Raw genomic sequence first — 53,808 nt, forward strand, 5'->3', positions numbered from 1 at the left:
GGCATGACAGCGAGGCGGTGTAGTGACCTCGATGTCCCGACGCCATGTCGTCTGCCTCGGCGACAGCATCACCCGCGGCCAACTCAGCGTCGACTATGTGAAGATGCTGGCCAGCCGAACCTCTGGGAAGCCGTTCGTGTTCACCAATGAGGGCGTCAACGGTGATCTCGCCGAAAACACGCTGCGGCGACTCGACTCGGTGATCAACCTGCGGCCCGACCTGGTGACAGTGCTCATCGGCGCCAACGACGCCAACGCGAGCATGTCGGAGAAGAACAGCGTCAGGGCGACACGCATGAAAAAGCTCAGCGGGCGGCCCACGATCGAGGGGTTCGGTGAAACGGTCGCCGCGATCATCGACCGGCTAACCAAGGAAACCTCCGCTCGGGTCGGGCTGCTCTCGCTGCCGGTTCTCGGAGAGGAACTCGGCTCGGAGTCGGTGCAACGGTCCCAGCAGTACAGCGAGGTTCTCAAGCAGATCGCTGAAACGCACGGTGTGGCATACCTTCCGCTCAACGAGCGCCAAGTGGAGCACTTGGCGGCCGGTGATTTCACCCCTCGAACCCGCTATCGCGATGGCGTCGGTCTCTTGGCCGGCGGGGCGATACAGCACGTCGTCCTGCGGCGCTCACTGGACGATATCTCCCGACGGCGCGGTCTGCAGCTGTCAACGGACCTGCTCCACCAAAACACAAGGGGCGCAACGATGATTGCTGATCTCATCGAAGAATTCGTCTTGCAGTGACCTTAATTCCCGCGTGTTTGCCAACCGGCCGCGCGGACCTCGCACGTTATTCGCTTGGCAGAATTGATTCGGCGTGGGATAACCAGTGAGCGTGCGATAACCAACGATTCGCACCCCGTTGCCGAAATGTGACCCGATCTTGATCGGGTTGCCAACGCGCCCTTGCCCATCCGCCTGTCGCGGAACTCTACGATCCCTTATTGACATCGTTGTAATTTCGAGGGATCGGATTGCCATGCGCGGGGTTGTTCGGTGTGTGTTTGCAGTGACCGTGATCGCCGCGAGTGTGGTCGCGGAGCCGGCCGGCGTTCGCCTTGCGGCGGCGAGCCGGCCCTACCAGCCCGCCATCGCATCGGTTCTGCCGACACCAGGCCAAAAGGTGGGTGTTGCGTATCCCGTGGTTGTGACGTTCACCGGGCCCGTCGCTGACCGGCATGCGGCCCAGCGTGCCCTCGGCATCACATCGTCACCCGCCATGACCGGGAAGTTCGAATGGCGCGACAACAATGTTGTGCAGTGGAAACCCGACCGGTACTGGCCGGCTCACACCACGATGGCGCTTTCGGTGGGCGGTGTGTCAACCAGCTTCCAAACCGGCCCTGCCGTTGTCGGTGTTGCCGACATCGCGGAGCACACATTCACCGTGAGCATCGACGGCGTCGCAGCGGGACCATCGACGGAACTCCCTGCGCCGCACCATCGACCCCACTGGGGAGAACAAGGAGTCTTTCCGGCGTCGATGGGCAGGCCCGAATACGCTACGCCCGTCGGCACTTACACCGTCCTGGGCAAAGAACGCTCGGTGACGATGGATTCGAGCAGTGTCGGCATTCCCGTGACCGATCCCGACGGATATCTCCTCACGGTGGATTACGCAGTGCGGATCACCAGCCGTGGCCTCTTCGTGCATTCGGCTCCGTGGGCTGTCAACTCACTCGGGTATGACAACGTCAGCCACGGCTGCATCAGCCTGAGCCCCGAGGACGCCGAGTGGTACTTCAACACGGTCGATGTCGGCGACCCGGTGATCGTGCTGGATTCGCAGCACCGGGTGCTGCCGTCTTCATAATCTCGAACGCCGACCTCGGCGTGCGCCGTCAGCCCTGAGGACCCGGAGGCAATGGCTGACCCGGCACGGGCGCGCCGGCCGGCGCGGGACCCGTCGGCTCCCCCTTACCTCCGTTGCCCGACATGCCGAAGAGAGAGGCAGCCGGAACAGGCGCGCCCGCAGCTACCGGCGCACCTGCCGGTACGGCCGGAATCACCGGCACCGGTGGCGCGAGCGGCGCCGGTACACCAAGCGGCGCAGCAGGCGCACCGAGCGGCGCAGCAGGCGCCGCGGGTAGCGCCGGCACTACAGGCACCGCCGGAGCGGCAGGCACCGGTCCGGGCAGAGCCATCGGAACTCCCGCCATATCAGCGAGTGGCGCACATACCTCCTTCCCCTGCAAGCATCCGCCTGCCGCCGATGGGTCGGCTGCCGCGTCAGGACTCAAGGCCACCACCGCGGCACCGCACAACCCCACTCCGACAGCAATCACCCTGATGTTCAAACGATCAAAGATCACCATCGACGTCGACTCCATTCACTCGGGCTTAGACACTCCGCCATGCCATCTTTTGAACGACCGCGTCAATTGTCATCAGCGCATGCCGACCACGCGGCGCGCCGCACCGCACCGTTTCCCAATGGTGATGATCTTGTCACCGACGGGCTGCTTACCACCTCCTGAGCAGGCCCGATGCGCCTGCGAAAAAAACTTTCCGAAAAGCTTCGAAAAAAGTGTGCGACTCCTCTGCCCCCGTCGCTCCTACCCGTGAAAGCAGCCACACGGCGCTTCAGACCAGAGGAGAGATCATGAACGCCACCACCAACTTCATCCATTGCTCCGAGCCGACAGTCCGCAACAACGCTGCGCTCGCCTACTCGCAGTGCATGCCCGAGTCCTACTACGCGTACCCGCAACAGCCGGTGCCGGTGCAGGTGCCGGTCGCGAAGTCCTCTTCGGGCAAAGGCCTGCTGTTCGTCGCCGGCCTGGCAGTGGTTGGAGCCGCCGCGTTCGGCGGTGTGATGCTCCTCAACTCCAGCGATTCGCAGACCATCCAGACGGCTGCCGCCGGCACCGCCGCCGCTTCAGATCCGACAGGTTCCACCGTCGTCAACCTCCCGTCGGCGATCGACATCCCGGCACTGGTCCCGGCCCAGAACGCCCAGGTTCCGGCGATCGTCAACAACCAGGCTCCCGTCCACGTCAACAGCCCCGTGTCCGTGCCCAAGACCATCACCACGCCCAAGACCGTCACCACGCCCAACGTCGTCACCGCGCCCGCTAAGCAGTTGGCGCCCGCGCCGGCCGTCGCGCCCGCGTCTGCCCCCGCACCGGTCGCCGCTCCGGCTCCGGGATCGGGCCCGGGTGTGGCGATCAAGACTCCCTTCGCCGAGGTGGGGGTTCCCGGCCAGGGCGGCGTCAACGTGAAGACGCCCGGTCTCGAGTTGGGCGTCCCCGGACAGAACGGCGGCGACGTCGTGGTCGCGGTGCCGGGCGGCCAGAGCCAAACGGGCACCACCAAGACGGACGGGACCAAAACCGAGGAGACCAAGAAGGAAGCCACCACCCCGGCCGACGGCGGCAAGCCTGCCGACGACGTCGCAGGCAACATCATCGCCAACGCGAAGTAGCTGCATCGCAAGCCGGGCGCTCAGCCCAGGCCACGGGTCTGGGCTGAGCGCTCTTCATCGCCCGAATAGCGCGCCCAAGAATGCCTCAGCAACTACGCTGACACCAAGGCCACTTGATCAACCTGGAGTAATACGCCATGACCGCCGCACTGAGAAACTGGGGTGGCATCGGGCCCGGCAGCAGTGACGCCGAACTCGCCGTCGCGGCGACCGACGGTGACCGTCGGGCGTTCGCCGAGATCTATGACCGCTACGCCGACCGGCTGAACGACTTCTGCATCGGAATGCTCCGCGATCGCGACTCGGCCGCCGACTGTGTCCAGGACGCCTTCTGCATCGTGTCCACCAGCCTCGGTGGTCTGCGCGAGCCAGACAGGCTGCGCCCGTGGCTCTACTCCATCGTCCGCAACGAAGCCCATAAGAGACTGCGGGACCTCAAGCGCGAACGACCATCTGACGAGATGCCCGACGTTGTGTCGCACGACGCAGGCCCGGACACGATGGCTCAGCGGATGGAGTTGGCCAATCTCGTCTCCGAAGCCGCCGGCGGACTGTCCGATCGCGACCAGGCCGTGCTGGAGTTGGCCTACCGCCAGGGGCTGGACGGACCCGAACTCGCGATGGCCCTGGGGGTCACCCAGACGAACGCCAACACCATGGTCGGCCGGCTGCGCGAAACCATCGAGCGATCGCTCGGCGCCCTGCTGGTGGCGCGGCGCATCCAATCGGATCCGGGCCGCTGCCAAGAGCTGTCCGCTGTATTACACGGCTGGGACGGGAAATTCAATATTCTGATGCGCAAGCGCATTGCGCGCCATATCGAATCGTGCGACGCGTGCGAAGAGTTGCGCGCCAGATCGGTGAACCCAGCCGCCCTGCTCGGCGCGCCGTTGTTCATTCCCGCCCCGGCGTGGCTGAAGAACAACGTCATGCGTGACTTCGAGCTGACGTCGGCGTCCCATCGCATGGAGAACTCATCGCACAACGCGGCGACGCGGATGAGTCCCAGAGCAGATCAGTCAGATTTTCACGCGGCGTCGACCGCTGCCCGGCCGGCGATCCAGCCACCACTGCCGCCCTATGCACCACAACCTGAGGAGCCCACAGCATTCGTCGAGACCCCGTCCGACGAGGACAAGCGTCGTGTGGTGCCGTTCATGGCGTTGTTGATCGGTGCCCCCCTTGTGATCCTCGGGGTGACGCTGGCCTGGGTGTATCTCCCGAGCACCGCACTTTCACCGAGTGGCATCGTGGCGCCGGCGCCGCTGCCGACGCCGACCCCGTCCGTTCCCGCGCCGACCCCCGCCGCGGTTCTTCCCACGCCGCAGGCGCCCCTTGCGACCCCGCCTCCGAAGCCGGTCGCGACTCCGCGTCCGGCCGCTGCGCTGCCGACGCCACAAGCCAAGCTTCCGACCCCGCAACCCCAGGCGCCGCTGCCGACGCCTCAGGCACCTGCCCAAGCGCCAGTCCCTGTGCAGGCGCCCGCGCCGGCACCTATCCCGCAATTGCCGGTCGGATCACTTCCGTTCCCGCTGCCCAGGATGCCCGTGCCGCAGAACCCGGCTCAGCTTCCGGCGCAGTTACCCGCGCAAGCGCCCGCTCAGATCCCGCCGCAACCGCCGCCGGCGCAAGCACCCGCGATGGTCCCGGCCCAGCAGCCGCCCGCACAGGTGCCGGATCCGGTCGGACCGGCACCCGCACAGGTCCCCGATCCCGTCGGACCGGCACCCAAGCAGGTGCCCCAGAACGAGCCCGCACCCAAGAAGGCGTGCGATCCGAACGTGGACATCTGCGTCAAGTAGCGCCGTAGACCCGAGCGATATCCGGCGAGTCCAGCCACCTCGAGTACGCCGGCGACTGCGGCCAGCCCTCCGGTGAGTCCTGCCAATCCTCCTGGCGTCCCCACGGCAGGAGGTCGATGAGGGCGAACGAGTGGCTCAGCTGTTCGGTGCCACGACCATTGGTGTGCCAGGTTCGGTAGACCGTGTCGCCGTCGCGCAGGAACACGTTGACGCCGAACCCGGCGCCGGGCGGCGCGTCCACGTCGGCGGCGAACGAACTCTCCGACGACGAGTACCAGGCCATCTTGTTACCGACCTTGTCCCGATAGGCCAGCGCCTCCTCGATGGGCCCGTTGGTGACGATCACGAACCGCGCGTCGTAACTGTCCAGGAACTCGAGCCGGGTGAATTGGGACGTGAACCCCGTGCAGCCGCCGCACTGCCACTCGGCCCCGTCCTCCCACATGTGGTTGTAGACGATGAGCTGCGAGTGGCCGTCGAACACGTCGACGAGTCGGACCGGCCCGTCCTCGCCGACGAGTGTGTAGTCACCCATCTCGACCATCGGGAGCCGGCGGCGCTGCGCGGCGATCGCGTCCAACTCTCGGGTTGCGGCCTTCTCGCGCCGTCGCAGCTCGTCGAGCTCCGTGCGCCAGGTCCGCTGATCGACCACCGGGGGTGTCGCCGCGTTCTCTGCCATGAAGATCTCCTCTCGGTGCCTCGTTCAGCTATAGACACGGCCGCCGCCGGAAACTCATCGCCGCCGCGCGCCGCATCGGGAAGGATCTGTGCGGTGACAAGACTTCTCGACGACAAGGTCGTCATTGTTGCGGGCCTTGGCGGCATCGGCAACGGGCTCGCGCGTCGGTACGCCGATGAGGGCGCGCTGTTGGTGATCGGCGATCTCGACGGCGAGTTGTCGTCACGGGTGGCCGCCGAGGTCGACCCGTCGGGCGAGCGGGTGCGCGGTGTTGCGCTCGACGGCGCCGACGAGTCCTCCGTCATCGGCATCGTGAAGCTCGCCGTCGACACCTTCGGCCGGCTCGACGGAATCCACCTGAACTTCACCAACGCCGCCGACGCGTACCTGCCCGGCGGTGTCGTCGACCTGCCGCTCGAGGTGTTCGACGAAGTCATGCGTGTCAACACCCGCGGGTTCGTCATCTGCGCCAAGCACGCGATTCCACCGATGATCTCCAGCGGCGGCGGGTCGATCGTGTTCACCGCCTCCATCGACGCCTACAACGGCGCCGGCACACGGGTGTCGTACGCGATGAGCAAGGCCGCCGAGCTGGCGCTGATGCGTCACATCGCGCGAAAGTACGGGCCGAAGGGTATCCGCGCCAATGCGATTGCGCCAGGACTGATTTGGCACTACAAGTTCGATGAGAATCCCATGCCCGACGGGATCGTCGACCAGACGCGGGCTCGTCAGATGATCAAGTCCCGCTTCGGCAAGCCCGACGACGTCGCGGCGATGGGCGCGCTGTTGCTCTCCGACGACGGCAGCTTCATCACCGCCCAAACCATCAGCATCGACGGCGGCGTGACGTTCCGCCCATGACGCAGGCGCCGCCCGGGAAGTATCGTCCGATCATGCCAACAGCGTCGACACCGTTGACCATCATGTTCTGGCCGGAGTCGGCCTATGGGCCGACGAACCAGTGCATCGGCCTGGCCGCCATCCTGCGCGACCGCGGCCACGCCATCGTGTTCGCCGCCGAAAGCTCGTGGGCGGGCAAGCTGGCCCCCTTCGGCTTCATCGAGGAACTCGTCGATCTTGCCGAGCCGGCCGAGGATGCCGGCGACGAGGACGCCGGCGCGTTCTGGACCGAGTTCATCGCCGAGACCGCGCCGGAGTTTCGCAAGCCGACGATCGAACAGCTGGGGTCGTTCATCCAGCCCACCTACCAGGCCCTCATCGACGGGGCCAAGCACTGCGAACCGCGCCTGCGCGAGATAGTCGCCAAACACCGTCCCGACGTCGTCGTCGAGGACAATGTGGTGTTGTTCCCGGCGCTGGTGACCTCGGGTGCGCCGTTCGTGCGGATCGTGTCGTGCAGCCCGCTCGAGGTAACGGGCGCCGATGTGCCGCCGCCGTTCTCCGGCCTGCCCAGCGCCGACCGCAGTCAGTGGGACGCCTACCGCCGAGAACTCGACCGAACGCACCGCGCGATGTGGTCGGACTTCAACGACTGGGTGCAAGCCCAAGGGGCCGATGCACTGGGTGAGCTGGAGTTCATGCCCCACACCACTGCTGCCAACCTCTACGTCTATCCGGCCGAGGCCGACTACTACGACGTCCGCCCTCTCGACGACACCTGGAGCCGGATGGACTCCAGCGTGCGCGAGACCGACGAGGAGTACCGACTGCCCGCTGAATTCGCCGACCGACCCGAAGGCAGCGCACTGGTCTACCTCTCGCTCGGTTCGCTCGGCGGCGCAGACGTCGAACTGATGCAGCGCCTGGTCGACGTGCTCGGCACCACCGAACACCGGTACATAGTGAGCAAGGGCCCGCAGGCTGACCGAATCACGCTGGCGGACAACATGGTCGGTGCGCAGATGCTCCCGCAGACGAAGGTGATTCCGCAGGTCGACCTGGTGATCTCGCACGGCGGGAACAACACCGTCACCGAGGCGCTGCACTTCGGCAAGCCGCTGATCGTGCTGCCATTGTTCTGGGATCAGTACGAGAACGCCCAGCGCATAGACGAACTCGGGTTCGGCGTGCGGCTGGACACCTACGCCTTCGCCGACGATGAGCTCACCGGCGCGGTGGACCGACTGCTGGCCGATACCGAGCTACGCAACAAGCTCGATGAGATGGGCGCCGCGATTCGGTCACGCGATGGCCTTCGGGTGGGGGCCGACGTCATCGAAGAGGTTGGTGTGAAGCATCGGGCTTCGGTTGCCTGAGACGCTCGAGGCTCTCGACCTCACCGACGGCAAGCGGTTGGCCATCGTCGCCGACGGCGACGGGCTGGCGGCACTCCCGATGGTGCGCGAGCCGGACGGCCGGTGGCGTCGCGCCGGGGCGGGTGACGGAGGGGCCGAGGCGCTGTTGAACGTACTGGCGCGACAAGCCGGGCCGGCGACCGAGGGCCGGTCTGGTCGACGTCGATTGCCCTCTCGCCCAATGCTGTCCGCTCACTCCCGGATTGAATCGTGAAGCGGGCGACTCGAATGATGTCGTTCGGCTACTGGCCGAGGTGCTCGTGCCCGAGCTCATGGCCGCTCGGGCGTGGCAGGCTCAGCGGATGTAGACCTCGTCGCCGGTGGGATACCCGCCACCGTGCGTCGTGATGTGGACGTGGTCGAAGTGGCCGTACCCGCCGGCCTTGGCACCGCTGGGCGTGTAGTAGACGCCCCGCCAGATGCAGTCCTGCAGATCGAACTTGTCCGCGTTCTCGAGCGCGAACGCGACGATCCGGTTGCCCAGCGCGATGCCGTCTGACGACGTCGGGTTGGGAATCATCACGTCGAGCGCCAGGCCGTCGGGGTGCCATCTGAGCGCATCGGGGCGGACACCGCCGATGTTGTGGATCTCCGGAAACAGCGCGCTGATGGCGCGCGACGCCAGGATGGTCTTGACCTGGAGACCCCGTTCCGGGGCGATCCCGACCGGCAGCGCACGCTCGGCCTCGCGGTTGTAGACCCGGTACCTCGACGCCGAAGCGAACTGGACCGTGGTGGCGCCTGCGGCCGAGTCGAGGCTGGAAGGACTGGCCGAGAAGTCAGCCGGTGCCGAGGCGACGACCTGCACGCTGCGCGCGGCGACGTCGACGATTTGATCGGGTGCATCCGCTTCGCTGGTGGGCGCTGGAACTGAAACGTCACCGCCTGCGGCGAGCAGGAGCGCGTACGGCGCGATGACGGCTGCCGCGGGTACCACCGACGGCGATATCCGTCGGCGGCGAGCGACACTATGCCTCCCCATCACGTAGCACCATACGAGCAAACGAGCCTTTTTTCACATCCCTCAAAGTTCCCTTAAGAATGGCGACAAGAGCGCCGGCCAGCTAATAGTCACGAGAAGGTAACGTTTCCGCAGCTCATCGGCGTGCCAACGGCGGACAGCACTGGGTGTAGACCTACCGTGGAAAGTGCGTCGAATCGGTCGAGTGCTAACCGAGCCGGCAGTTTTCACTCGACCGGTTCGATGTCGTTCTTCGGTGGAATTCGTCAGTCACCCTGTCGGCGTGGCTGACGACGCCATCAGCATCGGCGTTGTCGACCTGGTTTCCTGGCGGTGACGATGGACCCGCCGCGCCACACCAAGCTGCGCTCACTGGTCAGCAAGGGCTTCACACCGCGTCAGGTCGCCCGGCTCAACGACCGCGTCGACCGGGCGGCGATGTTCTATCCGTCGGCCAACCGCGACGAGATGCGGTTCGCAGACCCCGACCGCTTCGACATGGGTCGCGCCCCGCACCCGCACCTGGCTTTCGGCGGCGGCGGTAGCCATTTCTGCTTCGGCGCCAACCTCCCCCGCGTTGAGGCTTCCGCAATCATTCCCGAAGTGCTGTCGCGGATGCGAGACGTCGAACTCGCCGGGCCGGTCGAGCGGGTGCGGTCGAATCTGATGAACGGCATCCACTCGATGCCCGTCACGTTCAGGCCCTGCTGCGCCAGCGGAAGCTGTTGACGTACTTGCCCATATCGAGGGCGAGACCGAGGTTGGCGCCCGAAGGATGCCCGGAGCCGAAATCCGGCGTGAACTCGTGATACGGCCCGATCGCCGAAGCCACCAACGCGTAGTCGTTCTTCACCGCGCACAGCGCGACCAGCCGGAGCCTGGTGTACTCGCCGCTGGAATCCTGCGGATACTGGTCGAACACGGCGCCGTACCCCGGCTCGTAACCGACCATTGCGTTCGGGATTTCGTAGTCGATCGTGGCGTCGGGGTAGTACTCGGCGATCATCTGATCGACGACCTGCTTCGGCGTGCGTTTTCCGGCAGCTTCGCCCCACAGATCCAGGGAGCCGGTATCGCCGCCGAGATATTCCAGCGCGACCCAGTCCGAGTACAGCGTGGCCTTGTAAAAACCTCCGGGCCCTGGGTACTGCACCGAGAACTCCCCGTCCTCGGACACGAACCGCGGGTTGCTGTCGATCGGTTTACCGATCGGTGGACGCCCGCAATCGGGCGGGCACGTGTATCGCGGACGCGGCGGCGTCGCCAGAGCTGACGCGGTCACCCCCGAGGCGACCACCACAGCGAGGCCGGCGCTCAACGTCGCGAACAGCCAACGGAACGTCGTATGGCGTAGCGGCGCAACCTCATACAGCCTCGCCGGGGTGGCATATCCCGGCCGCGCCGCTGCTGCTTCGTCGCTGACAGCAGTCCGACGCGCGGTCCGCGACGCGCGCGACGCCGCCGCTGCGGAGACCCCGCAGTTCGGGCAGAACGCCATGTCGGGAATCACGTGGTCGCAGTGAGGGCAGAGCACTTGCCCCTGCGGATTCGGCGGGTCGTGTCGCTCATGGAGCAAGCAGTACTGCAATGCAATTCGCAGACCAAGCAGGGCGACGACGGTGATCAACAGGTGAGCACCGACATGCAGGCCCTCCAGTGCCGGAATGGCTTCCGTGAGGCCGAGCAGGGCGTACAACGCCAGTGCACCCAGCACGCTGGACACGATCGCCTTTCGTCGGCCGAACCACAAAGCCGCACCGACCGAGCCGCCCACCGCTGCCGCGGTCAACGGCACGGCAACGCCTTGCACGACCACTTGGGCCAACAGCACGCTGGCGGGTCGGTCACCGGCGGTCACCCCGGTTCCGAACTGCGGTGCCAGCCGAATGAGTGTGGCAGCGGCGGTGAAGCTGATGGCGCCCACCGACCCGATTACGAAGCCGTCCAATGACTCCCGGGTGGGGCGAGCGAACCGCATCACCACGGCGGGCACCGTCATGAGGAGCGCTCCCCCGACCGGTACAGCGATGCCAACGATCAGCGACAACCTCCTGGAGTCAGCGTCTGCCAGCGACACATCGTAGAAGCCGGACACCAATGAGGCGGTCGCCAACGCCCAACCGACACCGAGGCCGATACCGAGCACTGCGCTCGGCACCAGCGTACGAAGCGTCACGTCGCGGTAGACGTCGGCTTCGTACAGGTAAAGCACGAACACAAGAGGAAGTCCAAGCGCGCTGATCGCGATCACGGGTGCCTGCCACCGCAGCAGGGCGAGAGCGATCAACAACAGGAAGAGAACCGCGAATCCCACTCGAAATGCGGTGCGGGAGCGGTGCGGAAGATGCGGGAAGAGCGAGCTGGCCACAGACAGTCGCACCACGTGTTCGCCGGGCGCCGCCGCGTAGGCACCCATCCGAAAGCGGCCCCCACCCCGCTCCGACATCTGCGCACCGCACGCTCCGCAAAACGCCGCGGCCGACACCTCGGTACCGCAGGAACCGCAGGAGATGGTGGCCACGCCGTCATCGCCGGCGGGCGGTTGTGTCATTCGGGCGCTACCTGCGACTGTATCTTGAGAAGGTTCCTGGCGAGATTGTCAGTGTTGGGACTGCCGAGTCCGGTCACGACATCGTAGCCGGGCCGAGAGAGGTCGACGGCGTTGCCGCCCAGGGAGATATCCCGAAATCCCGGTAGGTCGGATCCGGCCGCAACCCGATACAGAAGTGGGTTGAGGTTTCCCAGCGGCCGACCGCCGTTGGCTTTCAGATATTGGTTCATCAACACCGTCAGCGCGGCCCAGATGGGTGCGGCCTGCGATGTGCCTGCGCCGACGTACTCGTTCTGCCCGAAGATGAACCGCACCCCGGTGAGCGGGTCGCCGACCGCGGCGACGTCTGGTGACAGTCGGCGCCGCGTCGTGTCGCGATCGGTGGTCAACTTCTCCTGCCATTGCGGCCGCGCGAACAGCTCTGAGACACCGCCGCTGGTCCCCTGGGACAGCGGCGAATCAAACCACGCGTATTCCGAGAGCCATTGACCCCTTGGCCCGACCGCGAGTGTGGTCGCGCCGACTGCGGTCATGGTGGGCAACGATGAAACCGCGTCCAGGCCAACGTCATCCGGACCCGGCGGAGACGACCACTCGTCGGCGCCTTTGCACTCGAGGCCTGCGTTGTCCCCGGTCGCGTCGAACGCCGAGGTGCCGTGTGATTGCGCCCTGGCCAATGCGGATTCGACGGGAGCCAAGTCTGTGGCGTTGACAAAGGAGTCGCAGGACCATCCGATCGACAGGCTCCACACCGCGCCGGGGAACCGCCGATCGGCGTCCTCGAACATCCTGCCGATCTTCTCGTACGCCCCGTCGCCCTCGAGTGTTGGTTTGGCGTTGATGTAGACCAGATGCGCATTTGGTGCAATGGCGTGTGCCACTTGAAGATCCATCGTCGTCTCGCCGTGGGCTTCGTCGGCCACCCCGCCGATCACCTCGGGTGTGAACCGCGGCAGACCTGACGTGTCGGCGTACTTGTCGAGATCGCTCTGATCGAAACCGTCGAACTCGAAGAACACGATGGTTTCGCCCTTGCCGGTGTGGCCCTCCTTCACCAGCGGGTCGGCGTTGTAGGCATCCAACAACCCACCTGGACGCAACCCGCCCTTCGGCACATCAACCGGAATGTTGTCCGGTCGTTTCGTGCGATGTGGCGTGTAGCCGATGATCCGACCGAGCCCAGTGACGTCATCATCAAGCGCCACAGGCACAGACGGCTGCTGCGGTGACGCGTAGAACACCTGGCCTTTTCGGCCGCGGTAATCGTTGACCCGCACGCCGAACGCGTGAGCCACATCTTGGGCGGCGCCCTCGACGATCGCCCATTGGTCGCCGGGACGCCACCGCACCCGCAATCCCCGCGCGCTCGCCCACGACATCAGCACGTCGGGGCGAGCCGCGTAGGGCAGTGCGACGGTCAGCTGCGCGTCGCCGGAGCGCGACGGTCCGAGGTCTGCCGAGCCGACAAGCAGCAAGGCGAAAGGACCGCCGATTCGAGCCGAACTGGTCGGCGTGCAGCCTGCGCTCAGGCCGCACCCGACAACCAGTGACGACGCCGCGATGAGCGCCGAGATTCGACGCCGCATTTCGGCAATCGGCCTACGAGCCGTTCGTTACGTGCCGACCATGTTCGCCGGGCTGAGCCTGCGAGGGCGGCGGCGCAAGAACGGGAGGCGTGAACTGGTTCGGTGCCTGCGGATCGATCCGCGGAGCCTTCTCGGTGGGCGAGACCGGAGCGGCAGGCGATGTCGTCGTCGTGGTGGTGGTCGTTGTCGAGGTTTCCGGAGCCTTTTGCTCTTGCTTTGCGCACCCCGCGGTGATCATGCCCATGGCCACGACAGCGCTCAACCCGGCAACCGCCGCGAGACGTCGAGGCAAACGACTTTGTGTCCTCATTCACTTGTCCTTATCTGTGTACCTGCACCGACAATCGGCAGGAATTACCGACCATGGTGACACATACAGCGAAGCCGCGCCAGTCCCATAGCAAAATTTAACGGCTGAGAAGACGCATTTAAATGCCTCCGCAGATCGACGGAGCAAACGGTACCGGAATCGGCACGCAAACTCCTACCCCGAAGTACGGCGTGATATCCCCGTTCCACGCAGGTGGCGGCGGTGCCGGCGGCGGCGGGGCGGGCGCAGCCACGCAGCTGTTCGACGGCGCGTCGTACAGGGTTCCCCAGCCGCATTCGACTGCATTTCCGACCCCCGGTGTGACGATCGTGGCGAACGCGAGCGGCCCAACCGCAGCCGCACCGGCGGCTGCCAGACGACGGGCTGTGCACAGCATCGAAGGCCTCCCTCGGTCTGTCCCCGACCCTCAACAAATCGATCTTAGGGCGGTTAAGCGATTCGCGGAAAGCGAATGAACCGCACGAAGACCCAGCATGAGGACTGCCGCCGAAACCTTCGAAGGGTGCGGGCGCGCGCGCTCGCCACCGTCGAGTTGCGGTGCTACTTCATGTGGCAGAAGGTGCATGAACGGAGATTCCCCGAAAGCCCGACCAAGTCCAGCAGAAGTGGCGTAGGTGTATGGGGTTGCCCGGATCGCCTGCGGAGAGGGAGCACCATGAAAGCACTGCGCAAGATCCTCGTCATCGCCTGTGTCATCGCCTTGGCGGCGTTCGGGGCCGCCGCGTGCGGCAAGAAGAGCGAAGGCGGCGGGGGCGGCGGGGGCGGCGGCGAGATCAACGTCGCGTTGACCTCTTTCCCCGACTATGTCGATCCGCAGCTGTCCTACACGGTCGAGGGGTGGTGCGTCCTCTGGAACGTCTACACGCCCTTGCTGACCTATAAACACGCCAAGGGCAAGGACGGCACGCAGCTGGTGCCCGCTCTCGCTGAGGCCATGCCCGAGATCTCGGCGGACGGCAAGACCTACAAGCTGAAACTGCGCTCAAACATGAAGTATTCGGACGGCACGCCCATCAAGGCGTCCGATTTCGCCTACGGGATCCAGCGGCTCTTCAAGACCGACTCCGGCGGCTCGGTGTTCTACGACAACATCGTGGGCGCCGCCGAGTACGCCGACGGCAAGGCCCAGACCATTACCGGCATCAAAACCGACGACAACACGGGTGACATCACCATCACGCTCAAGGAGCCCAACGGCACCTTCGAGAACGTGCTCGGCCTGATGTTCGCCGCACCCGTGCCGCCGAGCACCCCGCTGGACAAGGATTCGACGAACAAGCCGGCGGCAGCCAGCGGCCCGTTCATGATCAGTAGCGTCAACGCCCCGCGCACGCTGACGATGGAGCGCAATCCAAACTTCAAGACAGTCAAGGACGCCGGCGCATCCGACGTGCCCGACGCCAGCGTGGACAAGATCGTCGTCAACGAGAACAAGAACAACAGCGCCCAGGTGACCGACGTCGAGCAGAACAAGGTCGACTTCATGCTCGATCCGCCCGTCGCGGACCGGCTGGGGGAGGTGAAGGCGAAGTACAGCGACCGGTTCCGGATGGAGGAATCGATCAACACCTATTTCTTCTGGATGAACATGGAGAGGCCGCCGTTCAACGACATCAAGGTTCGGCAGGCCATCAACTATGCGGTTGATCCCGAAGCGCTCAACAGGATCTTCGGTGGCCGCCTGCACCCGTCGCAGCAGATCCTTCCCCCTGGCATGCCCGGTTACCAGGAATACAAGCTCTACCCGGGTCCGGACATGAACAAGGCGAAACAACTGATCGCCGAGGCCAATCCGGCCGACAAGGACATCACGGTCTGGACGGACGACGAGCCCGACCGCAAGCGGATCGGCGAGTACTATCACGACCTGCTGACCCAGCTGGGCTTCAACGCGACGCTCAAGGTGATCGCGGGCGACGTCTACTGGACCACGATCGGCAACCAGTCGACGCCCGATGTCGACACCGGGTTCGGAGACTGGTTCCAGGACTTCCCGCATCCGGACGATTTCTTCCGCCCGCTGCTGCACGGCGACAGCATCCTGCCGACCAACGGCAACAACTGGTCGCGGGTCAACATCCCTGCCAACAACGCAAAGCAGGACGAGCTGCTGACGAAGCTGATCGGCGACGGCGGCGTGGAGGACCAGTACGCCGCGCTCGACAAGGCCTACATGGAGCAGGCGGTCTGGGCGCCGTACGGAAACGAGCAGTTCACCACGTTCCTCTCGGAGCGCATGGACTTCGACAAGTCCTATCACCATCTGCTCTTCAACCAGGACTTCACCTCCCTCGCCGTCAAGTAGACGGACATGGTGTCGCCGATCGATTCGCTGGAGGCGCCCGGCGAACCGCCGCTCCCGACCGGTGTGCCGTCGGCTCAGATTCAGGGCCGCAGTCCCTGGTATCTGGCGTGGCTCCGGTTGCGGCGCAACAAGGTTGCATTGGTTTGCGCCGTCCTGTTCGTGCTGATCGTGCTGTTCTGCCTGGCGGCGCCGCTGTGGGCCGAGCACGTCGCGCACACCGGCCCGAACGAGAACCATCTGACCGACAAGGTGATGATCGACGGGCAGGAGACCGACGTCGTCGCCCCTGACGGCACGCCGCTGGGGCCGGGCCTGCACGGCAAGTTCCTCCTCGGCGCCGATCAGAACGGCCGAGACGTCATGGTGCGGTTGATGTACGGCGGCAGGACATCGATCTACGTCGGGCTGGCGGCGGCCGCGGTGACGACGATCCTGGCCGTCGTCGTCGGTCTGCTGGCCGGCTACTACCGCGGCTGGATCGACTCGGTGCTGTCGCGGGCGATGGACGTCATCTGGGCGTTTCCCGTACTGCTGCTCGGTATCGCCCTGGGCACCACGTTGTCCATCGGCGGCCTGAAGGCCGGTCCGATCGAGATTGCGGGCGACTCCCTATGGATACCGATCCTGATCATCGGGCTGGTGTATGTGCCCTACGTGGCCCGGCCCATTCGCGGCGAGATCCTTGCGCTGCGGGAGAAGGAGTTCATCGAGGCGGCCGTCGCCCAGGGCAAGGGTCCGCTGCGGATCATGTTCTCCGAGTTGCTGCCCAACATCGTGTCCACCATCGTGGTCTTCTTCACGCTGAACATCGCCAACAACATGCTGCTCGAATCGGCGCTGTCGTTCCTGGGCGCCGGGGTGCGACCGCCCAACGCCTCGTGGGGGACCATGATCTCCGACGGCTATCAGGTGATCTTCACCGCGCCCCACCTCACCATCGTGCCCGGATTGATGATCGTCGCAACCGTGCTGTCGCTCAACATATTCGGTGACGGTCTGCGTGACGCGATGGATCCGCGCGCGAAGATCCGGCTGGAGCACTGACCGATGGCCCGCTTCGTCGCCAGGCGGCTACTGGGAATGGTCGCCGTGCTGTTCGCGATCTCGGTGATCGTGTTCCTGATCTTCAACGTCATCCCGAACTCGGATCCAGCGGCCCGGATCGCGGGCAAGAATGCCGACCCGGCGCTGATCGCCCGGGTCAACGCCGATCTCGGCCTCAACAGGCCGCTGCCGATCCAGTACCTGACGATGATGAAGCAGATCTTTACCGGCCAACTGACGTCGTATGCCAAGGACCGCAACGTCGTTCAACAGATCTGGGAGGGCCTGCCTGCCACGTTCTCGTTGTGCATCGGCGCGGCGGTGCTGTGGATGTCGCTGGCCATCCTGTTCGGCTATCTGAGCGCGGTCCATGCAGGCAGGTTCACCGACCGCGCGCTGACAATCCTTTCGCTGGTGGGCATCTCGATGCCGGTGTTCTGGCTGGCGGCGATGCTGCTGTACTTCCTCAGCTTCAAGGTGCAGGCGTTCCCGACCGGCAGTTACGTGCCGTTCTCCGACGATCCGGTGGACTGGGCGTACCACTTGATACTGCCGTGGTTCACGCTGGCCGTGCTGTTCGTCGGCATCTACAGCCGTGTGCTGCGGTCCAACATGCTCGACGCGATGAACGAAGACTACGTACGTACCGCCAGGGCCAAGGGTCTGTCGGAACGTCAGGTGAGGATCCGGCACGTGCTGCGCAACTCGATGATCCCCGTCATCACGCTGTTCGGGCTGGACTTCGGAATGGTGGTCGGCGGCGGTGCCATCCTCACCGAGACCGTCTACAACCTCGACGGTGTCGGTCTGTATGCGGGAGAGGCGATCCGGTCGCTGGATCTGCCGCCCCTGATGGCCGTGGTGATGTTCGGGGCCTTCTTCATCGTGCTGTTCAACACGATCGTCGACATCCTGTACGCCGTGCTCGATCCACGCATTCGGCTAGGAGAGGCGGCGCCTGCATGAACGCGATCCTGACGGTCGACGACCTTCGCGTCAGCTTCGCCACCGAGGACGGCGTGTTGAAGGCGGTCGACGGCGTCTCGTTCGAGTTGGACGCAGGCGAGGTGCTGGCGATCGTCGGCGAATCCGGATGCGGAAAAAGCGTGACCGCGCAGACATTGACGGGTTTGACCCGGGCGTCGAACGCCAGGATCACCGGCTCGGTCAACTATCGCGGTCGAGAGATCAACGGGCTCAGTGACAACCAGCTGCGCGACGTACGCGGCGAGCAGATCGCCATGGTCTTCCAGGATCCGATGAGCGCCCTGAACCCCGTTTACCGCGTAGGCGACCAGATCACCGAGATGATCAGGGCGCACCGCGACGTCTCGAAGAAGGAAGCCCGCTCGCAGGCGGTCGAACTGCTGCGGTCGGTGGGTATTCCGAATCCGGAGCGACGGGTACGGCTCTATCCCCACGAGTTCTCCGGAGGCATGCGCCAGCGCGTCATGATCGCCATGGCGCTCGCGCTCGAACCCGACGTGCTGATCGCCGACGAGCCGACGACCGCGCTGGACGTGACGATCCAGGCGCAGATCCTTCAGCTGATCGACCGGCTCAATCGCGAGCGCGGCCTCGCCGTCATCATCATCACCCACGACCTGGGCGTCGTCGCCGAGATCGCCGACCGGGTGTTGGTGATGTATGCGGGTCAGGTCGTCGAGGACGCGACGCTCGACGAAATCTTCTACGAGCCGAAGCATCCCTACACCTGGGGTCTGCTCGGCTCACTCGCCCGACTCGATCAGCCGCGCACCACACGGCTGGCGCAGATTCCGGGGGCGCCGCCGTCGCTGCTGTCCCCGCCGCCAGGTTGTCGCTTCGCCCCCCGCTGCTCCTACGTCTTCGACGAGTGCATCGAGCTTCCGCCCCTCGAACCACGCACCGGGGGCGGGCACCTCGACCGGTGTTGGCTCGACGCGGAGGTCAAGGCGCAGCATGGCGGCCGCGCACGCGAGGAGCAAAACGGCTACCGCGCAGGCGAGGAGCAAAATGGGTAAGAGCGATGTTCTGCTGGAGGTTACCGATCTCGTCAAACACTTCCCGATCAGGTCGGGAGTCGTCGTCGACCGCGAGGTCGCCAGGGTGCGAGCAGTCGACGGCGTCAGCTTCAGTCTGCGGGAAGGCGAAACACTGGGCCTGGTAGGCGAATCCGGCTGCGGCAAGTCGACGCTGTGCCGGGCGATCCTGCAACTGACGACTCCGACGTCCGGGTCGGTACGGTTCGCGGGCCAGGAACTGGTCGGCCGCTCGCGCCGCGAGCTGCGCCCGTTGCGGCGGCAGATGCAGATGATCTTCCAGGACCCGTTCGCGTCCCTCAACCCGCGCAAGCGGGTGGGCCAGATCATCGGCGACCCGATCGAACTGCACGGGCTGGCACGGGGCGCGGAGCTCAAACGGCGCGTCCAGGACCTGCTCGACCGCGTCGGCCTGAACGCCGAGCACTACAACCGCTTCCCGCACGAGTTCTCCGGCGGTCAGCGTCAACGCATCGGAATCGCCCGCGCACTTGCGTTGCGGCCCAAGCTGATCGTCGCCGACGAACCCGTCTCCGCACTCGATGTCTCCGTGCAGGCACAGATCATCAACCTGCTCGAGGATGTGCAGGACGAGTTCGGGCTGTCCTACCTCTTCGTCGCCCACGACCTCGGCGTCGTCCGTCACGTATCTGACCGGATCGCGGTCATGTATCTGGGCAAGATCGTCGAGGACTCCGGCGCAGACGAGCTGTACGACAAGCCGATCCACCCGTACACCAATGCACTGCTGTCCGCCGTTCCGATCCCCGACCCGAAGCGGAACTCGGCACGGGAACGCCTGGTTCTCGAGGGCGATGTGCCGAGCCCTATCAATCCGCCCAGTGGCTGCCGCTTCCACACGAGGTGCCCATGGGCGACCGAGATCTGTACGTCAGACGAGCCGGTCCTGCTCGACCACCGACCGCAGCATTTCGCGGCGTGTCATCATCCGCAGAACGTCTAAGGACTATTCCGCGTCGTCTGCGGCGTCCGACACGTCATCGACATTCGGCGACGCGTCCAACACGCTGACCGCGATGCCGTAGGGAAGGAAGCGCACCTTGCGCGTCGGGTCGGTGTTGCTCTTGTTCGCCCGTAGCGCGTCGAGTTCGGTGGCGTACACCTCTTCGACGTGGGCCTTGCCGTCATCGTCGACGGTGTAGATGGCCCACGCCCCGTCGCCTGTTTCGCCGGTGGTTTCCGGCTCATGTCGCTGGCGGCGGGAGAACTCGTCGAAAAGGACGCTCAACCCGGCCCGCTCGCCGGTCATGTCAAAGAGTCTGCCGACCGCGTCGCGCAGTCCCTCGCCGGCTTCACGGAACATCCGATCAAAGTCGTCGGGGTCGAACCCGAACGGACCATTGTTGCTCATCAATCCAGTGTGCCACTAACCCCAGGGACTCTGCGGGTACACCGGCTGCTGATAGGCCGGGGGCTGATACGCAGGGGGCTCCTGATACGCCGGGCCCTGGTTGGGCACCTGGATCGGCACCGGCACCGGCACGAACGGGACCCTGATGTAGCTCGTCGTCATCGACGGCGTGGTGCTGGTGGTCGTCGTCGTGGTCGTCGTCGTCGGTGATGTCGTCGTGGTGGTCGGTGACGTCGTCGTTGTCGTCGGCGACGTCGTGGTGGTCGTTCTTGTCGTGGTGGGCACCGTGGTGGTGGGCGTCCACGTCGGCGACGGCGGGGGTGGTGGCGGCGCTTCGCTCGTGATCGTCACCTCACTCGGCGGCGCTGGCGCCGGGCTCGGTGGCGGCGGCTCCGGGGGCGGAGGGCTCTCCTGCTTAGGCGGCGACGGCGGCTCGGGCTCGGGCTGCTTGGGTTCGGGCTGCTTGGGCGGATCGACCTTCGACTGCTCGGTCGCCTTCGCGCTTTCGGTGGCACTGGTCAGCGCGTACGCCACACCGCCCACTGTGATGATGGCGATCACGGCAGCAACGCCGATCACAAGCCCGGCAACGCGGTGCCACGGACGTCGCGGCTCCCGGTAGACCACCCCTGTCGTCGGCAGGTACTCGATCGCCGGACGTACATCGGAATCCGTTACCAGATAAGGGTTTTCACCGGTATAGGGGACGAGCTCCTCGCCGCCCTCCTCCTGCGACCATGCCAACGCGCGAAACGTCGCCGAGCCGGGCGCGTCCGAACTCGGCCCTTCGTAGACGGCTCCGGCCACTGTCACGTCGGTGGCGGCAGCGGCGGCACCCGTTGGAGCGTCCGCGTCGAGGGCCGTCGCCGCATTGGCTCCGGTCGGCGCGTCGGCGTCGGCGCCGAACGCCGCGCACAGCGCGGCACCGACGGCCGCATTGAGCGCCGGCTGTGATGTGCCCACCACCGGAAGCTGCGTGTGCTCGGAAAGCCGTTGGGTGACAAACGGAATGCCGGCGCCGCCACCGACGATCGCAAGCGCGGCCAGATCAGTCGGCGACGTGCCGTTGCGTTGGGTCAGTTCGTCCAGCGCCGCGACGACGCCGTCCAGCGGCCGCCGGATCAGTTCCTGGAGTTCGTCTCGGGTGAGCCGGATGTCGGCGCGATAACCCGAAAGATCGAGAACCAGTTGAGTAGTGGTGTCTGCCGACAGCCGCTCCTTGGCTCGCCTGCACTCCTCGCGCAGCTTGGTGAGCGACTCGACCGCCGTGGTTCCGGCGGGGTCGACCTTGTCGGCGAGGTTGTCCACGACGTGCGTCAGCAGCGCCTGATCGATCAGATCGCCGGAGAACTCCGCATACCGCACGGTTTCGCCGATGGGCTCGAAGGACGCCGCGGCGTTGGCCAGCGTGAGACTGGTGCCGCTTCCACCGAAATCGATCAGCGCCACCACGCCATCCGCGGTGAGACCGGGGTTTGCCTGCAGGGCTGTCAGTGCGGACACCGCGTCGGAAACCACCCGAACCGGCGTGCTGGTGTGCAGGACCCTGCTGTTGACCAGTGCGCTGCGAAACGCCCATATCGTGGTCGGACTCCAGTGCGCGGGAACCGCGATCGCGACGTCGGACGACGGACCGCCACCCAACTCCACCATCGCGTCGAGCGCTTCGACCAGGAGTTGTTCGGCGAGATAGCTGGTTCCATCGGGGGTCACCAGCGGGACCCGGTCCCCGACACGCTCGACGAAGCCGCTTATGGTGCCGCCGGATTGCCCGAGGGTCAGCACCGAGCGGCGCGTCACAGGTTGATTGCCGACACGCGCCGCGACCAGGTTTGTTGTCCCAACCGACAACCCCAAGGGGTCGCTCATAACGGCCCACACCATAGCCCTGTTGTGGGCAGATACCGCTCAGACACTCCGTGCACAGCCCGTTTGAACAGCGTTCCGCCGCCATGCTTTTGAGTGGTTGCGTTTTATCACCGCCACGTAGGGTACTGGCTGAGCCATGACTTCGTTGTGGCTGGCTGACCGGGCAAACCATCCATCGCCGCCCAGTCCTTTGCTCGAGGCCGACCGCCACGCCGACGTGGTGGTGGTCGGCGCCGGAATCACCGGGCTCGTCACCGCCGTGCTGTTGGCCAGGGCGGGTAAGAGCGTCATTGTGCTAGAAGCGCTTTCGGCAGGCGCGGGCGCCACCGGCAACACCACCGCGAAGATAAGCCTGCTGCAGGGCACCAAGCTGTCGAAGATCATCGCCAAGCACGGCCCGAAACACGCTGAGCAATATGTCGAAGGCAATCGCGAGGGCCAGGAATGGCTGATCGGGCACTGCGAGGCGCACGGCATCTCGGTGCAGCGCGAAGACGCCTTCACCTACGCGCAATCCGAGGACGGCGTGCCCTCGGCGAAGGGTGAACTCGAGGCGTGCAAGGCCGCCGGGTTGGCGGCGGACTGGGTCGACGATGCGGGCGTACCGTTTCCCTTCCACGGCGGCGTCCGCGTCGCCGACCAAGCTCAGTTCGATCCCATGCCGTTCTTGGACAGCTTGATCGTCGAGCTCGACGAGCGTGCCGGCCGCCTCGCGCAAGGGATTCGGGTGCAAAAGGTTTCAAGTGAAGGCGACGGGTTGGCGCTGCAGGTGCGAACGACAAACGCCGACGAGTTCGTCGTCACGGCGAAGCAGTGTGTGCTGGCCACCGGTATTCCCATTCTGGATCGCGGCGGGTTCTTCGCACGGCTCAAACCGCAGCGGTCCTACTGCATGGCCTACCGGGTGCCGGGTGACATCACCAGCGGCATGTACATCTCGACGGACTCCCCGACCCGGTCGGTCCGCTATGCACCGACCGTCGACGGCCAGCGCCTTATCGTCGGCGGCGCGGGACATCCGGTGGGCCACGGGAAGCATCCGGCGTCGTCGGTGCAGGAACTCGATGCCTGGGCGAAGTTGCACTATCCGGGCGCGATGCAGACGCATTACTGGTCGGCGCAGGACTATTCGCCGATCGACGAACTGCCGTACGTCGGGCCGATCCTTCCCGGCAACGACAGGATCTTCGTCGCGACGGGCTTCGACAAGTGGGGCATGACGAACGGAACCGCCGCGGCGCTCGCGTTGTCCGGCCGGATCCTCGGCGGCCGCATGCACTGGGCGGAGGCATTCGCCAGTTGGAGTCCCCACGAGCTGTCCGGAATTCCGAAGGCGATGCAGATGAATCTGGAGGTGGGCCTGTACCTCGCAAGGGGCTGGATCACCCCGGTGATAAGGCTCGGCGACCGGACACCCGAGGACGGTGGAGTCGTCAGCGGGCCGCCGTGGCAGCTGGAGGGCCGCAGCGTCGTCGACGGCGTTGAGCGTCGAGTCTCACCGATCTGCCCGCATCTGGGCGGCATCGTCAATTGGAACGACGCCTATGAATCATGGGAGTGTCCGTTGCACGGCTCGAGGTTCGCGCCGGACGGCACGCGGCTCGAAGGTCCTGCGACCCGGGACCTGACTGCGGCTCAGTAGTATCCCCTCGCATGGGTGATACCGACGAGATCATGCGGGTGAAGTACCGCTACCTGCGGGCGCTGGATACCAAGCACTGGGACGAGTTCGCCGACACCCTCACCGAGGACATCGTCGGTGACTACGGCAGTTCGCTGGGCGAGGAACACCATTTCACCGACCGTGACACGTTGGTCGAGTTCATGCGCGCCTCGATGCCCGCCAACGTGCTGACCGAGCACCGGGTGACGCACCCCGAAATCGACGTCGACGGCGACGAGGCCACCGCCACCTGGTATCTGCAGGATCGCGTGATCGTTCCCGACTTCAACTTCATGCTCTACGGCGCCGCGTTCTACCATGACCGATACCGGCGCACGTCCGACGGCTGGCGGATCAGCGCAACCGGATACCAGCGCACCTACGAGGTGAACATGTCCACCGAGGCGATCACCAACTTCAAGGTGACACCCGGTGGGGCGCTGAACATTTGAGGTTTACTGGGTAACCGCGATCAACGCACCCGGCTGCAACCACTTCACGATCTCGACCAGGGTGCCGTCATCGAGGGCAACGCAACCGGCGGTCGGACCGCCGTCGGTGGCGTGCAGGAAGAACGCACCGCCGTTACCGGGCACGCGTTCCTTGTTGACGCCCATCACCACGGCATGCACGTACTGCGGAATCTGCAGATTCTCGGTGCCGCTGGCGGGGTCGGTGCGAAACGGGCACTGCGACTTCTTGCACACCTGCATGGTGTTGTAGGTCGGGCTCTTCATATCGCCGTCCCACCAATGGTCGGGCCCGACCTGGGCGTACTGCAGGCCGCCTCCAGGGTTCGGCGCGGTGCCGAACGCGAAGTCGAGGGTGAAGATGCCCATCGGGGTCTTCGCTTGGCCGTCATGGGTTTCCGGCGCCATGCCGTTCTCACCGACGAAGGCGGGGATGCCGGTTCTGACCGCTTGCCAGCCGGCCGCGGTGCGTTGGAAGACGTCGATCTTCGCCGACGAACCACCGGCTCCCACAACGGATATGACCTGGGTTGCGTCGCCTACCTTCGGGGCGAACCACGGCGTGTAGTCGGCGAGGGTCATCGGTGCGGACACCGCTGCCAGCCCGACCGACAGTGTCGCTATCAGCGGTACCAGCCATCGGCGCACGCGCCAATGGTTGCACAAGCGTGCTTCGGTTGGCTTGAACGGCGGCTGGGTAAGTTGGCGTCATGCGATTCCGTCGGAAGCCCCAGGGCCTGCAGGGCCTGACCCAGATCGGCCAGGGGCTCGGCACCCTCGATCGCGAGGTCTTCGAGGCGGTCGCGGAGTCGCCCAGCCCTCTGCTCGACGCCACGATGCCCCGGCTGACCTGGGCCGCCGATCACTCCAAACTGTGGTTCGTCATTGCGGGGGCGCTGATCGCGACGCGGCACAAGGCGACCGTACGTGGCGCCATACGCGGAGTCGCGAGCCTGGCAGTGAGCAGCCTGGTCACCAACCAGTTCGCCAAGCGCATCTGGAAACGGCCGCGGCCCAACCGCACGTTGGTGCCCCTGGCCCGGCGGAGCAGGCGCTTCCCGACATCGAATTCTCTGCCATCCGGACATTCCGCCAGTGCGGCCGCCTTCGCCGTCGGGGTGGGGCTGGAGAGCCCACCGGTGGGGCTGGGTCTGGCCCTGCTGGCGGGACTGGTCGGGCTGTCGCGCGTGGTCGTCGGCGCCCACTATCCGGGCGACGTGTTCGCAGGCTTCGGCATCGGGGCGGGCATCGCGGTGCTGGGCGCAAGGATTGTCCCGCCGATCACGCCCACGAAGATCCCCACCGCTGATCCTCTACGGGTCACTACGCTGCCGCGACCCGACGGCGCGGGCGTCGTGCTGGTGATCAATCCCGCGTCGGGCAGCGGCACGGGGGCGCGCGTCGTCGACGAAGTGCGCGAAGCGCTGCCCAAAGCCGAGATCGTCGAGCTCGGCGACGGCGATGACATCGAGGAAGCATTGCGCGACGCGGCCGAGCGCACCGAGGTCCTCGCCGTCGGTGGCGGCGACGGCACCGTGTCGTGCGCGGCGGGCATCGCCGTCAAGCACGGAATTCCACTTGCGGTCTTCCCCGGCGGCACCTTCAACCACTTCGCCAAGGACATCGGCTGCGACAGCGTGGCCAAGACGGTCGAGGCAATCCGACGCGGCGACGTGTCCTGCGTTGACCTCGTGTGCCTCAACGACGAACACATCGTTGTCAACACGGCCAGCATCGGCGCATACCCGAGGTTCGTGCAGACACGCGAGAAGCTGGAGCACAAGATCGGCAAACCACTCGCAGGCCTGTATGCGATGTTCCATACCTTGCGCCGCGACGAGCCGGTAAAGATCGCCTACGACAACAAGACATTGCAGACGTCGCTGTTCTTCCTCGGCAATTCGACGTACCTGCCGTCTGGCTTCGCGCCGTCACGACGCACAAGGATGGACGACGGCCTGATGGACATTCGGATTCTCGAAACCGGCCGCAGGTTCAGCAGGCTGCGCATCGTCGCCTCGCTGGCCCTTGGTCGACTCACCCGCAGCCCGCTCTACCACGAGATGCGGGTTCCTGAATTCGCCTTCACCGCGGTGGACGGGTGCACCGAGTTGGCGCATGACGGCGAGATCGGCACCGAGTGCGATGAGGCCAGGTTCAGAGTGAACTACCGGGCGCTTCCGGTGTTTCGTCCGTTGCCGTGACCGGAACGGCGGGCGGCACCATCAGCACACAGCCGACGAACCACGCGAAACCCAGCGCCCACCCGGCCAACACGTCGGACGGGTGATGTACGCACAGCACCACGCGTGCCGCCCCGATCGCGAGCACGACAACTGCGCCCAGGACGATCAGCCAGAACCGCACCGGCCTACGCACGATCGGGAGGGCGAGCGTCAGAAATGCCAGCACGCCGACCATCACCCCGAGAGCGTGTCCCGACGGAAATGACGTCGATTGCGCGCTCACCAGGGCACCGGCCGGTCGCTGGCGGTTCGCGGCCGCCTTGGCGGCTTCGGTGATCAACCCGCTGAGCTCGACGCTGATTATCAGGAACATCGCCACCCGCACCTTGCGTCGGGCCAGGGCAACGACGATCACGACCAACGCCACCAGCCGGAAAACTGTGGGCCCGAGCACCGTGCAGAGCAGATCCCAGAACCGGACCCAGCCGGGATGGGCAGTTCCGAAGTCATGCAGAGGATCGAGGGCGAACCGGTCCATGATTTCGACCCACGACCACTGCTGCACAATGCCGACCCACAGCAGGACGTACAGCGCAAGCGCGAACGCGGCCAGGCCGAGGAGCCACACTTTCCGCTGTGTCACCCCCAACGACTACCACGCCTTCGCTACGGTGCACCTATGGCTGTGTTTTTGCGCAGACTTATGCGCGTCGGCGGACTACCGACTGAGCTGCGCACTAAAGTCGACGCTGAGGGCATCATCTACCTGGCCGAATACCTCCCAGTGACTCGACGATTCAGCGGGTCCGTGCCCGGCATGAAGGCCAAAGCAAGTATCTCGAGCTATGTCGGCTCTCTTGTGCTCACTCCGCAGCGCTGCTGGGCACGTTGTCGTCGGTGCCCAAGCTCGCGGGCCGGACCATTGACCAACGCTGGGACGCACCGCAGGGCGGACCCGTCAAGGCCGACATCTCGGAGACCGGTGTTCACATCGAGGTCGACATCGGCGAGGTCGACCCGAAGTTCAACGGCCACCTCTCGCTGAACTACAAGACCGCCATCCCGGACGACGTCCTGATGCGACTGCCGCGTCGGTCGCTTGCCTTCGCGGTTCCGCCCGAGTACGTGCTGCGTGCGGTGGGCGTCCCCGCCAGCGGATAGCGGCCGTGTCGAAGGACCACTCAGAACGGTGGTGGGCTGTCATCGCCCGGTGGTAACGACGCGAACCACGACGCGGAGCTCTCGGCCGGGGCGCGTGCCGTGGAGACGGCGGTTACGCGCGGTTGCGGCTGGGTCTCGTTGAGGCGCCGCTCGGCCGCGATCCGTGCGGCGCGGTCCTGTGCGCGGGTGCGCCGTCGGCGAGGCATGGCCAGTCCGCGACCCGTCTCCGTCTCGGCTGCGGCGACCGCCGCTGCCACCTCGGCGGCGGACAACACGACGCGAGCGGTCGGCCGACACAGGGACGGAAACATAATCCGGCTGCCGGGTTGAGTGGTGTGCGTCCGACCGCCCGGCGACGTCCACACCACAGTGCCATCGGGCAGTTGTCGATCTCGCCACCCCCAGAAAGTCTTGAGGAGGTGGTGCTTTCGGCATAGGCATTTGAGATTGGACGCACTTGTCGGTCCGGTCGGGTAGGCGATCGTGTGGATGCTAAGTCGCAGACGTCTGCGGGCTCGTGGCAGCCGGGGAACCGGCACGTCATGTCGCGACACCGAACAAACCAGCCGAGTTTCGTCGACGGCCGATACCGCGGTTCGGGTGGCGCGTCGCCGGGATCGGTGATCCACCGGATGGTCGCGCCTGCGGCGATCTTGGCGGCCAACAGCGGCGCGGGAATGATCGGGCCGCCGACCATCACCGCCGGAGCGGTGTGGGCCGGGCCGGTCGGCTTCGGCATCACCGACGCTTCGGCGAGGGTCATCTCCCTGACCGGCTTCGTCGGCCTGTCAGGATCCTCGCCGTCCAGCACCACAGGGGTGTCGTCGGTGAGGCTTCGCTCCTCGGCGATCACGTTGATCACCACAGCGCTGGCAGGCGTACCCGCCGCGGCACAGTCGTCGGCCCCGCACCCGCACACAAGCCGATCCGCGCCGGCGCCCAACGCGCCTAACGCATCCGCCCGTCGCTGATCCACCGTCCGCGGGTCACTGTCGCATACCCCGCGGGCCATCAGATCGAGGCGTGAATCCAGGGCGGCAGCGTCGTGGTCGAACAACACCGCCTCGATCGTCGAGGAGCCGTTCCCGTCGGACCACGTCTGGTCTACGTGGCGACCGCGCGCCCGGTGTTCCATCCGACGTAACGCGTAAGGGTCGTAGCGGTCGACCCAGTTGTCAATGGAGCCTGCTCGACTTTGGCCTCGGACAGTGCGCCCCACCCCGTCACCGCTGCGGCCAAGTCGACGTCGACCTTGGCGCGGGCATGCGGATCGGCTATCAAAGACGTGCGGTACACGATTAAGTTCACCAACCGCAACGCGATGCGCCCAGCATCGAACACCTCAGCCACCCGAGGCAGCCGTTCGCGCAGCGCCTTCGCCAGCATCAGCTGATGCGACGCCACCCCCAGTGACACACCGTGGTCCGCGGCCACCTCGGCAGCAACCGCATCCCAGTTGTCGACGCACCACTGATCCCGATCAGCGGAGCCGTCCTCAGCCAACCGGGCCTCGAGGAGATCAGCGATCGCCGACAGCCGACGTGCGCACGCCGCGTTCTCCACTCGGGCCCAGGCGCCAACAGCCGCCCCACCGGAGGCGACCCGGGCAGTCGCAGCGAGCTCATCGAACATGCTTTCGAATCTACCGAGCCCGCCGACAATAACCACAGCTCAACGGCGCGCGTTGACTCACCGGAAATGCGCGCGGCAAGCCGCGAAATTCCGCTTCGTTGCCTCACCTCAAATGCGCGCGTGCGGCGTGCCTACCTGATCGGTCAGCAATGACCCCGATAGGCCCGATTGATGGGGTTGACGTTGGCTGAGCGCAGGGCAGTGACCGAGACGACAGCGATCCGCTACTCGCAGGCGGATAAACAATCCAAGGGCGTCATTCTCGATGAGTTGTGCGCCACCACGGGCTGGCACCGCAGCCATGCCCGCAAGGCGCTCACGACGGCGTTGCAGCCCACCGCGGTTTCACCGAGACGCCCGCGACCACCGACCTACGGGCCGCAGGTCGTCGCCGCGTTGACGGTGTGCTGGACGGTGCTGGGAATGCCGGCCGGCAAGCGACTGGCGCCGATGTTGGCCGAACTGGTGGCGGTGTTGCGCCATTTCGGGGAGCTGGTCATCGATGAGGACACCGCGGCGTTGCTGGTGTCGATGTCGGCGGCCACCATCGATCGTCGGCTGGCTCCCGAACGACGCAAACACCAGCTCAGGGGACGTGCGACCACCAAGCCAGGATCGCTGCTCAAAAGTCAGATTCCGGTGCGCACCTGGGCTGATTGGGATGACGCGCGACCCGGGTTCGTCGAGATCGACCTGGTCTCCCACGACGGCGGCAACCCCGCCGGCCAGTTCGCCTTCACGCTGACGGTCACCGACATCGCCACCGGTTGGACCGAGAACCGCTCAGTGCCCAGCAAGGCCAGCACGTGCGTCTTTCGCGCACTGAAGGACATCGCCGAGAAGATGCCGTTCCCGATCCTGGGGGTGGACTCCGACAACGGATCAGAATTCATCAACACGCACTTGCTGCAATGGTGCGACAAGAACAAGATCACCTTCACCCGCGCCCGGCCGGGCAACAAGAACGACAATTGCCACGTCGAGCAGAAGAACTGGGCGGTGGTCCGCACCGTGGTCGGCTATCACCGCTACGACACCGCCGCAGAAATGTTGCTACTCAACGAGATCTGGCAGCTGCAGTCCAAGCTGACCAACTACTTCTACCCGCAGCAGAAACTGATATCCAAGGCCCGCGACGGCGCCAAGGTGTCCAAGAAGTACGACACCGCGGCCACCCCGTTTCACCGCGTGATCGGCCACCCGGTCACGACTGTTGACGACATAGCGGCCCTGGCTCTAGCCCACGGCCGGATCAACCCCGCCGCCACGCAGCGACGGATTCAGGTCCTGGCGAACCAACTCCTCACCCTGACCACCAGCAAAGCCGGCACCCGTGTCAACAAACGCGCACTCTCAAATGAGGCAACCAGGGGTCCTACGCGCGCATCTTGACATGAGGCAACACGGCGCCACCTGTGGATGAAATTACGACTGTGGATAACTCAGCCGGTCACGCGGTAGACCTGGTACTCGATGTGACCCGTGCCGAGCAGTCCCGGGGGGATTGCCCTACGCCCGCCACTTCCAACCAAAACTTGACACCTGTAAAGTTTGGTCGCATGGACAACATCTCCGGTAGAACCATCGCGATCACCGGCGCCGCCCGCGGCATCGGATTCGCTACCGCGAAGGCGTTGTTGGCCCGCGGTGCGCGGGTGGTCATCGGCGACCGTGACGTCGCGTTCCAGGAGTCGGCCGTCGCCGACCTGACCAAGCTCGGGCCGGTGTCGGGTTACCCGCTCGACGTGACCGACCGCGCGTCGTTCGCCACGTTCCTCGACAAGGCCCGCACCGACGGCGGCGGCCATGTCGACGTGCTGATCAACAATGCCGGCGTGATGCCGATCGGACCGTTCCTCGACCAGTCCGAGCAGTCGATCCGGTCGTCGATCGAGGTCAACCTCTACGGCGTGATAACCGGATGCCAGTTGGCGCTGCCCGACATGATCGCCCGCCGCCGCGGCCACATCATCAACATCGCCTCGCTATCAGGCCTCATCCCGGTTCCGGGCCAAGTGGTCTACGTGGGCACCAAATTCGGCGTGGTCGGTCTGACCGCGGCGCTCGCCGACGAGGTCGCCCCGCACGGCATCGACGTCTCGGTCATCATGCCGCCGTTCACCAACACCGAGTTGATCTCGGGCACCAAGACCGGCGGCGGCATCAAGCCGGTGGAACCCGAGGACATCGCAGCGGCGATCATCAAGACACTGGAGAAGCCGAAAACCCATGTGTCGGTGCCGACTCCGCTGCGGTTCACCGCACAGGCCGCGCAGATGCTGGGCCCGCGTGGCCGCCGCTGGCTCAACAAACGCCTCGGTCTCGACACCGTGTTCATGAACTTCGACCACGCGAAGCGCCAGAGCTACGAGCAGCGCGCGCAGGCCGCTCAGGGCGTGGTGGAATCCCCGGAGCGGTAGGCCTCGATCGCATCGATCCGCCCGAAGAGCTCGTCGGGCGTCATCGGCTGATCGTCCGCGGTTCCGACGAGGATCGTGTGCACGACTTCGGCGTCCTCGGCGACGTGCATCCAGATCGTCGTCACCGGCTCCAAGCCCTTGCCGACCTCGGCGCCCGACGGCGGGTAGAACCAAATGACGAACTCCTCGTCGGACTGTTCCTCGTCGAAGGTCCAGCCCCGCTGCGTAATTCGCGCATCGAAGCTCTCCAAGTCCTCGACTAGCTCCACATCGTCGACGATGTCGTCGAGTACCGAGTCGGGAATCCAGTTCACGTCCCGCTTGGCCCGCCGCTTGTTGCGACGCGCCTTCTTCGCCTCTGCCGCCCGAGACACCCGGGACACCTAGCCCAGCGCCCGGTCCAGATCGTTGATCAGATCCTCGGTACCTTCGAGCCCCACCGAGATTCGCACCACGCCGTCGCCGAGACCGATCGCTGCGCGACCTTCCGGCCCCATCGCCCGATGGGTCGTGGTGGCCGGGTGGGTGATCAGCGACTTGGCGTCGCCCAGATTGTTCGAGATGTCGACGATGCGCAGTTTGTCCAGCACCTCGAAGGCGCGCTCCTTGCTGCCGCCCTTCAGTTCGAAGGTGACAACCGTTCCACCACCGGTCATTTGACGCTTCGCGAGGTCGTACTGCGGATGCGACTCCAGGAACGGGTAGCGCACCCAGCCCACGGCGGGATGGCTCTCGAGGAACTGCGCGATCCGCATCGCCGAATCGTTGCTGTACTGCATCCGCACCGCCAGCGTCTCCAGGCCCTTCAACAACACCCACGCGTTGAATGGGCTCAGCGCGGGGCCGGTGTGCCGCATCAGCTTCTGCACCGGCTCGTCGATGTAGGCAGCCTCGCCGAGGATCGCGCCACCCAGCACCCGGCCCTGGCCGTCGATGTGTTTGGTGCCCGAGTACACCACCACGTCGACGCCGAGCGGGAGTCCCTGCTGCAGGATCGGAGTGGCGAACACGTTGTCCAACACAACTTTTGCCCCGACACGGTGCGCCATCTCGCTCACCGCGGCGATATCCACCAGCGACTGCATCGGGTTCGACGGGGTCTCGAAGAACACCGCCTGCGTCGGAACCGACAGCGCCTCTTCCCATTGCGAGAGGTCCTCGCCGTCGACGAACACGGTCTCGATGCCCCACCGCGGCAGGATCTCATTGCACACCACGAAGCACGAGCCGAACAGGCTTCTGGCCGCAACCAACCGGTCGCCCGCGGCCAGCAGCGCACCCAATGAGGTGAACACCGCGGCCATCCCGGTCGCAGTCGCGAACGCCGCAGGCGCTCCTTCGATCAACCGCAACCGCTCCTCGAACATCGAGATCGTCGGGTTGCCGTACCGCGAGTACACATACCGGTCGATCTCACCGGTGAACGCCTTCTCCGCCTCGGCGGCACTTGCGTACACGTAGCCCGAGGTCGGGTAGATCGCCTCGGCGGTCTCTTCGAAGCCCGACCGCAGTAGGCCCCCGCGCACTCCGATGGTGGCCTGACTGACGCCTTCCGGCAGTTTTGCGGGCGTGCGCACCGACGGAGTGTCCGGGTTGTTGCTCACGACTGCTTCCACGGCAGGCCGACGGCCTTCCAACCGGTGGCCCCGCGGTGCTTGTTCTCGCCGAGGTCGCCTTCGAATCCGTCCAGGATGTTGTACGACGGCGCGATGCCCGCTTCGGTGGCCGCCTCGGCCGCGCCGATGGAACGATTGCCGGAGCGGCACAGGAACACCACGGGCCGTCCGCTACTGGCGTCTGGGCCCACGCCCGGTTCAACGCCGGCCGCGACGAGGTCATCGACGAAGCCTTCGTTCCAGTTGCCGTCGGTGCGGTTCCACTCGACGTAGATGACGTCGCGACCGAGACCCGTCAGGTCGGGCACACCGACGAACCGCCATTCGGCGTCGGTGCGGCAGTCGACGAGCACGGCCTGCGGGTCATCGTTGAGCATTTTCCAGGCCTCTTCAGGCGTGATGTCTCCCGCATAGCTCACGATCGCGAGTGTCCCATACCTAACTGGGACCGGTCGAACAGACCTTCCACGCCCCGTCCTCGCGCACGAACGTCACCGGAACGGGCGCCTTCGCATCCGGCGCCTTGTCGAAGTGGTATGTCACGGTCGCCGTCGCGCGGTCGCCGTCGATCTTGATGTCGGTGACATCGTCGACGAACCGGGCACCACGCTTGGCGACTGAATCCCGTTGACGCGCAATCACATCGGCTTCCACGCCGCGCATCTTGGCGCACGTGTAAGAGCCGAAGTCGGCGAAGTTCTCCCGCTGCAGCGCGTCGTTCTGGCCGACGGCGGTGCGGCCGACAAGTTGGTCCTGCGGCGAGCGGTCCGCCTGCAACACGTTGAACAACCAGATAGCGATCACCACGATCACAATGATTGCCAGCGCGCCAAGGAACGGGGCGACCGTCGGCCTGTCGGCGGCCTCGTCGTCAGCCGGCACGACCTCGTCGTCGGACGGCACGACCTCGTCGTCGGACGGCACGGCTACCAGAGTTTGCGTAGCACGCCGGTCACTCGCCGCGTTCTGTCCCTGGCGGTGGTGACGTCCGGTGCGGTGGCCAGCGCGAGGCCGAGTCGGCGCCGGGGTTCGGTCTCGTCGGGCCGGTTGAACAGCCGGGCGTCGCTTTCGGCGACGGCCAAGGCGTCGGCCAGCACCGCATTGACGTTCTCCGGCGCGATATCGACGGGCGACTCGGCGCCCGCATACGTCACCTCTGCGGCACCGGGAGAGATCATGATGGTGTCCACCTGCAGCCCCAGGATCGCGCGAGCGTGCAGTTCGAACTCTGAAAGCCGTTGCGACCGAAGGGTTACCAGGCCGCTGTCATGGGGTCTGGTGCGGACGTCGGAGAAGTAGACCTCATCGCCGCGCACCAGCAGTTCGACGCCGAAGACGCCACGCCCGCCGAGTGCGTTGACGATGCGCGCGGCGATCGACTTCGCCGCGTCCAGCGCCGCTGCCGACAAGGGCTGCGGCTGCCACGCCTCCAGCAGGTCACCGTCCCCCTCGCGGTGGCCGATCGGTTCGCAGAAGTGCAGCGCGGGACCCGTCGGCCCGGTGGTGCGGACCGTGATCAGGGTGATCTCGAAATCGACCTCGACGACCGTCTCCGCGAGCACCCGGTTGTGCGCCACCGTGCCCGCCCCCACCGCGCGCTGCCAGGCCGCCTCGATGTCGTCGGTGCGCAGCAGCACCGACTGGCCCTCACCCGGCACCCCTGCGATCGGCTTGACCACCAGCGGGAAGCCGGCATGTTCGGCCACGGCGGTCAGCTCGTCGACCGACCCGGCGAACCAGAACGGCGCGGTCGGCAGGCCCAGTTCGTCCGCGGCCATCCTGCGCATGCCTTCCCGGTCCTGGCTCATCCGGACACCGCGCGGGGTCGGAAAAACTTCGAGGCCGCGCTCGGCGGCGGCCACCAGCGCGTCGACCGCGATAACACCGGATTCGGCGACCACGTACAGCGGGTTCGCCCGCTCGATGATCGCGCTGAGCGCCTCGGCATCGTTCATCTTGACCACCGCCGCGCGGTCGGCGACGCCGTGCGCGGGCGCGTTCGCGTACCGGTCGACGGCGACGACCTCGCGACCCAACCGCTGGAACGCCAGGGTCAGCTCGCGGCTCAACTCACCGGAGCCGAGCAGCATCACCGCTTTTCGGTCGTCGCGGTGCTGGCCGGGCTCACTGTCGGTCGGCTCTTCGTCCGGTGTGTCCTCTGGAACTTGAGACTCTGTGGTTTCGGTCATCGCCCGTCAAGACTGCCAGATCTTCACCCGAGCCGGACGTCGATGTAGCACCATCTCCAGTCCTCTTCCGGCTCGACGGATCGCATGACGGGGTGCCCGGTCCGGCGGAAGTGTTCGCTGGCGTGTTGATGCGGGCTCGAGTCGCAGCAGCCGACGTGACCGCACGTCATGCACATCCGCAGATGCGCCCACGTGTTCTCGCCCAGATCGGCACAATCCTGGCATTCTCCGGGAGAAACGGGCTCGGGTTCGGAGGTTGCAGCCAGGAGATGCGGGCACGTCTTCGGCGCTGTGGGCGCCTTCGAATCGCGTCCCCGCGATCTCTTCAGCATGCTGACCAAGGATAGGGACATTGACCGAGGAGGTCTGACGAGGTGCATGGCTCCCTGCTCGCGGTGCTGGTGGCGTCGGTGCTGCTGGCCGCATTGGCGAGGCGATACGACGTGTCGGCGCCGCTGGCCCTGGTGGTCGCCGGCCTGGCGGCGAGCACAATTCCGGGGTTCAGCGACATCGACCTCGATCCCGACCTGGTGCTCTACGTCCTGCTGCCGCCGCTCTTGTGGTCGGCGGGCCTGGAAAGCAGTTACGTGGGGCTGAAGAACAACCTCCGCCCGATCGGGCTGCTCGCCATCGGCCTGCCGTTGGCGACCGCGTTCGCGGTCGGCTTCGTCGCATACAAAACGGTGCCGGACCTGACTCTCGCGGCCGGTCTCACGCTCGGCGCGATCGTGGCGCCCCCCGACGCGGTGTCGGCGACCGCGGTCGGGCGCAGGCTCGGGCTGCCGCGCCAGATCATGACGCTGCTCGGCGGCGAGAGCCTGCTCAACGACGCGACCGCGCTGACCGCCTACAAGGTGGCGCTTGCCGCGGCGATCGGAGCCGCGACGAGTTGGGGCAGCGGCCTGGCCACCTTCGCGTTGGCGGCGGGTGGCGGCGTCGCGATCGGCCTTGCGCTGGGCTTCCTCATCGCCTTCATCAGGTGGCGGCTGCACGACGCTCTGGTGGAATCCGCCGTCGGACTGGTGGCGCCGTTCGTCATCTACCTCACCGCCGAGGAAGCGCACGGATCCGGTGTGCTCGCGGTGGTGGTCGCGGCGCTGATCCTCGGTCAGAGGTCGTTCCACGCCGGCTACGAGACCCGCCTGCAGGATCAGGCGGTGTGGAAAGCGCTCCAGCTGGTGCTGGAGTCATTCGCGTTTCTGATGATCGGCCTGCAGCTGCCGACCGTCATCGACGAGATCCGAGGCATGCCGTTCTCGACGATGGCGTCCTACTCGCTTGCGGTGCTGGCGACCGTCATCGTGGTGCGGATCGTCTGGGTGTTCGCGTTCGCGTTCCTGCCCAGGATGCTGTCAGCGCGCATCAGGGCGCACGAAGTCGCGCCGACGGGCTCGCAGGTCTTCATCGTCGCGTGGGCGGGCATGCGCGGCGTGGTGTCGTTGGCGGCGGCGTTCGCGCTGCCGCTGACGACGCTGTCGGGTGCGCCGTTTCCCGGGCGCGAGCACATCGTGTTCCTCACCTTCGTCGTCGTCATCGGCACGCTGCTGCTGCACGGTCTGACACTGCCGTGGCTGATCCGACGGCTCGGCGTGCAGGGCAACGAGGCGCGCACCGACGCGATCGCCGCGGCAGCCGCACAGGAGAAGGCCGCGAACGCGGCGGCCGACCGGCTCGACGAGCTGCTGGCCGAGTCCGACACCACGGAGGCCGAGCGGGCCGCGGAAGTGTTGCGCGCGTGGAACACTCGGCGACGCAATTCGGCGTGGGAGCGGCTCGGCCGCAACGAGGAGGACATCGGCGAAAGTCCGACGTCGGCGTTCCGGCGGCTGCGGTTGGAGATGCTGGCCGCCGAACGCGCCGCGTTCATCGCCGAGCGCGACAGCGGACATATCGACGACGAGGTGCTGCGGTCGGTGCTTCACGGACTGGATCTCGAACAAGCGACGCTCAACCGGGCCTAGCGCACGAGAGGAGCGATGGAGGTTGGGCCGGGAGCCGTATCTCTTCCCACTTCAACATATATCGCACAGGGGGTCTTGCGGCAAGACCCCCGTCATGCCCCAGAATCGCCCCCCTGAGCCAGAACTGGCGATACGAGAAGGGGTAGCTCGATGCGTGTGCTGTTGTCGTCATGGGGTTCACGCGGGGACGTCGAACCGCTGATGGGACTCGCGGTCGCGTTGCGCAAGCTCGATGTCGAGGCGCGGGTGTGTGCACCACCGGACTTCGCAGAACTCGCGGCACGGGCCGGAGTGCCGCTGATTCCGCTAGGGGAATCGCTGCGCGACATGCTGCACGGCAAGAAGCCGCTGACACCTGCGGATGCGCCGCGGACGGCGGCGAACCTGGTGGCGATGCAGTTCGCCACCGTCGCACCGGCGGCCGAGGGCTGCGACGCGGTGGTTGCGTCCGGGTTGATGCCGGCGGGCCTGCGCACGATCGCCGAGGTTCGCGGCATCCCGTACGTGCTCGTGGCGCTGCATCCGTGGCCCATCCCCTCGCCGCACCACGCGCCGCTGTCACGGCCGGGCAAGCCGTTCCCACCGGGGGCGGACAACCGGGTGCTGTGGCAGGTGGACGCCGAGCGGGTGCAGGCGCTCTACGGCGTTCCGCTCAACACCCATCGGGCGGCGCTTGGATTGCCGCCAGTCGACAACGTGCGCGACCACGTTTTCACCGGACACCCGTGGCTGGCGGCCGACCCGATCCTCGCCCCGTGGCCTGGTTCACCGGATTTCGACGTCGTAGCGACCGGCGCCTGGATCATGCCCGACGAGCGGCCATTGCCTGCCGACTTGTCGGCTTTCCTGGACGCGGGTGCACCGCCGGTGTATGTGGGTTTCAGCAGCGTGCGCGCCCCCGAGGATGTCGCACGGGTGGCCATCGGAGCGATCCGCGCGAGCGGTCACCGGGTGCTCGTCTCTCGCGGCTGGGCCGGGCTCGGTGTGATCGACGACGGGGATGATTGCTTCGCCGTCGGCGAGGTGAACCACCAGGCACTGTTCAAGCGCGTCGCCGTCGTCGTGCATCACGGAGGCGCGGGCACGACGACGACGGCCGCCGTCGCAGGCGTACCTCAGGTGGTGGTGCCTCAGATCGCGGACCAGCCGTACTGGGCGGCCCGGTTGGCCGACCTGGGCGTTGGCACCGCACACGACGGACCGACGCCGACGCTCGAGTCGCTCTCGGCTGCTCTTGACACCGCGACGAGCCCCGACACCAGGGCGCGTGCGGCCGCCCTGGCGGGCAGGATTCGCACCGACGGCGCGACGGTGGCCGCCAGACGGCTCGTCGAGGTGATCACGACTGGTCGAGTTTGGACTGAAATGCCCGCATCGCGTCGATGATCGCGGCGAAGGTCCGGTGCGCGGCGGCGAGATCGTCATCGGGTAACCCGGCCATCGCGCGCCGGTTGTGCTTCGCCAGCGGCGTGAAAAAGCCTCGCGCGACGGCCACTCCGTCGTCGGCGACCCGAAGGATGACCTTGCGGCGATCGGACGGATCGGACTCGCGCCGAAAGTGCCCGGAGGCGATCATCCGCTCGACGAGGTAGGTGATGGCAGCACCCGACATACCCATCCGGGTCCTGAGTTCGCCCGCAGTGAGCGGCGAACCCGACGTCTCGCCCACCATGACATGCAGCAGGGCGCGAAAGTCGTTGGCGGTCAGATCATGTCGACTGGCGAAGTGCCTGCCGATCTCGTCGGACTCGGCTGTCATCGCCCGCACATCGGCCGCGATCTGCGACTCCAGCGCCGCTCGATCGGTCTTCGCCACCCGCTCAGCATAGCGCGACTGATTCGTTTGCTTAATAATTAAGTATCTGAATTATTGCTGATCGGCAGCGTGGTGCCCGCCCCCCGACCAGCGTTCGCTCTTCGCGAAAATCGCCTTGCGCGGCTGGAGAACCCGTCTCGGGTCAATGCGATCATCGGGCAGTTCGTTTTCCGCGAGTAGCGTCGAACCATGACCGAAGCGCCTGAAAAACCGCCGCTGCACATGCGCCGCGATTCGTTCAGTCCTACCGCGGAGCTTCGGCTGATCCGTGAGAGCGAGGGCGTTCGCGAATTCACCAACGCCTTCGGCCTGCAGGTTTACCTGGTCACTCGCCACGAGGACGTCAAGGCCGTGCTGGCCGATCACGAACGGTTCTCCAACGAGCGTCCGCCCGGCTTCCCTGTGCAGGGCGTTCGGCAGCCGTCCGAGGAGGAGGCCGCTAACGCACGCGCCGGTAATCTCCTCGGTCTCGACCCGCCCGAGCATTCGCGGCTGCGTCGCATGCTGACACCCGAGTTCACGATCAGGCGGATGAAACGTCTCGAGCCGCGCATCGTCGAGATCGTCGAAACCCAACTGGACACGATGGAAAGTGGGGGCCCGCCAGCCGATTTGGTGGAGAACTTCGCGCTGCCGATCCCGTCGCTGGTGATCTGCGAACTGCTCGGCGTGCCCTATGACGACCGCGAGGACTTCCAACGGCGCAGCGTCGGACAGCTCGACTTCTCGGTTCCGATACCCGAGCGGCAGGAGTTGGCTCGGCAGGGCCGCGCATACATGACCACGCTGGTTGCCCGTGCGCGGCGGCAACCCGGCGAGGACATCCTTGGCATGCTGGTGCGTGAACACGGCGACGAGCTCACCGACGACGAACTCATCGGAGTCGCAGGCCTGCTGCTGCTCGCCGGGCACGAAACCACGTCGAACATGCTGGGCCTCGGCACGCTGGCGCTGCTGCGTCACCCGGAACAGCTGGCAGTCATACGCGACGATCCCGACGCCATCGGTCCAGCCCTGGAGGAGCTGTTGCGCTGGCTTTCGATCGTGCAGACCGCAATTCCCCGCGTCACCACCACCGACGTCGAGGTCGCGGGCGTGATGATTCCAGCGGGAAATCTGGTATTCCCGTCCCTACCGTCGGGCAACCGGGACGCCGGCTTCATCGACTCACCCGAGGTCCTCGACATTCGTCGCGGTGCGCCGGGCCATCTGGCGTTCGGGCACGGCGTGCACCACTGCCTCGGCGCGCCGCTGGCCCGGATGGAGATGCGCATCGCCTTCCCCGCATTGCTGCGCCGATTCCCGAACCTTGCGCTGGCCGAGGATTTCGCCGACGTGCAGTTCCGAACCTGGAACTTCATCTACGGGCTCAAGTCACTGGAGGTGAGCTGGTGAAGGTGCACGCCGATCGCGACGTCTGCATACAGGCGGGGAACTGCGTGATGGTCGCAGACAACCTGTTCGACCAGGACGACGACGGCATCGTGGTGGTGCTCGTCGACGACATCCCCGACGACGAGCAAGACAGGGCGCGCGAGGCGGTCAAGCTCTGCCCTTCGCAGGCGCTGACGATCGTCGACTGACTAGTCGTCGCGGTCCAGGTCGATCACGCCCGCGCGGCCGAGCAGCAGCACGCTGACGATGAGCACCCAGATGGGGAAGGCCAATGTCATCCACATGCTGATATCGCTGGCGAGCAGAATCCCCAGTGCCAGAACATAAGTCACGATCACCAACCAGCGTGGCATCAGGCCGGTCTTGAGCCACATCGTGGCCAGCGAGATCATGAACACGGCGCCCATTCTCAGCGCGTAGGTCTTGGTCAACGTGATCAGGACCATCTGCCCGAAGGTGGCCACCTCGGTGTGCGCGGACACATCCACGACGTCCCTGCTGCTGGCGGCCAACCCCGCACCGATGGCCGACGACACGAACATCATCGTCAGGAACGTCAGCCCCGCACCGATGAACACGGTGGAGAAGAACTTGTCCTCGACGCTCCCGAAGCCGTCTCGCACGACGCCGATGAACCACAGAAAGGCAATGCCCGCGAACGGCATCAGGATCGCTGCGATCCTCATTCGATGGCTGCCCGAATCCAGCCACTGCGCGCCCTCCTCGGCGCCTTCGGGCAGCGCGGTGCGGATCAGAATCAGCGCGGCCCCGAACAGCAGTCCGAACAACACGCCTGCCAGCGCCGCCGCGCGAGGGGTGGTCAGCGGGTGCGGCGTCAGGCTGGTCATGGCTGCCCCGGCAGCAGCCGGATCATCAAGCCGTTGGCCTCGGCGAGCAGGTTGCCGTCCGGGTCTCGCAATTCGGCGTTCACGAACGCCTTGCGGCCCTCCGTTCGATCGACCCAACCGCGCATCGTCAACGGGGTGTCGATCGGCGTCACCTTCCGGTAGTCCACATGAAGGAAGCCGGTGCGGCTGATCGGCCGTCCGGACGCGTGGATCACCATGCCGAACATCGAGTCGAACATCAGCGGCAGAACACCGCCGTGCACCGCGTAATTACCACCGACGTGAAAGCGGCTGAACTGCACGGTCAACTCGACGTCGTCGGATTCGAACTTCGTCACCGCATACGGCGGCATCAGCAGGCTGCCCGAGCCCGGCAGCGCGGGCACCCGGTTGGCAGGCCCGAGACCTTCCGGCGCCTCGAACGGGTCCAGCAGCTTCACCAACTTTTCCGCGAGGTTGGCCGCTTCGTTCCAGGTGTCGATGTCGGGGTCGGCGGACACCGCGAGATCCTGAGCCTTGCGCATCGCCGCGAGAAACCGGCCGAACCCTGGACCGGGTTGGGCCGCTTCGAAATTCGGGAACCCGCCATGCCTGTCGTAGTCAGGGTCGACGACGCGGGGATCATTGTCCTTTTCGCTGCGCGCGGAAGTCACGAGCCCGCCAGAATGTCGCGGCGCACGATGGTCTGCTCGCGGCCGGGTCCGACACCGATGCACGAAACGTGGGCGCCGGCAAGCTCTTCCAGCCGAAGCACGTAGTCTCGCGCCTTGGCGGGCAGGTCGTCGAATTCACGGGCCTCGGAGATGTCCTCCCACCAGCCCGGCATCTCCTCGTAGATCGGCTCGGCGTACCCGATGTCGCTCTGCGTCATCGGCATTTCGTCGGTGCGCTTGCCGCGGACGGTGTAGCCGACGCAAACCGGGACCGTCTCCAGGCTCGAGAGCACGTCGAGCTTGGTCAGGAAGTAGTCGGTGATGCCGTTGACCCGGGTGGCGTAGCGCGCGATCACCGAATCGAACCAGCCGCAGCGACGACGCCTGCCCGTCGTCACCCCGAACTCGCCGCCGGTCTTGGACAGGTATTCGCCCATCTCGTCGAACAACTCGGTCGGGAACGGGCCGGAGCCGACGCGGGTGGTGTACGCCTTCAGGATCCCCAACACGGTGGTGATGCGGGTGGGTCCGATGCCGGAGCCGACGGCGGCGCCGCCTGCGGTCGGATTCGACGACGTGACGAACGGATACGTGCCGTGGTCGACGTCGAGCAGCGTGCCCTGCGAGCCCTCGAGCAGAACCGTCTCGCCTTCGTCGAGCGCGACGTTGAGCAACAGGCGGGTGTCGGCGATGCGGTGCTTGAAGCCCTCGGCCTTGGTCAGCAGGTGGTCGAGCACCTCGTCGGGCGACAGCGCCTTGCGGTTGTAGATCTTGACCAGCACCTGGTTCTTGAATTCCAGTGCCGCCTCGATCTTCTGAGCGAGCTGCGCCTCGTCGAGCACGTCAGCGACGCGAATCCCGATGCGCGCGATCTTGTCCTGGTAGCACGGGCCGATTCCGCGGCCGGTGGTGCCGATCTTCTTGCTGCCCGCGTATCGCTCGACCACTTTGTCCATGGCGACGTGGTACGGCATCAGCAGGTGCGCGTCGGCGGAGATCAGCAGGCGTTCGGTGTCGACGCCGCGGTCGGTCAGACCCTTCAGCTCGTCGAGCAACACGCCCGGGTCGACCACCACGCCGTTGCCGATCACATTGGTGACACCGGGTGTCAGGATGCCCGACGGGATCAGGTGGAGCGCGAAGTTCTCGCCCGTCGGCAGCACGACGGTATGGCCTGCATTGTTGCCGCCCTGGTACCGCACGACCCATTGCACGCGGCCCCCGAGTAGATCGGTGGCCTTTCCCTTGCCCTCGTCGCCCCACTGAGCGCCGATGAGCACGATTGCCGGCATGGCGTTTCTCCCGCTTATTGTGATCCAGCCGGTGAGCCACTGTATCCGACTTGGTCCCTTCGACCTGCGAGGAGCCGCCTTGATCGCTGATGATGTCGGCCGCAGCTGCGTGGTTTTGCTGTTCGGCGGCCGACGACTGCCGCCCCCGCTGGCCGGTCTCCCCATCCGGCAGGCCGACGGCCGTGACGACATCGACGCCGCTGCCGGGCACTGCAGTCGGCTCATCGTGGTGGGCTCCGATGCCGATCTGGCCGCGGTACTGACCCGGCTGATGCGCACCGACCGGCTCGATGTCGAGGTCGGCCACGCGACCGGATCATGGGCGGCACGGCGCGCACGCCGCGGCAGCGCCAGGCGGGTGCCGTTGATCCGCGACGACAGCGGCCACGTCATCGTCGGCGCAGCGGAATGGCGGGGCGAGGACGACGCACCGCTGCGCGGCGAGGCGGTCGTCGACGACACGCAGCTCTTCGACGGTGCCGTCGTCGGCGTTCGGATCGAGCCGACCGGGTCCATGCCCGGCCTCCGGGCGTGCGTTATTCGCCCAGGCAGACGGCGCTGGGTGACCGGGCGGGCCGCCCAGCTGGGCGCGACGGGCGCCGTAGCGGTGCGCGACGGTGTGCCCGGCGGCAGAATCGTTCGCCGATCTACCTTTTTTCGCCACACACAGGGCTGGCTGCTGGTGAGATAGGCCCGTGCGAATGATCGTTACCGGCGGCAACAGCGGTGTCGGCAAGGAAACGGCGACGGCGCTGGCCGCCGCGGGACACAGCGTGCTGATCGCGGCGCGCGACGTACCGAAGTCCGAGCGGGCAGCGGCCGACATGGCGGGCGACGTAGAGGTGGCCCATCTCGATCTGGCCGACCTGACCAGCGTGCGCAAGTTCGCCGACTCGGTGGAGCCGGTAGACGTGCTGGTGAACAACGCAGGCGTGCTCGGCCTGCCGCTGACCCGCACCGCGGACGGGTTCGAGACGCACATGGGCACCAACTACCTAGGCCACTTCGCGTTGACCTGCCTGCTCGGCGACCGGATCTCAGACCGGGTCGTCTCGGTGACGAGCATGAACCACATGTTCAGCCGGATGCACCTGGACGACCTGAACTGGCATGCCCGCCCGTATTCGAAGTGGGCCGCATACGGTGAGTCCAAGCTCGCGGTGATGCTGTTCACCGACGAACTGGCCAGAAGGGGCGTGCGGGCGATCGTGGTCGATCCAGGCGGCGCCGACACCAACATCGTGCGGTACAGCACGGGGTTCCTCCGCTGGTCCGCGGGTCTGAGCCTGCTGCGGAACTTCCCACAGAGCGCGAAGTCCGCGGCGCGCTCGAGCATCATCGGCGCGACGAGCGACCTGCCGCCCGCGACGTATCTGGCGCCGGTATTCAAGCAATTCGGCAAGCCGCGGGTGACCAGGCGGTTGAAGAAGGCGTGCGATCAGGAGACCGCGAACCGGCTGTGGAAGCTGTCGGCCGAATTGACGGAATGCGACTGGCCGCGGACGTGAGGAGCAATAGAGCCACGGTAGTTTCGTGAGGTGACCATCCGTCCGGCTCACCAATCGGTGCGGCCAAGCCCGATGTTCCTGATCGTCGTCGCGGTCACGGCGGCCGGAGCGGTGCTGGCCTGGCTGGCCGAGTCCTCGCGTACGCCGCTGGCCTACGTGGGCGTATTCGTCTTCGTCATCGCCGGCTGGATCGTGTCGTTGTGCTTCCACGAGTTCGGCCATGCGTTCACGGCGTGGCGGTACGGCGACCACGACATCGCGGTGCGCGGCTATCTGACGCTCAACCCGTTCAAGTACGCCAATCCCATGCTCTCCCTGATACTTCCGGTGTTGATCACTCTGCTGGGCGGCATCGGCCTGCCCGGCGGCGCAGTGTGGGTGCGGACGTCGTTCATGACCGACAGGCAGAAGACGATCGTCAGCCTCGCCGGGCCGTTCATGAACGCGGTGCTCGCGGTGCTGCTGCTGGTGGCTACGCGGCTGTTCTACAACCCCGAACATGTGGTGTTCTGGGCCGCCATGGCGTTTCTGGGCTTCCTGCAGATCACCGGAGCCCTGCTCAACCTCCTACCGGTACCCGGACTCGACGGCTACGGCGCACTCGAACCGCACCTGAGCCCCGAGACGCGGCGGGCACTGGAGCCCGCCAAGCAGTGGGCGTTCTTCATTTTCCTGGTGCTGTTCATCGCGACGCCGCTCAGTCGGTACTTCTTCGCGGTGGTGGGCTGGTTCTTCGACCTGTCCGGGGTCAACAGCGGCCTGATCGGCCTCGGCTTCAACCTCACCCGGTTCTGGTCGGCCTGGCTGTAAAGCAGCGCCTTGCGACATATGCGTCGTTGCGCATACATTGAAGATATGGGTGCGGGCCACAACCACGGAAGTGGCGATACCCGCGTCAGCCGGATGATCATCGCGGCGGCCGTCCTGTCCGTCTTCTTCGTCATCGAGCTGACGACCGCGCTGCTGATCAACTCGATCGCACTGCTGGCCGACGCCAGCCACATGCTCACCGACCTGGTGGCCATGTTCATGGGCCTGACCGCGGTGCTGTTGGCCCGGCACGGCAGCGCTTCCGCCAAGCGAACCTACGGCTGGCATCGCGCCGAGGTGTTCACCGCGGTGGCCAACGCGGTGCTGCTGTTGTTCGTCGCCGTCTTCATCCTCTACGAGGCGTTCGTGCGGCTCGGCGATGCGCCCGACGTCCCCGGTGTGCCGATGATCGTCGTCGCGCTCGCCGGCCTGATCGCCAACGCGATCGTGGTGCTGCTGTTGCGCTCACAATCCGGGCAGAGCCTCGCGGTCAAGGGCGCCTACATGGAGGTCGTCGCCGACACCGTCGGCAGCATCGGCGTGCTGATCGCGGGAATCGTCACGGTCACCACGCGGTGGCCCTACGCCGACGTCGTGGTCGCGGTGTTCGTCGCGCTGTGGGTACTGCCGCGAGCGATCGCGCTCGCGCGGGCGGCGTTGCGCATCCTTTCGGAGAACTCGCCGCGCCACATCGACGTTGCGGAGCTGCGGATCGCACTGTGCGCGGTCGACGGCGTGACCGAGGTGCACGACCTGCACGTGTGGACGCTGGTTCCCGGCAAGGACATGGTGACCGCACACCTGACGTCGACAGCCGACTCGGCGAAGGTCCTCGACGAGGCGAAGGCGGTGCTCACCGCCCGCGGTCTGGAACATGCGACCGTCCAGGTCGAGCCGCCCGACGCCGCGAGCGACTGCCACTGCGAAACGAGCTGGTAGAGCTAGCCGACGCCGAGTTCGGCGCGGGCGCTCGGATCGCAGTCGTCGAGCAGGTCGAGGCAGCGGGAGTATTCGTCCGACTCGCCGATGGCATCCGCGGCCTTCGCGAGTGCGGCGACGCAACGGAGGAAGCCGCGATTCGGCGCATGCGAATACGGAACCGGTCCGAACCCCTTCCACCCGTTGCGGCGCAACTGGTCGAGGCCGCGGTGGTAGCCGGTGCGGGCGTACGCGTAGGCGGTGATGGCCTTGTCGTCTGCCAGCGCACGCTCGGCGAGCACCGCCCACGCCACCGATGCGGTGGGATGGGCGGCGGCCACGATCGCGGGCTTCTCGTCGGCATCGAGTTCCGCCTCGGCGGCGGGATCGCCGGGCAGCAGAGTCGGATCCGGTCCCAGAAGATCACCCATACGCGTCATAGGCCTATTGTGCCGTGGGGCAATTAAGCTCGATACAGAGACCGTCGGCCGAGCCGACAGCCAGTTCGCGTCACGGGAGGACCGCTGCAGGGATGTCGAACCCATCAGGGCCCGGCCAGGGACACCAGCCGGCCGTCGAATCAACCGGCGAACCGGCCGATGACGCATCGACAACCGAGGACAGCGCCCCAACTGAGGCGGCTCCGGTAGTCGGCGCCGAAGCGGCGCCGATCGTCGAGGAGCACCCCACCGAAGTGATGCCGGTGGAGGACACCGGTGCGCTGGAGCCCGATACGCAGCCGGAGGAGCCCGCCGAACGGCGGTACACCGCGCCGTCCGGGATGGACTCGTCGGCGACGAAATTCATCGAAAGGCCTCCCGACCCCGCCACCGAAGTCTTTTCGACGCCTACCCAGCCCATCTCGTCCGGCAAATCGGTTGCGCCACAAATGATCCCGGGGCGCGGGGACGCACCGAGTCCGCCGGGCCGTCGTCGCAGCTGGGGATGGGTGGTGGCGCTGATCCTGGTGATCGCGGCGCTCGCCGCCGTCGCGATACTGGGCACGCTGCTGCTGACCCGCGACTCCGATTCGAAGGAGTCGCAGCAGGACATGGTCCGCACCACCATCCAGAACTTCGACGTCGCCGTGCAGAACGGCGACCTGGCCACCTTGCGCAGCATCACCTGCGGCGCCACCCGCGACAGCTACGTCAACTATGACGACCGGGCGTGGGCCGACACTCACGCCCGGGTGGCCGCGGCCAAGCAGTATCCGGTGGTGGCCAGCATCGACCAGGTCGTGGTGAACGGCGACCACGCCGAGGCCAACGTGACGACGTTCATGGCGTATGCGCCGCAGACTCGGTCCACCCGCAGTTTCGACCTGCAGTTCCGCGACGACCAATGGAAGATCTGCCAGGCTCCCAATAGCTAATGGGACCGGTAAATGTAGGGAAACACCCTATTTTTCAGCGGTATCCGGCTGGCTAGCGTTTGCCTAACGAGATGTTCTCGGTGCGCAAACGAAGGGCTCGTTCACATGTCCCGATCCATACCGGCCAAGAGGCCGCCGCTCATCGCCGCAGCAGCGTTAGTCGCGGGGCTGGTGGCCGTCCCGGTTCCCGCCGCGTACGCAGCCCCTCCCAGCGGCTGCACCTTTCCCGCAGTGGTGAACATCAACATCAGCGACGGCTCGTCGATGTCGTTCGCCGCCAACGGGGCCAACGTCGACGGACCGACCACCATCGGACCTCCCGGCGGGGAGGGCACCCCGGGCGCCCTTCAGGGCGGCATCGCGCCGAACGGTCACGTCGAGCTGACATTCATCCACGGCGCCAACGACGAACGTCATTACGGCGGTGACGTGGGCGAGGACGGCAGGGCCACCGGCAGCGTCGCAGGTACCCCGCTGACGTGGGCAACCGGAGGCCCGCTGACATGCACCACGGCGGCAACCGTTGCGGGGCCCGATGTGGTGGGCGAGCCCGTCATAAGCGGGATCATCATTCACGTGACAGACCACAGTGGAAAGACGTCGAAATGCCACTACGACTCGGAGTTCTATGACCGCGACTTCACCCTCAACGCGAACTCCACCGCCGACGTGAAGCTCATACCCGCGGTCCCACTGTTGCGGGCCTGGCCCGTGACCGTTACCTGCGACAACGGTGCCAAGACCGAAACGAGTATCGACTACTAGCCCGCGCTGATACTCCGGCCCGCGCTGTGCAGATCGTTGCACGCCTCGACGATCCGCCCCGACATGGAGGCCTCGCCCTTCTTCATATAGCTGCGCGGGTCGTAGACCTTCTTGTCGCCGACTTCGCCGTCGATCTTCAGCACGCCGTCGTAATTGGCGAACATGTGGCCCGCGACGGGGCGGGTGAACGCGTACTGGGTGTCGGTGTCGACGTTCATCTTGACCACGCCGTAGCGCAGCGACTCCTCGATCTCCGACTTCAGCGAGCCGGAGCCGCCGTGGAAGACGAAGTCGAAAGGCTTTGCATCGTCAGGCAATCCGAGCTTGGCGGCGGCCACCTTCTGCCCCTGCGCCAGGATGTCGGGGCGCAGCTTGACGTTGCCCGGCTTGTAGACGCCGTGCACGTTGCCGAATGTCGCGGCCAGCAGATAGTGGCCGTGCTCGCCCGCGCCGAGTGCTTCGATGGTCTTCTCGAAGTCCTCCGGCGTGGTGTAGAGCTTCTCGTTGATCTCGGCCTCGACGCCGTCCTCCTCGCCGCCGACGACGCCGATCTCGATCTCCAGCACGATCTTGGCGGCGGCCGCCTCCTTCAGCAGTTCCTTGGCGATCGTCAGGTTCTCGTCGATCGGCACCGCCGAACCGTCCCACATGTGCGACTGAATGAGCGGGTTGCCGCCGGCCGCCACCCGCTTCTGGGAGATCGCCAGCAGGGGCCGGACGTAGGTGTCCAGCTTGTCCTTCGGGCAGTGGTCGGTGTGCAACGCGACCGTGATCGGGTACTTCTCGGCGACGATGTGGGCGAACTCCGCGAGCGCCACCGCGCCGGTGACCATGTCCTTCACTCCGAGCCCGGAGGCGAACTCGGCGCCGCCGGTCGAGAACTGGATGATGCCGTCGCTGCCCGCATCGGCGAAACCCTTCAGCGCTGCGTTGATCGTCTCCGATGAGGTGCAGTTGATCGCCGGGAAGGCATATGAGTGCTCCTTGGCACGGGCCAGCATCTCGGCGTAGGCCTCGGGCGTGGCGATGGGCATGGGAGTTCCTCTCGCTGGGGCGGCTGTCTGCGCAGTATCTCAAGAAGAGTAGGGAAACACCCGATTCAAATTGTCCTCGCACTCCCTAGTGTGGAAACCGCCGGGAGCAACGCCGCGACCGCTGAAAGAGGACCGCCATGGGGATGTCGCATATTGGAACACGTACGGCCTTGCGCTGTGCAGCCGTGATCGCGGCAACCACGTTCGCTGCGGTCGGTCTGGCGGGCTCCGCCGCCGCCGAGTACGTCTACATGCCATGCGCGGCGAACGGCGACCCGCTGCAGAGTTGCGATGGCGGCGTTTTGACACGGGCTCTCGTGCAGGGCCGGGAAAACGCCGGGTGGAGTATCACGTTCACATCGTCGGACGACATGTGCTCCGACATCTTCATGCAGGTCACGGCCGTTCCGAATGGAAGCCCGATGAGGGTCCTCGGGCGCGACAGGCTCGGGCCCGGCCAGTCGACAGCCACCTACCAGATCGAGAACACCGGTATGGGCGCATCGGTCGTGCTGCACGCGACGGGCATCGATGGAGGCTGCAACACCGGGTCCCTGATGGGGTGGGAAGGCCATCTTCAGATCGAGGAAATCCCCTACAAGAACTGAGCAGTTGAGAAAGGACCAACGACCATGACACGGATACACATCGCCAGGACCGGCGTGATCACGGCGGCCATCGCATGCGCGGGGCTGGCGCTCGCCTCTCCCGCGTCGGCGAAGCCGTTCACGCAGGACAACTACATCGAGGTGCCGAACTGTCCGCAGCCGCAGACGCAGCTGTGCACAACCGTTCCGAGTGCGACCGTCGGGGCGGTGATGGCTCCGAGCGTCTCGTTCAGCGCCAACGGCAATCACTGCTCGGACATGATTGCGCACATCATCGTCGACGGTCAGGAGGTGGGAGCCGATCAGGTGGGACCGGGGCAGAGCACCCGTCCGTTCGACCTCCCCAGCTATCGCAGCCACACCGTCGGAGTGCAGGCCGAGGGCGTCGAGGGCGGCTGCAACGTCGGCTACGTGAGCGCTTGGGGCGGCACCTTGCACTTCAAGGGCGTCTCTCCCCTGTCGTGATCCGCTGACCTGCACGTTGGCCGTCGGCGCAGGGTGCGCCGGTATCTTGTGAGCCATGACCAGCACCACGGTGATGTTGATGCCGGACTTCATGGACCCGATCAAGCTCCTCGGGTATTTCGGTGTCTGGGCACTGGTCGGCCTGCTGGTGGTGGTATTCGTCGAATCCGGGCTGCTGTTTCCCGTGTTGCCAGGCGATTCGCTGCTGTTCGTCGCGGGCATGTTCGCTGCCGGTTCCGCCGCACAGGGTGAAGCCGTCAACGCCAACTTCGAGCTGTGGCAGCTGCTGGTCTTCGTTCCGATCGCGGCCGTCGCGGGCGGTCAGGTCGGCTATTGGATCGGCCGGTTCATCGGTACCTCGATGTTCAAGCCCAACGCGCGCTTCCTCAAGCAGCGGTACCTGGACGAGGCACACGTGTTCTTCGAGCAGCGTGGCCCGTTCGCGATCGTCATCGCCCGATTCGTGCCGATCGTGCGCACCCTGGCGCCGATCACCGCGGGCGCCGCTGCAATGCGCTACTGGGTGTTCACGGCCTACAACGTTCTCGGCGCCGTCGTGTGGGGCGTCGGACTGGTGCTACTGGGATATTGGCTGGGCCAGTTCGAAACGGTGCAGAAGCTGCTGGAGCCGATCGTCATTCTGATCGCGCTCGCGTCCGTGGCCCCGATGTTCATCGAGTGGTACAAGCGGCGTCGCGCGGCCCGGCAGATCGCGGCGGCCGAAGACTAGTCAGGCCACCGGCCGCCTTCGTGGTGGATCCGGCCGTCGACCTCGGTCAGCGGGCGGCCTCCGCCGCCCCAGCGCCGGGCGATGATCTCCGCGGCGATCGACACCGCCGTCTCCTCAGGGGTGCGCGCACCGAGATCGAGACCGATCGGGCTCGCCAGCCGGGACAACTCGGACTCCGTCACACCCGCCTCACGCAGCCTGCGCATCCGGTCCTCATGTGTTTGTCGTGAACCCATCGCACCCAGGTAGCCGACCTCCGGCAGTCGCAGCGCGACCTCCAGCAGCGGAACGTCGAACTTGGGATCGTGGGTGAGCACGCAGATGACGCTGCGGCCATCGACGGCGCCGGCCCCGTGCTGTGCGGCGAGGTAACGGTTGGGCCATTCGACGACGACCTCGTCGGCGGTCGGGAACCGCGCCCGCGTCGCGAACACCGGGCGGGCGTCGCAGACGGTGACCCGATAGCCGAGCAGCGAGCCCTGTCGTGCCAACGCGGCCGCGAAGTCGATAGCACCGAAGATCAGCATCCGTGGCCGCGGCGCGTAGGCAGCCACGAACACCTCCATGCCCGCCCCGCGCCGCTGACCGTCCGGCCCGTATGTCAGTACTTCGCTCAGGCCCACCGCCAGCAGGCCCGCGGCGTCATCGGCGATCGCGGCATCGGCGCGTGACGAGCCCAAAGTGCCTCGGGTCCAGTCCGATCCGACGACAAGCCTGCGTCCCACCCAGTCCGCGTCGGGATGCGCGATGACGGTGGCCACCGCGACCGGACGGTGTCGTGCGATGTCCTCGGCCACCGCCTTGAGCTCAGGGAAAGTGCTGCGCGAAACCGGCTCGACGAAGACGTCGATGACGCCGCCGCAGGTCAGCCCGACGGCGAAGGCGTCGTCATCGGAAACTCCGTAGCGCTCGAGACGCGGAACGCCCTCGCGCACAACATCGTTGGCCAGCTCGTAGACAGCGCCCTCCACGCAGCCTCCCGACACCGAACCACTGACGGCACCGTCCGGCGCCACCACCATCGAGGCGCCCGGCGGTCGAGGCGCCGACTTGAAGGTGCGCACGACGGTGCCGATTCCGCAGGTGCCACCCGCTTCCCAGATATCGAGCAATTCGGCCAGTACGTCACGCATCTCGGCCCGCCTCCAAGGCGCGGATCAAGCTTGCGGCGTCCCACGGCCCCTTGTGCCGCCTGCCGTTGACGAAGAACGTCGGCGTCGAGTTCAGGTCCATCACCTCGGCGTCCTGCGCGTCGTCCTGCACGCGGTGCAGCAGCTTCGATGCGTGCACGCGGACGTCCTTGTCGAATTGTTCGATGTCGCAGCCGACACTGGCGGCGTAGCGGTACATGTCGGACCAGTCGAGGTTGTCTTGATGCTCGAACAGCATTCCGGCCATCTCCCAGAACTTGCCCTGCAGCGCCGCCGCCTCGCTGGCCCGTGCCGCATCCAACGCGCGTGGATGGACCCGCTCCAACGGCAGATGCCGCCACACATAGCGCAGTTCGTCGCCGAAGTGCTCGCGAACCTGATCGATCGACCCGGTGGCACGACTGCAGAACGGGCACTCGAAATCGCCATACTCGACCAGGGTCAGCGGAGCGTCGGGGTCGCCGCGGATGTGGTCACGCTCGGGATCGACGGGGCGAACCAACTTCAGCCCGACAGGCTCGGGCGGGCTGAGCCAGTCGGTGATCGCGAAGATGGCCCAGCCGAGCAGGAACGCCAGCAGCGAGGCGAGCAGCACGCCGACCCGGGCCTCGTCCTGGCGTAGCGGATCAGAGATCGCGATGTCGATGATGAAAAGCGAAATGGTGAAACCGATCCCGGACAGTGCAGCTCCTCCTGCGATCCGCCGCAGGGTCAGGCCCGGGGCCAGCGCACCCCAGCGGAGCCGCGCAACGAGCCAGGTCGCACTGGTGATGCCGATGAACTTGCCGAGGACAAGGCCCCCGACGATCCCCCACGTCAGCGGCGACCGCATCGCGGCCGACATCGTCTCTCCGGTCAGCCGCACCCCGGCATTGGCCAAGGCGAACAGCGGCAGGATCAGAAACGACACATAGGGCCCGAACTCTGTCTGGAGTCGT

Annotated in this window: 53 protein-coding genes and 3 pseudogenes; 32 read left to right on the forward strand and 24 right to left on the reverse strand. The window is 66.1% G+C overall.

Annotated elements, in window-relative coordinates:
• Window positions 1-31 precede the first annotated feature (31 nt).
• Both QOC76_RS23635 and QOC76_RS23640 read left to right on the forward strand, forming a co-directional pair.
• Window positions 32-745: an SGNH/GDSL hydrolase family protein gene (locus QOC76_RS23635; protein WP_526361085.1), complete on the forward strand. Its 714-nt coding sequence runs from the start codon at window positions 32-34 to the stop codon at window positions 743-745.
• Window positions 746-980: 235 nt separating this feature from the next.
• The gene (locus tag QOC76_RS23640; protein ID WP_526360983.1) at window positions 981-1,814 is read left to right on the forward strand and encodes a L,D-transpeptidase; all 834 of its coding nucleotides are present in this window, start codon (window positions 981-983) and stop codon (window positions 1,812-1,814) included.
• Window positions 1,815-1,842: 28 nt separating this feature from the next.
• Here the strand turns inward: QOC76_RS23640 and QOC76_RS23645 are convergent, their stop codons facing one another.
• Entirely contained in the window at window positions 1,843-2,316 is a 474-nt protein-coding gene (locus tag QOC76_RS23645) for a hypothetical protein (protein ID WP_526360985.1), read from the reverse strand.
• Between the two features lie 287 nt (window positions 2,317-2,603).
• Between QOC76_RS23645 and QOC76_RS23650 the strand changes: the two genes are divergently transcribed.
• Entirely contained in the window at window positions 2,604-3,425 is an 822-nt protein-coding gene (locus tag QOC76_RS23650; protein WP_526360987.1) for a hypothetical protein, read from the forward strand.
• Window positions 3,426-3,562: 137 nt separating this feature from the next.
• Window positions 3,563-5,227, forward strand: a complete 1,665-nt coding sequence (locus tag QOC76_RS23655) for an RNA polymerase sigma factor (RefSeq protein ID WP_526360989.1) — start codon at window positions 3,563-3,565, stop codon at window positions 5,225-5,227.
• Here QOC76_RS23655 and QOC76_RS23660 read toward each other — a convergent pair.
• Complete coding sequence (locus tag QOC76_RS23660; protein ID WP_526360991.1) at window positions 5,220-5,906, reverse strand: DUF899 domain-containing protein; 687 nt, start codon at window positions 5,904-5,906, stop codon at window positions 5,220-5,222. The genes QOC76_RS23655 and QOC76_RS23660 overlap by 8 nt on opposite strands.
• A 93-nt stretch (window positions 5,907-5,999) precedes the next feature.
• Here QOC76_RS23660 and QOC76_RS23665 point away from each other — a divergent pair, with 93 nt between their 5' ends.
• Genes QOC76_RS23665 through QOC76_RS23675 form a run of 3 tightly spaced genes read left to right on the forward strand, consistent with a single transcriptional unit; the run spans window position 6,000 to window position 8,378 of the window.
• Entirely contained in the window at window positions 6,000-6,770 is a 771-nt protein-coding gene (locus tag QOC76_RS23665; protein ID WP_526360993.1) for an SDR family NAD(P)-dependent oxidoreductase, read from the forward strand.
• A 32-nt stretch (window positions 6,771-6,802) separates the two neighbouring features.
• Window positions 6,803-8,125, forward strand: a complete 1,323-nt coding sequence (locus tag QOC76_RS23670; protein WP_526360995.1) for a glycosyltransferase — start codon at window positions 6,803-6,805, stop codon at window positions 8,123-8,125.
• The gene (locus tag QOC76_RS23675) at window positions 8,118-8,378 is read left to right on the forward strand and encodes a hypothetical protein (RefSeq protein ID WP_526360997.1); all 261 of its coding nucleotides are present in this window, start codon (window positions 8,118-8,120) and stop codon (window positions 8,376-8,378) included. The genes QOC76_RS23670 and QOC76_RS23675 overlap by 8 nt, the downstream gene beginning before the upstream one ends.
• Window positions 8,379-8,459: 81 nt before the next feature.
• Here QOC76_RS23675 and QOC76_RS23680 read toward each other — a convergent pair whose 3' ends face one another.
• Window positions 8,460-9,146, reverse strand: coding sequence for a VldE C-terminal domain-containing protein (locus QOC76_RS23680; protein ID WP_526360999.1), 687 nt, complete (start codon window positions 9,144-9,146; stop codon window positions 8,460-8,462).
• Window positions 9,147-9,551: 405 nt separating this feature from the next.
• Here QOC76_RS23680 and QOC76_RS23685 point away from each other — a divergent pair.
• A pseudogene (locus tag QOC76_RS23685) lies at window positions 9,552-9,854 on the forward strand (cytochrome P450); the annotation flags it as partial.
• Here the strand turns inward: QOC76_RS23685 and QOC76_RS23690 are convergent.
• Together QOC76_RS23690 and QOC76_RS23695 are read right to left on the reverse strand one after the other, a co-directional pair.
• On the reverse strand, window positions 9,823-11,676 hold the full coding sequence (locus QOC76_RS23690) for a zinc ribbon domain-containing protein (RefSeq protein ID WP_526361001.1): 1,854 nt from the start codon (window positions 11,674-11,676) through the stop codon (window positions 9,823-9,825). The pseudogene QOC76_RS23685 and the gene QOC76_RS23690 overlap by 32 nt on opposite strands.
• Window positions 11,673-13,262, reverse strand: a complete 1,590-nt coding sequence (locus QOC76_RS23695) for a S53 family peptidase (RefSeq protein ID WP_526361003.1) — start codon at window positions 13,260-13,262, stop codon at window positions 11,673-11,675. Before QOC76_RS23695 ends, QOC76_RS23690 begins: the two co-directional genes overlap by 4 nt.
• A gap of 986 nt (window positions 13,263-14,248) precedes the next feature.
• Between QOC76_RS23695 and QOC76_RS23700 the strand changes: the two genes are divergently transcribed.
• From QOC76_RS23700 to QOC76_RS23720, 5 genes are read left to right on the forward strand one after another with little or no spacing between them, the layout of a single operon-like run.
• Window positions 14,249-15,898 carry an ABC transporter substrate-binding protein gene (locus QOC76_RS23700; protein WP_526361005.1) on the forward strand — a complete coding sequence of 550 codons (1,650 nt, stop codon included), beginning with the start codon at window positions 14,249-14,251 and terminating at the stop codon, window positions 15,896-15,898.
• Between the two features lie 6 nt (window positions 15,899-15,904).
• Entirely contained in the window at window positions 15,905-16,942 is a 1,038-nt protein-coding gene (locus QOC76_RS23705) for an ABC transporter permease (RefSeq protein WP_526361007.1), read from the forward strand.
• Window positions 16,943-16,945: 3 nt separating this feature from the next.
• Window positions 16,946-17,908 (forward strand): ABC transporter permease, encoded by a 963-nt coding sequence (locus tag QOC76_RS23710; RefSeq protein WP_526361009.1) that lies wholly within the window; start codon window positions 16,946-16,948, stop codon window positions 17,906-17,908.
• Window positions 17,905-18,945: an ABC transporter ATP-binding protein gene (locus tag QOC76_RS23715; protein WP_526361011.1), complete on the forward strand. Its 1,041-nt coding sequence runs from the start codon at window positions 17,905-17,907 to the stop codon at window positions 18,943-18,945. The genes QOC76_RS23710 and QOC76_RS23715 overlap by 4 nt, the downstream gene beginning before the upstream one ends.
• On the forward strand, window positions 18,938-19,927 hold the full coding sequence (locus tag QOC76_RS23720; RefSeq protein ID WP_526361013.1) for an ABC transporter ATP-binding protein: 990 nt from the start codon (window positions 18,938-18,940) through the stop codon (window positions 19,925-19,927). Before QOC76_RS23715 ends, QOC76_RS23720 begins: the two co-directional genes overlap by 8 nt.
• Window positions 19,928-19,930: 3 nt before the next feature.
• Here QOC76_RS23720 and QOC76_RS23725 read toward each other — a convergent pair whose 3' ends face one another.
• Complete coding sequence (locus QOC76_RS23725; RefSeq protein ID WP_526361015.1) at window positions 19,931-20,335, reverse strand: Rv0313 family protein; 405 nt, start codon at window positions 20,333-20,335, stop codon at window positions 19,931-19,933.
• A gap of 15 nt (window positions 20,336-20,350) precedes the next feature.
• Window positions 20,351-22,204: an Hsp70 family protein gene (locus QOC76_RS23730; protein ID WP_526361017.1), complete on the reverse strand. Its 1,854-nt coding sequence runs from the start codon at window positions 22,202-22,204 to the stop codon at window positions 20,351-20,353.
• Window positions 22,205-22,340: 136 nt separating this feature from the next.
• On the opposite strand from QOC76_RS23730, the gene QOC76_RS23735 reads away from it, so the two are divergent.
• A complete protein-coding gene (locus QOC76_RS23735) occupies window positions 22,341-23,846 on the forward strand; it encodes an FAD-dependent oxidoreductase (RefSeq protein WP_526361019.1) in 1,506 nt (501 codons plus the stop codon).
• 11 nt (window positions 23,847-23,857) lie between these two features.
• On the forward strand, window positions 23,858-24,319 hold the full coding sequence (locus QOC76_RS23740) for a nuclear transport factor 2 family protein (protein WP_526361021.1): 462 nt from the start codon (window positions 23,858-23,860) through the stop codon (window positions 24,317-24,319).
• 3 nt (window positions 24,320-24,322) lie between these two features.
• Here the strand turns inward: QOC76_RS23740 and QOC76_RS23745 are convergent, their stop codons facing one another.
• Entirely contained in the window at window positions 24,323-24,985 is a 663-nt protein-coding gene (locus QOC76_RS23745; RefSeq protein ID WP_526361023.1) for a L,D-transpeptidase family protein, read from the reverse strand.
• 62 nt (window positions 24,986-25,047) lie between these two features.
• Here QOC76_RS23745 and QOC76_RS23750 point away from each other — a divergent pair, with 62 nt between their 5' ends.
• Complete coding sequence (locus QOC76_RS23750; RefSeq protein WP_526361025.1) at window positions 25,048-26,541, forward strand: bifunctional phosphatase PAP2/diacylglycerol kinase family protein; 1,494 nt, start codon at window positions 25,048-25,050, stop codon at window positions 26,539-26,541.
• Here the strand turns inward: QOC76_RS23750 and QOC76_RS23755 are convergent.
• Window positions 26,495-27,166 (reverse strand): phosphatase PAP2 family protein, encoded by a 672-nt coding sequence (locus tag QOC76_RS23755; RefSeq protein ID WP_526361027.1) that lies wholly within the window; start codon window positions 27,164-27,166, stop codon window positions 26,495-26,497. The genes QOC76_RS23750 and QOC76_RS23755 overlap by 47 nt on opposite strands.
• Before the next feature lie 36 nt (window positions 27,167-27,202).
• Between QOC76_RS23755 and QOC76_RS23760 the strand changes: the two are divergent.
• A pseudogene (locus QOC76_RS23760) lies at window positions 27,203-27,684 on the forward strand (hypothetical protein).
• A 20-nt stretch (window positions 27,685-27,704) separates the two neighbouring features.
• Here the strand turns inward: QOC76_RS23760 and QOC76_RS23765 are convergent.
• Window positions 27,705-29,316, reverse strand: a pseudogene (locus QOC76_RS23765) (HNH endonuclease signature motif containing protein).
• A 171-nt stretch (window positions 29,317-29,487) separates the two neighbouring features.
• On the opposite strand from QOC76_RS23765, the gene QOC76_RS23770 reads away from it, so the two are divergent.
• The gene (locus QOC76_RS23770) at window positions 29,488-30,708 is read left to right on the forward strand and encodes a DDE-type integrase/transposase/recombinase (protein WP_526361029.1); all 1,221 of its coding nucleotides are present in this window, start codon (window positions 29,488-29,490) and stop codon (window positions 30,706-30,708) included.
• Between the two features lie 167 nt (window positions 30,709-30,875).
• On the forward strand, window positions 30,876-31,736 hold the full coding sequence (locus tag QOC76_RS23775) for an SDR family NAD(P)-dependent oxidoreductase (protein WP_526361031.1): 861 nt from the start codon (window positions 30,876-30,878) through the stop codon (window positions 31,734-31,736).
• On the opposite strand, the gene QOC76_RS23780 is transcribed toward QOC76_RS23775, so the two are convergent.
• The 6 genes from QOC76_RS23780 to QOC76_RS23805 are packed head-to-tail and all read right to left on the reverse strand — an operon-like array spanning window position 31,706 to window position 35,873.
• Window positions 31,706-32,110: a hypothetical protein gene (locus QOC76_RS23780; protein ID WP_526361033.1), complete on the reverse strand. Its 405-nt coding sequence runs from the start codon at window positions 32,108-32,110 to the stop codon at window positions 31,706-31,708. The two genes, QOC76_RS23775 and QOC76_RS23780, sit on opposite strands and share 31 nt — an antisense overlap.
• A 9-nt stretch (window positions 32,111-32,119) precedes the next feature.
• Window positions 32,120-33,340, reverse strand: a complete 1,221-nt coding sequence (locus tag QOC76_RS23785) for an O-succinylhomoserine sulfhydrylase (RefSeq protein ID WP_526361035.1) — start codon at window positions 33,338-33,340, stop codon at window positions 32,120-32,122.
• Window positions 33,337-33,771, reverse strand: a complete 435-nt coding sequence (locus QOC76_RS23790) for a rhodanese-like domain-containing protein (protein WP_526361037.1) — start codon at window positions 33,769-33,771, stop codon at window positions 33,337-33,339. The genes QOC76_RS23785 and QOC76_RS23790 overlap by 4 nt, the downstream gene beginning before the upstream one ends.
• 19 nt (window positions 33,772-33,790) lie before the next feature.
• Complete coding sequence (locus tag QOC76_RS23795; RefSeq protein ID WP_526361039.1) at window positions 33,791-34,276, reverse strand: Rv0361 family membrane protein; 486 nt, start codon at window positions 34,274-34,276, stop codon at window positions 33,791-33,793.
• 2 nt (window positions 34,277-34,278) lie between these two features.
• Window positions 34,279-35,541 carry a formate-dependent phosphoribosylglycinamide formyltransferase gene (purT, locus tag QOC76_RS23800; protein WP_526361041.1) on the reverse strand — a complete coding sequence of 421 codons (1,263 nt, stop codon included), beginning with the start codon at window positions 35,539-35,541 and terminating at the stop codon, window positions 34,279-34,281.
• A gap of 23 nt (window positions 35,542-35,564) precedes the next feature.
• Window positions 35,565-35,873: a UBP-type zinc finger domain-containing protein gene (locus tag QOC76_RS23805; RefSeq protein ID WP_526361043.1), complete on the reverse strand. Its 309-nt coding sequence runs from the start codon at window positions 35,871-35,873 to the stop codon at window positions 35,565-35,567.
• Window positions 35,874-35,915: 42 nt separating this feature from the next.
• Between QOC76_RS23805 and QOC76_RS23810 the strand changes: the two genes are divergently transcribed.
• Both QOC76_RS23810 and QOC76_RS23815 read left to right on the forward strand, forming a co-directional pair.
• Window positions 35,916-37,502 carry a Na+/H+ antiporter gene (locus QOC76_RS23810; protein ID WP_526361045.1) on the forward strand — a complete coding sequence of 529 codons (1,587 nt, stop codon included), beginning with the start codon at window positions 35,916-35,918 and terminating at the stop codon, window positions 37,500-37,502.
• A gap of 150 nt (window positions 37,503-37,652) precedes the next feature.
• Entirely contained in the window at window positions 37,653-38,888 is a 1,236-nt protein-coding gene (locus QOC76_RS23815) for a glycosyltransferase (RefSeq protein WP_526361047.1), read from the forward strand.
• On the opposite strand, the gene QOC76_RS23820 is transcribed toward QOC76_RS23815, so the two are convergent.
• Window positions 38,842-39,318 carry a MarR family winged helix-turn-helix transcriptional regulator gene (locus QOC76_RS23820; protein ID WP_526361049.1) on the reverse strand — a complete coding sequence of 159 codons (477 nt, stop codon included), beginning with the start codon at window positions 39,316-39,318 and terminating at the stop codon, window positions 38,842-38,844. The genes QOC76_RS23815 and QOC76_RS23820 overlap by 47 nt on opposite strands.
• Before the next feature lie 189 nt (window positions 39,319-39,507).
• Between QOC76_RS23820 and QOC76_RS23825 the strand changes: the two genes are divergently transcribed.
• Both QOC76_RS23825 and QOC76_RS23830 read left to right on the forward strand, forming a co-directional pair.
• Complete coding sequence (locus QOC76_RS23825) at window positions 39,508-40,713, forward strand: cytochrome P450 (protein WP_526361051.1); 1,206 nt, start codon at window positions 39,508-39,510, stop codon at window positions 40,711-40,713.
• Window positions 40,710-40,901, forward strand: coding sequence for a ferredoxin (locus QOC76_RS23830; protein ID WP_526361053.1), 192 nt, complete (start codon window positions 40,710-40,712; stop codon window positions 40,899-40,901). Before QOC76_RS23825 ends, QOC76_RS23830 begins: the two co-directional genes overlap by 4 nt.
• Here QOC76_RS23830 and QOC76_RS23835 read toward each other — a convergent pair whose 3' ends face one another.
• From QOC76_RS23835 to QOC76_RS23845, 3 genes are read right to left on the reverse strand one after another with little or no spacing between them, the layout of a single operon-like run.
• Window positions 40,902-41,561: a hypothetical protein gene (locus tag QOC76_RS23835; protein ID WP_526361055.1), complete on the reverse strand. Its 660-nt coding sequence runs from the start codon at window positions 41,559-41,561 to the stop codon at window positions 40,902-40,904. It abuts the gene before it with no gap.
• Entirely contained in the window at window positions 41,558-42,214 is a 657-nt protein-coding gene (locus tag QOC76_RS23840; protein ID WP_526361057.1) for a PaaI family thioesterase, read from the reverse strand. Before QOC76_RS23840 ends, QOC76_RS23835 begins: the two co-directional genes overlap by 4 nt.
• Window positions 42,211-43,506, reverse strand: coding sequence for an adenylosuccinate synthase (locus QOC76_RS23845; RefSeq protein WP_526361059.1), 1,296 nt, complete (start codon window positions 43,504-43,506; stop codon window positions 42,211-42,213). The genes QOC76_RS23840 and QOC76_RS23845 overlap by 4 nt, the downstream gene beginning before the upstream one ends.
• A 136-nt stretch (window positions 43,507-43,642) precedes the next feature.
• On the opposite strand from QOC76_RS23845, the gene QOC76_RS23850 reads away from it, so the two are divergent.
• Genes QOC76_RS23850 through QOC76_RS23865 form a run of 4 tightly spaced genes read left to right on the forward strand, consistent with a single transcriptional unit; the run spans window position 43,643 to window position 46,763 of the window.
• Entirely contained in the window at window positions 43,643-44,197 is a 555-nt protein-coding gene (locus tag QOC76_RS23850; protein ID WP_526361087.1) for a hypothetical protein, read from the forward strand.
• 4 nt (window positions 44,198-44,201) lie between these two features.
• Window positions 44,202-45,014 carry an SDR family NAD(P)-dependent oxidoreductase gene (locus tag QOC76_RS23855; RefSeq protein WP_526361061.1) on the forward strand — a complete coding sequence of 271 codons (813 nt, stop codon included), beginning with the start codon at window positions 44,202-44,204 and terminating at the stop codon, window positions 45,012-45,014.
• 30 nt (window positions 45,015-45,044) lie between these two features.
• Entirely contained in the window at window positions 45,045-45,824 is a 780-nt protein-coding gene (locus QOC76_RS23860) for a site-2 protease family protein (protein ID WP_526361063.1), read from the forward strand.
• Between the two features lie 45 nt (window positions 45,825-45,869).
• A complete protein-coding gene (locus tag QOC76_RS23865) occupies window positions 45,870-46,763 on the forward strand; it encodes a cation diffusion facilitator family transporter (RefSeq protein WP_526361065.1) in 894 nt (297 codons plus the stop codon).
• Between the two features lie 2 nt (window positions 46,764-46,765).
• Here the strand turns inward: QOC76_RS23865 and QOC76_RS23870 are convergent, their stop codons facing one another.
• On the reverse strand, window positions 46,766-47,182 hold the full coding sequence (locus tag QOC76_RS23870) for a DUF3151 family protein (protein WP_526361067.1): 417 nt from the start codon (window positions 47,180-47,182) through the stop codon (window positions 46,766-46,768).
• A gap of 92 nt (window positions 47,183-47,274) precedes the next feature.
• Here QOC76_RS23870 and QOC76_RS23875 point away from each other — a divergent pair, with 92 nt between their 5' ends.
• Both QOC76_RS23875 and QOC76_RS23880 read left to right on the forward strand, forming a co-directional pair.
• On the forward strand, window positions 47,275-48,117 hold the full coding sequence (locus QOC76_RS23875; RefSeq protein WP_526361069.1) for an Rv0361 family membrane protein: 843 nt from the start codon (window positions 47,275-47,277) through the stop codon (window positions 48,115-48,117).
• Window positions 48,118-48,222: 105 nt separating this feature from the next.
• Window positions 48,223-48,882, forward strand: coding sequence for a hypothetical protein (locus tag QOC76_RS23880; RefSeq protein ID WP_526361071.1), 660 nt, complete (start codon window positions 48,223-48,225; stop codon window positions 48,880-48,882).
• Here QOC76_RS23880 and fbaA read toward each other — a convergent pair.
• Window positions 48,879-49,916 carry a class II fructose-bisphosphate aldolase gene (gene fbaA, locus QOC76_RS23885; protein ID WP_526361073.1) on the reverse strand — a complete coding sequence of 346 codons (1,038 nt, stop codon included), beginning with the start codon at window positions 49,914-49,916 and terminating at the stop codon, window positions 48,879-48,881. The genes QOC76_RS23880 and fbaA overlap by 4 nt on opposite strands.
• Window positions 49,917-50,101: 185 nt before the next feature.
• Here fbaA and QOC76_RS23890 point away from each other — a divergent pair, with 185 nt between their 5' ends.
• From QOC76_RS23890 to QOC76_RS23900, 3 genes are read left to right on the forward strand one after another with little or no spacing between them, the layout of a single operon-like run.
• The gene (locus QOC76_RS23890) at window positions 50,102-50,524 is read left to right on the forward strand and encodes a hypothetical protein (RefSeq protein WP_526361075.1); all 423 of its coding nucleotides are present in this window, start codon (window positions 50,102-50,104) and stop codon (window positions 50,522-50,524) included.
• A gap of 24 nt (window positions 50,525-50,548) precedes the next feature.
• A complete protein-coding gene (locus QOC76_RS23895; protein WP_526361077.1) occupies window positions 50,549-50,989 on the forward strand; it encodes a hypothetical protein in 441 nt (146 codons plus the stop codon).
• A gap of 55 nt (window positions 50,990-51,044) precedes the next feature.
• Complete coding sequence (locus QOC76_RS23900; protein WP_526361079.1) at window positions 51,045-51,719, forward strand: VTT domain-containing protein; 675 nt, start codon at window positions 51,045-51,047, stop codon at window positions 51,717-51,719.
• Here the strand turns inward: QOC76_RS23900 and QOC76_RS23905 are convergent.
• Together QOC76_RS23905 and QOC76_RS23910 are read right to left on the reverse strand one after the other, a co-directional pair.
• A complete protein-coding gene (locus QOC76_RS23905; RefSeq protein ID WP_526361081.1) occupies window positions 51,716-52,852 on the reverse strand; it encodes an XdhC family protein in 1,137 nt (378 codons plus the stop codon). The genes QOC76_RS23900 and QOC76_RS23905 overlap by 4 nt on opposite strands.
• Window positions 52,845-53,808, reverse strand: a 964-nt coding sequence (locus QOC76_RS23910) for a DsbA family protein (protein ID WP_526361083.1), incomplete at its 5' end; no start/stop codon positions are given. The genes QOC76_RS23910 and QOC76_RS23905, both read right to left, overlap by 8 nt.

The organism is Mycobacterium sp. (assembly GCF_032159565.1).
Lineage (GTDB): Bacteria > Actinomycetota > Actinomycetes > Mycobacteriales > Mycobacteriaceae > Mycobacterium.

Bases quoted from the DNA above. Each gene is read 5' to 3' on its own strand.
- QOC76_RS23870 (WP_526361067.1), bottom strand. From the start codon at position 47,182: ATGACGCGTATGGGTGATCTTCTGGGACCGGATCCGACTCTGCTGCCC.
- QOC76_RS23895 (WP_526361077.1), top strand. From the start codon at position 50,549: ATGACACGGATACACATCGCCAGGACCGGCGTGATCACGGCGGCCATC.
- QOC76_RS23900 (WP_526361079.1), top strand. From the start codon at position 51,045: ATGACCAGCACCACGGTGATGTTGATGCCGGACTTCATGGACCCGATC.
- QOC76_RS23845 (WP_526361059.1), bottom strand. From the start codon at position 43,506: ATGCCGGCAATCGTGCTCATCGGCGCTCAGTGGGGCGACGAGGGCAAG.
- QOC76_RS23805 (WP_526361043.1), bottom strand. From the start codon at position 35,873: ATGCTGAAGAGATCGCGGGGACGCGATTCGAAGGCGCCCACAGCGCCG.
- QOC76_RS23825 (WP_526361051.1), top strand. From the start codon at position 39,508: ATGACCGAAGCGCCTGAAAAACCGCCGCTGCACATGCGCCGCGATTCG.
- QOC76_RS23750 (WP_526361025.1), top strand. From the start codon at position 25,048: ATGCGATTCCGTCGGAAGCCCCAGGGCCTGCAGGGCCTGACCCAGATC.
- QOC76_RS23770 (WP_526361029.1), top strand. From the start codon at position 29,488: ATGGGGTTGACGTTGGCTGAGCGCAGGGCAGTGACCGAGACGACAGCG.
- QOC76_RS23905 (WP_526361081.1), bottom strand. From the start codon at position 52,852: ATGCGTGACGTACTGGCCGAATTGCTCGATATCTGGGAAGCGGGTGGC.
- QOC76_RS23690 (WP_526361001.1), bottom strand. From the start codon at position 11,676: ATGACACAACCGCCCGCCGGCGATGACGGCGTGGCCACCATCTCCTGC.
- fbaA (WP_526361073.1), bottom strand. From the start codon at position 49,916: ATGCCCATCGCCACGCCCGAGGCCTACGCCGAGATGCTGGCCCGTGCC.
- QOC76_RS23640 (WP_526360983.1), top strand. From the start codon at position 981: ATGCGCGGGGTTGTTCGGTGTGTGTTTGCAGTGACCGTGATCGCCGCG.
- QOC76_RS23880 (WP_526361071.1), top strand. From the start codon at position 48,223: ATGTCCCGATCCATACCGGCCAAGAGGCCGCCGCTCATCGCCGCAGCA.
- QOC76_RS23645 (WP_526360985.1), bottom strand. From the start codon at position 2,316: ATGGTGATCTTTGATCGTTTGAACATCAGGGTGATTGCTGTCGGAGTG.
- QOC76_RS23650 (WP_526360987.1), top strand. From the start codon at position 2,604: ATGAACGCCACCACCAACTTCATCCATTGCTCCGAGCCGACAGTCCGC.
- QOC76_RS23695 (WP_526361003.1), bottom strand. From the start codon at position 13,262: ATGCGGCGTCGAATCTCGGCGCTCATCGCGGCGTCGTCACTGGTTGTC.
- QOC76_RS23710 (WP_526361009.1), top strand. From the start codon at position 16,946: ATGGCCCGCTTCGTCGCCAGGCGGCTACTGGGAATGGTCGCCGTGCTG.
- QOC76_RS23875 (WP_526361069.1), top strand. From the start codon at position 47,275: ATGTCGAACCCATCAGGGCCCGGCCAGGGACACCAGCCGGCCGTCGAA.
- QOC76_RS23730 (WP_526361017.1), bottom strand. From the start codon at position 22,204: ATGAGCGACCCCTTGGGGTTGTCGGTTGGGACAACAAACCTGGTCGCG.
- QOC76_RS23775 (WP_526361031.1), top strand. From the start codon at position 30,876: ATGGACAACATCTCCGGTAGAACCATCGCGATCACCGGCGCCGCCCGC.
- QOC76_RS23655 (WP_526360989.1), top strand. From the start codon at position 3,563: ATGACCGCCGCACTGAGAAACTGGGGTGGCATCGGGCCCGGCAGCAGT.
- QOC76_RS23720 (WP_526361013.1), top strand. From the start codon at position 18,938: ATGGGTAAGAGCGATGTTCTGCTGGAGGTTACCGATCTCGTCAAACAC.
- QOC76_RS23740 (WP_526361021.1), top strand. From the start codon at position 23,858: ATGGGTGATACCGACGAGATCATGCGGGTGAAGTACCGCTACCTGCGG.
- purT (WP_526361041.1), bottom strand. From the start codon at position 35,541: ATGACCGAAACCACAGAGTCTCAAGTTCCAGAGGACACACCGGACGAA.
- QOC76_RS23670 (WP_526360995.1), top strand. From the start codon at position 6,803: ATGCCAACAGCGTCGACACCGTTGACCATCATGTTCTGGCCGGAGTCG.
- QOC76_RS23715 (WP_526361011.1), top strand. From the start codon at position 17,905: ATGAACGCGATCCTGACGGTCGACGACCTTCGCGTCAGCTTCGCCACC.
- QOC76_RS23635 (WP_526361085.1), top strand. From the start codon at position 32: ATGTCCCGACGCCATGTCGTCTGCCTCGGCGACAGCATCACCCGCGGC.
- QOC76_RS23865 (WP_526361065.1), top strand. From the start codon at position 45,870: ATGGGTGCGGGCCACAACCACGGAAGTGGCGATACCCGCGTCAGCCGG.
- QOC76_RS23680 (WP_526360999.1), bottom strand. From the start codon at position 9,146: ATGGGGAGGCATAGTGTCGCTCGCCGCCGACGGATATCGCCGTCGGTG.
- QOC76_RS23735 (WP_526361019.1), top strand. From the start codon at position 22,341: ATGACTTCGTTGTGGCTGGCTGACCGGGCAAACCATCCATCGCCGCCC.
- QOC76_RS23700 (WP_526361005.1), top strand. From the start codon at position 14,249: ATGAAAGCACTGCGCAAGATCCTCGTCATCGCCTGTGTCATCGCCTTG.
- QOC76_RS23705 (WP_526361007.1), top strand. From the start codon at position 15,905: ATGGTGTCGCCGATCGATTCGCTGGAGGCGCCCGGCGAACCGCCGCTC.
- QOC76_RS23815 (WP_526361047.1), top strand. From the start codon at position 37,653: ATGCGTGTGCTGTTGTCGTCATGGGGTTCACGCGGGGACGTCGAACCG.
- QOC76_RS23725 (WP_526361015.1), bottom strand. From the start codon at position 20,335: ATGAGCAACAATGGTCCGTTCGGGTTCGACCCCGACGACTTTGATCGG.
- QOC76_RS23660 (WP_526360991.1), bottom strand. From the start codon at position 5,906: ATGGCAGAGAACGCGGCGACACCCCCGGTGGTCGATCAGCGGACCTGG.
- QOC76_RS23835 (WP_526361055.1), bottom strand. From the start codon at position 41,561: ATGACCAGCCTGACGCCGCACCCGCTGACCACCCCTCGCGCGGCGGCG.